The following is a 55,919-nucleotide window of genomic DNA, read 5'->3' as shown; positions in this document are numbered from 1 at the left end:
TCCCCGCTGGCTCCCGGCGACGGCGTCGGCCTCGTCGTCGAGGCGGTGCTGGAGGACCTGGCGGTCAAGACCGAGCTCTTCACGGGCCTGGAGAAGGTCCTGCCGGCGTCGGCGGTCTTCGCGACCAATACCTCCTCGCTGTCCGTCACCCGGATCGCGGCCGGACTGGCCGACCCGACGCGGCTGGCCGGGCTGCACTTCTTCAACCCCGTACCACTGATGAGGATCGCCGAGGTGATCCCCGGCGCCGCCACCCGCCCCGCCGTGGTGCCGTTCCTCGTCGATCTCGTGGAGAAGAGCGGACACCGCGCGGTCGTCGTCGCCGACACCCCGGGCTTCCTCGTCAACCACGCGGGGCGCGGCCTGATCACCGAGGCGCTGGCCCTGCTGGAGGAGGACGTCGCCGACGCGTCCGGTATCGACCGGATCGCCCGTGACGTACTCGGGCTGCGCATGGGCCCCTTCGAGCTCACCGACCTCACCGGGCTCGACGTCACCGCCTCCGTCATCGACACGGTCTGGCAGGGATTCCGCCACTCGGAGCGCCTCCGCCCGTCGTACCTCACACCGAACCGGGTGGCCGCCGGGCTGCACGGCCGCAAGACCGGCCGCGGCTTCTACGACTACGGCCCCGACGCGCCCGGCACCCCCGCGGAGCCGCCGGTCACCGGCGACGCCGCCCGGCCGGTCCATGTGCCCGGCGACGCGCCGGACGCGCAAGAAGTACGCCGCGTCCTGCGTGCCGCCGGGGCGGTTCTCGACGAGGGGGTACGGCCCGGCGACCGCGCCGTGGTGCTCGTGCCCGTGTGGGGAACCACGGTCGCGGCGGCCGTCGCGGAGCTCGGCCTGCCCGGGGGGCGCACGCTCGGTGTCGACCCGCTCTCCCTGGAGACGCGCCGGCGGGTGCTCGCCATGACACCCGCCTGTGACCCGGAGGCGGTACGCGACGCACGCGCCGTGCTGGCCCGGTCCGACGACGTCGTGCCCGTACCCGTGTCCGTCGTGCGCGACACCGCCGGATCGGTCGCCCAACGGCTGCTCGCGTCCATCGTCTCGGTCGCGGCGTCGATCGCCGAGCGTGCGATCGCCGCGCCCGCCGACATCGATCTCGCCGTCACCGCCGGCCTCGGCTACCCGCACGGCCCGCTCGCCTGGGGCGAGAGGACCGGCGCGGCCCGGATGCTGGCGCTGCACCGCGCCCTGTACGGGACGACGGGCGATCCGCGCTACCGCCCGACGCGGTGGGTCACCGAACGGGCCCAGCTCGGCCTGCCCCTGACGCATGCGGGGGCGACGCCGCCGCATGCCGCGGTGTGACGCCTACGCGCTAGGACCGGGCCCGGTAACGCGCTTCGCCCGGTGTCCCCCACCGGGCGACCCGGGGCGCGGCAGACCTGCTCGGGGAACTCGACGGCAGGGCCGTCTGGAGGCGGCCGGGCCAACGGCTGCTCGAGCGCTGACCCGTTCCGCCCCCAAAAAGCCATGGCGGCCCGTCGGTGGCCTAAGCTTCCATGCCCATGGAGACAGGGGGGCCCGGCCGTGGCCGCAGGCCGGTGCGCGAACGACCGGTCATACGTCGTGCCGTCGTCGCCCTGCTGGCCGGGACAGCGGTGCCGGCCGTTCTGGGCGCGGTGCTGATCATCCTGCCGGGCGTCGTCGTCGACCATGATCTCGCCGGGGCGAGCGTGGCCGCGCAGGACCGGCTCAAAGCGGTCAACGACGTCCGTACGACGTTGCTGCAGGCCGTCGGCGGAATGGTCCTGCTGTTCGGCGCGTACGCCACGTGGCGGCAACTACGCGTCAGCCAGGACGGCTTGCGCGCGACCCAGGAGGGTTATCTCACCGACCGGTTCAGCACGGCCGTCGACCAGCTCGGCAGCGACAAGCTGGAGACACGCATCGGCGGACTCCACGCGCTGTGGCGGATCGCGGAGTACTCCGCCCGCGACCGCGAGGCCGTCATCTCCATCCAGGCCGCGTACCTGCGGACACATCTGCCCTGGCCGCCCACCGGGCCGCAGGCTCCGGCAGCGGACGTGCCCGTCAACGACGTCGTTCCGCTGGAGGTCCGCGCCGCCGACGCCCAGGTGGCGCTCACCGGGCTCGGAGTGCTGCTTCTGCACCCCCGGGAACAGTCCTGGGTCAACCTCGGCGTCACGGACCTGCGCCGGGCCGACTGCGACGGGCTGTGGCTGCACGAGGTCAACCTCGACCGGTCCTGCATGGAGGCGGCGGGCCTGTACCACGCCAACCTGACGCAGGCGTCTCTCGTCTCGGTCAACCTGCGGCACGCCGACCTCAAGACGGCGATCCTGCGCCGGGCCCGCTGCGTCCTTGCCGACCTGCGGGGCGCACGGCTGGTCGAGAGCGACCTGCGGGACGCGGACTTCACCGAGGCCGACCTGCGCGAGGCGAACCTGCGCAAGGCCGACGCGGGCGGCGCCGTCTTCCGCAGCGCAGACCTGCGCCTGGCCGACCTGCGCGGCACCGACCTGAGCACGGCCGACCTTCTTCAGGCACGTCTGACCGGCGCGGTGGCCAGTGAGCGCACCCGTTGGCCCGCCGGATTCGACCATGCTGCCGCCGGCGTCGTCGTCACCGAGGATCCCGGCCCGGAACCGCCGCCGCTGCTCCAGCCCTCCGGCATCACGACGCAGCACCCGCCCCTGCGGTCCATGCCCTGACCGAGGTGCCCGGGTGACCGCTGCGCGGGGGCGGGCGCTCCGTCACACAGGCGGGCGCGGCGCGTACGCCACCGGGTCGGCCAGGACGTCCTGGACGACGAGGGCCGCCGCCCCCCGGGCGGCGTCCGCGGCGGGGGAGGACGCCCGCAGGCGGGCGCTCGTCGGGGACCACAGGCCGGAGACCACGCGGGCCTCCAGCTCCGCGCCCGTCGGCGGGCCCAGCCACGGCATCAGGGGCCGGTAGACGCCGCCGAGCACGACCGCGTCCGGGTCGAAGAGATTCACCGCGCCGGACAGCGCGCGCCCCAGCGCCCTGCCCGCCCCGGACAACGCGGCGAGCGCCGCGTCGTCGCCCGTGCGGGCACGGTGCTCCAGCTCCGCCATGCCCGCCGCGCCGGCGCGTTCGTCGAGGCCGGCGGCGCGCAGCAGCGCGGCCTGGCCGGCGTACTGCTCCAGGCAGCCGCGGGATCCGCACCGGCACAGCGGGCCGTCGTCCGAGACGGCGACATGGCCGATCTCGCCTGCGAACCCGTTCGCTCCGCGCAGCAGTTCACCGTCCAGCACCAGCGCGCCGCCGACCCCGATCTCGCCCGTCAGGTACAGGAAGCTGCGCACGTCGCCGAGGCCGCCGAACCACAGCTCGGCGAGAGCGGCGAGGTTCGCCTCGTTCTCTGAGCGGACCGGCAGGGCGGGCAGCCCCGGCCGCAGCGCGGCGAGGGCCTCGGCGAACGGGGTCTGTGCCGGTACGGAGGTCCAGCCGAGGTTGGGCGCCTGGAGCACCGAGCCACCGGAGATCAGGCCCGGCAGGGCCAGCTCCGCGCCGACCGGACGCAGTTCCTGCTCGGTCGCCGACTCCAGCGCGCGGGCCGCGATCCGGGCGGCGCGGCCGAACACCTCCGCCGGCGCGGCGCCCCGGTTGTCCAGATGCTCCACGAGCCGCACCCGGTCCGTGCCGGCGAGGTCGACGACGCACACCGCCACGTAGTCGACGTTGATCTCGACGCCGATGCCCGCGAGGCCGGTGCGCGCGACCTTGAGCACCGTGCCCGGCCGGCCCGCCTGGCCGCTGAACGTCTTGCCCGACTCGGACAGGAAGCCGCTCTCGATCAGCTGCTCGACCAGCGAGGAGACGGCGGCTCGGGTCAGCCCCACGCGTGCCGCGACACCGGCGCGGGTGGCCTCGACCTGGTCGCGGACCGTGCGCAGGACCAGGCTGAGGTTGTGCCGGCGCACGGTCTCGCGGTCGGCCTTCGGCTCCATCGGAGTCCGGCCGCCCGTCCCGGCGCGGGCTCTGCCTGAGTGATTGCCGTTCATATTGCCGCTGAGCCTAGGCGATGCCTGTGACGTGCCACTCGCCGATCCCCGCCGCGTCAGGCGTCGGCCGGGTCCGCCTCCCGCTCGCCGCGCGGTTCCTTCGCGATGCGCAGCTCGTCGTCGCTCAGCGGCGGCCCGGTCAGCGGCTTCAGCGCCGGGCCGCGGAGCACCGCCAGCGCGATCTCCGGCTTCAGCAGTGAACTGGTCGGCGCGGACAGCGTCATCACGTCGAACAGGGCCTTGGCGACGAGTGGCCGTCCCGTCGCGGTGAGCATCAGCCGGTCGACGTAAGTCCGGAGCACCTTCGCCGCGGCGCCCGGGTCCTTGCCGATCGCCCCGGGGTAGAGGATGTCCTGTCCGGTGGCCAGGTCCCACGCCGTGCCGACCGGCCCGGCGAGCGAGCGCTGCACGCGGCGGGCGAGCCCGGGGGAGACCGTGCCGTGCAGGGCCAGCGCCCGCCGCAGCGCGAGGACGCCCTGGGCGGCGACCGACATGCCGTGCCCGTAGACGGGGTTGTAGGTGGCGACCGAGTCGCCGACGGCGACGAAGCCCTCCGGCCAGTCGCGCAGCTTCTCGTAGTAGCGCCGGCGGTTGACGGTGCTCCGGGAGACGACGACGTCCGTCAGCGGTTCGGCGTGGGCGATGAGATCGGCGACGACGGGGTGGCGGACGGAGCGTGCGAAGTCCTCGAACTCGTCGGCGGCGTTCGTCGGCTGCCCACCGCGCGTGCCGGACAGCGTCACCAGCCACCTGCCGCCCTCGACGGGCACGATCGTGGCCGTGCAGCCCGGTCTGGGCTCACGGGCGTCGGCCTGCACGTTGACGACCGGGTACTCCTCCGAGCCCGCGGGGGCGCGGAAGATCCGGCTGGCGTAGGCGAGCCCGGAGTCGACCTTCTCCTCCCGGACGTCGCCGACGCCCAGCGCCTTCAGCCACTCGGGGGCCCGTGACCCCCGGCCGCTCGCGTCGACGACCAGGTCGGCGTGGAGCACCCGTTCGCCTGCGTCTTCGCCGCGCACCCGTACGCCGGTGACCCGGCCGGCGCCGCCCTCGAGGCCCAGCAGTTCGGTCCGCCGCAGGACGGTGATCCGGGGGCTCGTGAGCACCTGGTCCCGTACGACCCAGTCGAGCAGGTCGCGGCTGCAGGCGATGAGGAACTGCATCTCCGGGAAGCGGCGGAACCAGCCCTGTGCCGACATCGACACCAGCCCGGTCGGCAGCGGGATCCGGCGGGCGCCCGCGGCGAGCCAGCGGTCGGTGATGCCGGGCAGCAGCGACTCCATCGCCCGCGCCCCGCCCGACCACAGCAGGTGCGCATGGTGCGCCTGGGGGAGGCTCCTGCGTGACAGCGGCCCCTCCGGCAGGACGTCGCGCTCGACGACGGTGACCTCGTCTGCATAGTCGCGAAGGACGCCGGCCGTCAGCATGCCGGCCAGGCCGCCGCCGATCACCACGGCTCTGCGGGGTTTGTTCCTGGTGGTTCTCACGGGATCGCTGCTCATAGGGTGCCGCTCTCTGACCTGGCCGTACGCAGACGCGCTGCTGCGACGACGGGTGAATGACGCAGGGCGAGGGACATGCGCACCAGATCACGCGGTCCCGCGGCTGCGACGGAGGTGTAGGCCTCTGCCGACCTGACTATCCGCCCCTCGGGGTCGGCGGCGCGGGACCGCAGGGCCGCGGCGACCATCGCCGCGTCCGCGATCGCGTCCGCCTGCCGGGGGTCCGCCCCTTCGGCGACGGCCTGGTCGTAGGCGTTCGTCCGCAGGGCGCGGTCGAAGTACGGGTCGAGCTGGAGCATGCCGTCGTGGATGTCGGACTCCCGCTGCGTCACCCGCAGCTCGACCGGTGAGAGCCACGAGATCCGCACCGAGGGGCTGTGGTCCGGGGCGGCGGAACGCAGCTCGCGCCACAGCGTCCCGAGCCGCCGGTAGGCGGCCCAGGCGTGCCAGCTGTCGGACAGCCGCTGGCCGGCGAGCGGCAGTACGAAGCCGACGGCGCTCAGCAGCGCGCCGACCGAGGCGAGTGGCGGCGCGGCGAGCGTGGACAGGTAGTCCCAGTCGTGGCCGGCCCAGCGGGCGCCCACGGCGGACGACTTGGTGACTCCGTAGGCGAGGTTGAACAGCGATCCGACGACGATGGTCACGAGCCCGCCGCGGAGCCAGCCGCGGACCTTCAGCGACCAGCGCCAGCAGAGCACGGTCATGCCCACGGCAGCGACGCTGTGGGCGGCCAGGTAGAGCGCGATCATCTCGCGTATGTACGGCGTCCTGGCGTAGTACGTGTCGAGGTCCCGCAGCCGTTCCACCGGGGCGTCGCCCAGTGCGAAGAGCACGATGAGCGCCACGACGACGACGCTGTACGCGCCCATCCAGCGCAGGGAGATCCGGCGGGTCTCCTCGGGCGGCCCGCCGCGCCAGTTGACGAGGAGGACCAGGCAGGAGGCGCTGAACGCGGACAGGATGCAGTAGACCAGCGGGGCCGAGATGTTGGGGACGCCGGTGATGCGGTTGACCTCGGCGATGGTGGGCGGCGCGGCGAAGAAGAACGTGGACGCGCCGAGGACGAGCAGGGCGCAGACGGACCGGAGGAGCGGGTCGCGCCAGTCGCGCCGCATTCCCGGAATCTTGAACGCGAGTGCGATTCCGAGGGCGGCTGCGGGAATGTAGTAGTCCGGTCCGTTCACGCCTCAGCCCTGTGGCCCGCGGTATCCCAGCGACGCCTCGATGCGGCCGGCCAGCCCGTCGCGGCGGACCGGACCTCTTCCGTTCGAACCGGCCAGCCAGGCACGGCACTTGCTGCCGAGCAGCAGGCCGAAGCTCTCGGCCTCGTTCTCCTCGGCCTGGTCGAAGCGGGTACGGGCGGCGACCTTGAGGACGGTCGCCTGGAGGTCGGCCTCGTCGGACAGCAGCCGTGCGGCGACGGCGGCGCCCTCGACGTGGTGGCTGCAGTGTCCGGCCTTCATGTGCCACAGCTCATGGCCGAGAATTACCAGTTGATGGTCGGGAGCGGTGCGCTCCTCGATCACCACGAGGTCCTGCTCGGCCATGTCGAGCCACAGCCCGCTGGCGGTGCCCGGAGGGAAGGACGCCATGCGGTAACGCACGGGCCTGCCACGGCGTTTGCTCATGCCCCGGCACAGGGCGGAGTAGAGGTCCGCGGGTTCCGCCGGTGCGGGCAGATCGATTCCGCCGACCAGCTCGCCGCACAGCCGGCGCATCTCTTTGCCTATGCTCACCGCTCTCCCCTCCCCGTCAGAACCTGTTGAGACACGTACAAATCCAAGCCTGTCCGGAAATCAGGGCTCCGTGGGGGTGTCAGGCGCCGGTTTCACGCTCTCCAGAAGCATGTCGAGCCATTCGGTCACCTTGTCCCGGTGCTTGTCGGTGGGGAGTTGCGCAGCGCGCCAGGCGATGCCGCGTACACCGTGGTCCTGGAGCAGCCGCTCCAGCGGGTCGCCGTCGCCCGCGTAGTCCTGGAGCAGGCTCTGCTCCGTGCGCTGGAGGGCGCTGTCGAGCGCGTCGGCGTCGTCGGCGGTCAGGAACCCGGCGTGCACCTTGAAGAAGCGCTGGATCGCGTCACAGTGTTCCATCGTCGGCCGGCGGTCGCCGTTGATGAGCGCGCCCGCCTGCTGGCGCGACATCCCCGCGCCGTCGGCGATCTCCTGCTGGGTGTACCGGCGGCCGTTGGCCTTGAGCCGGGTGCGTCGCAGCAGGTCGAAGCGTTGCAGGAAACGTGCCTGGAGGTCCGGTTCGCCGGCCGGCCGTCCGTCGAGGAGGGCCCGTACGACGTCGGCGGGAACCCCCGACGCCTCGGACAGCTTCTGGACGTCGAAGACCTCGCTGTGGCTCATTCCGAGCTTGTCCGCAAGTTCGGCGACCCGGGCAACCGATGCCGCCAGAGGGCCTGTGGCCGTCGGACCCGGAACCGAGAAGCCGTCTGTCACCAGTAGGTCTCCTAGATCACGCGAGATAGCCCCGCATCCTATGGGGCTGCCGGAAGTTAACCCCATTCAGGTCACGGCAGCCAAGGTCTTGCCACAGCTGTGGCGCGAATTGAGCGCTCAGCGGCGTGGAATGCCACGATAGTTGACATCCCCTTGTTCGCGGTAGCAGGATCGCCAAGCGGTGTGAAGATCCAAAGGGTGCTGACGCAGCGGGACTTGCGGCGGCTCCGAGAAGGGTGGCGTTCTCGATGACACATGAGGCGGGCGTCGAACGCCGGGGTGTCCACGGACGCCTCAGCCCCGTCGGCGCCGCGCGGGCCACGGCCCGTACGAAGCGACTCGGGGACGCCCTCAAGCGACGCCGTGAGGAACTGGGCCTGAGCCTCGAGGAGGTCGCGGCCCGCCTCGGCATCACCGCCTACACCTACGCCACTTGGGAACGCACCCCGGGCCGGCAGTGGCCCGAGGACACCCTCTGCGCCCTCATCGACGCCCTGGAGCTCAACGACCAGCAGGGCGGGCGGCTGATGCGCCTCGCCGTCGACCGGGACGCGCCGGTGCCGTACGACTCCTTCGGCGGCGACACGCCCGTCAGGCCGTCGGGTCCGGTGCCGCCCTCGCGGCCGGTGCGCCGCCCGGCTCCGTCCGGGCCCGCGGCGCCCGTCCCGCCGCCGGTGCCCGTACGTCCGCCCGAGCCGCAGCCACCGTCGCGGCCGGAGGGGCCCTCGGACCCCGAGACGCTGGCCTATCTGCGGGACTACGCCACGATGATGGACGCGGTGCCGCTGCCTTCCGTGCTCTTCGACCGGCGCTGGGACGTCGCCCACACCAACCCCGCGTTCGATGCCCTCTTCCGTGGCATCGGACCCCACCCGACGGCCATGCCGGACCGTAACTTCCTGCGGTTCGTGCTCTTCCATCCCGACGCGCGTACGGTGCTCGGCGAGCACGAGACGAGCTGGTGCCTGCCGTTGATGGCGCAGCTGGCCGCGGCCCTCGACAAGCACGGCGACGACGATGTGCTTCAAGCCATTCGTGACGACATCACCGACGACCCGATCATGGACGCCGCCTACCGGTGCGGGCTGCCGCACTGGATGAGCGCCGTGGGTGCGCTCGCGATCCACCACGACGGAGCCGTGCGGCCGGTGCACCATCCGGACCCGCGCTGGGGACGCACCCAGTGCAGGATCATCGACGAGACGCCGACGACCCTGCGGGACAAGGAGTACACCCGGCTGACGCTGGTCCTGAGGGAGAACCGGTCGAGCGCGGTGCCCGGCGTGCGCCGGGGCAAGACCCATCTGCGGGCCGTCTCCGGCGGCTGATCCGGCCCCCGGGGGCAGGTCTTCGGATCCCGCTCCGTCAGTTCGGGGTGAGTGCGGACAGGACGCGTGCACAGCGGGCCGTCATGTCCGCAGGTGACTGTTCGGGGTGGTCGACCCACCAGCGCATGACGGCTGTGACGGCGTACTGCCATATGTGGTTGAGGAACGCGTGGTCGAGCGGGTCGCGGTGCCCCGCGCGGCTGAGGAGGTCCGCGCTGCCCGCGGCGCCGATATCGGCGAGCCGGGCCCGGTAGCGCATCGCGGCCTCGTGCATCTCGCCGTCGGGCGGCAGCGTCGGGTCGTAGAGGACGGACCATGCGTGGCGGCACGTGCCGACGGCGTCGAAGATCGCGGCGAGCGTGTCCAAGGCGTGATCGGGCGAGCCGCTGCGGGCTCGAGCGGCGTCGACGGCTTCGACCAGCATGTCACCGACATGGCTGAGGCAGGCCAGATACAGGCCGTCCTTGGAGCCGAAGTAGCCGTAGATCAGCGGCTTGGAAATGCCTGCCCGCCGGGCTATGTCGATGACGGAGGCGCGGGCGTGGCCTCTTTCGCCCAACTCTTCGATCGCGACGCCGATGATCTGCTGTTCCCGTTCGGCGCGGGCGACGCCCTTGGTTCCGGCCTTGTTCACACGCCCACTCTAGCGCTACGTATGACCGACAGGTAATTTACCTGGAGGTCAATTACGGAGGGTGGGCGATGACACGGTCGTGGTGGGGCTGGGGCACGGTCGAGGAGGCCGTGACCGGCGCGGAGTTGGGAGCCTTGCTGGGCAGGGTCCGGATGCTGGCGCCGGGCGACATGACCGGCCATCAACCTCCGGACGTCGCCGCGCTCGGGCTGCACGCTCCCCGGGTGTCCGCCCCCGCCACCCTCGCGGATCTCTGTTCCGCCGACCCGGCCGACCGGGCCGGGCACGCACATGGCAAGGCGTTCCGGGACGTGGTGCGCAATCTGCGGGGGGACCTGCGCCACGTGCCCGATCTGGTGGCGCGGCCCCGAGGAGAACGAGATCTGGTCGACCTGCTCGACTGGTGCGCCCGCGACGGGATCGCCGCGATCGCCTACGGTGGCGGCAGTTCGGTCGTCGGCGGAATCGAGCCCCGGTTCGACGACGGCCGTGCCGCGGTCACCATCGACCTCGGGCGTCTGGACCGCGTGCTCGACATCGATCCCGTGAGCCGGGCGGCGCGCATCCAGGCGGGCGTGTTCGGCCCGCGTCTGGAGGACCAACTCCGCCCCTCCGGCCTGACGTTGAGGCACTTCCCGCAGTCGTTCGAGTTCTCCACCCTGGGCGGCTGGCTGGCCACCCGGGCAGGCGGCCACTACGCGACGCTGCGCACGCATGTCGACGACCTGGTCGAGTCGATGCGTGTGGTCACTCCTAGGGGGATCAATGAATCGCGGCGGCTGCCGGGTTCCGGGGCGGGTCCGTCGCCCGACCGGCTCTTCCTCGGCAGCGAAGGCACGCTGGGCGTCATCACCGAGGCGTGGATGCGCCTGGAGGAACGGCCCCGTTGGCGCGCAAGGGCCTCTGTGCACTTCGCCGACCGCACGGCGGCGGTGGCGGCAACCCGGGCGATCGCGCAGAGCGGGCTGCACCCGGCGAACTGCCGGCTGCTCGATTCCGCCGAAGCGCTGATCAACGCAGGTGTCGCCGTCGGGGGCGGCGTGCTGATCCTGGGGTTCGAGTCGGCGGACCATCCGGTGCGCACGTCACTGGACCGGGCCGAGGAGCTGTGCCGGGACCACGGCGGCGAGATCGCCGATGCCGCCACGGAGAGCACGGGCGACACGTGGCGTTCCTCCTTCCTGCGGATGCCCTATCAGCGCGACGCGCTCGCCCGGCACTCGGTGATCGCCGAGACCTTCGAGACGGCGTGCACCTGGGACCGGTACGAAGACCTGCACCATGCCGTCACGCAGGCGGCCCGGGACGCCATCCGCAGGGTCACCGGTCAAGACGGTGTGGTGACCTGCAGGTTCACCCACGTCTACCCGGACGGCCCGGCACCGTATTTCGGAATCTACGCGCCTGGCCGCTGGGGGAGCATGGTCGCCCAGTGGGACGAGATCAAGGCAGCTGTTTCCGAGGCGATCGCCGACAACGGCGGCACGATCACTCATCATCATGCGGTCGGCCGTGATCACCGCCCCTGGTACGACGTCCAGCGCCCGGACCCGTTCGCCGCCGCGCTGGCCGCTGCCAAGGCGGCACTCGACCCCGCCGGAATCCTCAATCCCGGAGTGCTCGTCCCCGTGCTGTGAGAGGACCCGGCGCAGATCCGCCTCACGCCTCGGACACCGGGCGTCCTGTGTCCGACGGCTCGGCCCCGCGACCGGGTGCCGGGACCGGACCGGCCGCTCAGCGCATCGAGGCGATCGCCCACTCCGCGACGAGCGCCACCGCCACGCCGACGCCCAGGACCAGGGTGGCCCACCGGGTGCGTCCAGCGCGGCTGAGGACCAGCGCGCTGCCGGAGAGGATCAGGGCGATGCCGTAGAAACCCACGGTGATCACCGAGTGGGTGCTGCCCAGCCGCAGCGCCAGCGTGGCACCCACCGCGATCATGATGACGGCCGACAGGGCTATCCGGACACGGCGGGCCTGGCGCGGTGTGAGGCCCTGCCGTTCGGGGCCCGTATTCGCTTCTGACATGCGAGGAAGCCTATCCCGGCGGATCGCCCGGCGGCCGGGCGGACCTCCGCGGGGGCTCCGCTCAGCCCCGTGCCGAGCCGGTCAGGCCCGCCGGCCAACGCGGTGCGGTGCCGGTGAGTTGACAGGCCATCAGGTACAGCGGGATGGGCGGCGTATAGGGGCTCGGGCCGTCCGGCCGGCGGATCAGGCGGGCGCCGCTGGCGGGCACCCGAGCCCCGCGGGCGTAGTGGGACGGCAGCGGCCAGGTCAGGTCGAGGTCGGAGCCCGCGGGGACGATCCACCACCACCAGGCGCCGTCGGCGAACACGCAGCCGGTGCTCCGCATCCGGACGAGCAGGCGGATTCCGAAGTGTGCGGGGACGCCGACCGCGTCGCACCCCAGCGTGGTGGGGAGCGCGGAGGGGACCTCGAGGCTGCTCAGGCGGTCGGCGTCGTCGTGGCGCACGCCCCGCGAAAGGAGCGGCGCCAGGTTCCTCAGCACGGCCACTCCGACGCCGACGCCCCTTCCCTGGACGCCGGTACGAAGGGCAGTTCGGCCCAGACGGCGCGGCCCACTCCCGGCGCGGCGTCGTACGTGCCCCAGGCGCGGCTCACCGCTTCCACGAGCAGCAGCCCCCGCCCGCGCTCGCCCTCCGCGCCGTGGCAGACGCGCGGGCCGGTGGTGGCGGCGCCCTGGTCCTGCACCGTGACGCGCAACCGGTCGGCGCCGACGAGGAGTTCGCAGCCGACCAGATGGCCGCCGGTGTGCACGATGGCGTTGGTGAACAGCTCGGAGAGGACGAGCAGTGCGGTGTCGTGGGCGTCTTGCTCGACGCCCCAGCTCTCCAGCCGTGCGGAGACCATCTTTCTTGCTCGGGAGACCTGTTCGGCGCGCGCCGGCAACTCGAAGGCATACCGGGTGAGATCGGTCCCCGCAAGGGAGTCCAGGAGCTCGGTGGCGAGCGCGTCACGGTTCACACGACCACTCTCCCGCTGCAACCGTCACATTGGCAACCCCCACTATGAAAAATTCAGAGTGGGCATATTCATCGACTGGGTGCCGTGGCACACTGCTCGCAAAACAAGCACGTGGGGAGGTCTCGAAGTGAGTGAACCGCGGTCCGCCCCCACCGTGGGGCAGGTCGTTCTCGGCAAACGCCTCCAGGATCTGCGGGAGCGCGCAGGCCTCAAGCGCGAGGAAGCGGCCAAGGTCCTCCGCGTCGCCCCCGGCACCATCCGCAGGATGGAGACCGCCGAGGTCGCGCTGAAGATCCCTTACGTCCAACTGCTCCTCGGCGCCTACGGGATAGGCGACGAGGAGGCCCGCGGTTTCGTCGAGCTGGCCGAAGAGGCCAACAAGCCCGGCTGGTGGCAGCGTTTCCATGACGTCCTGCCCAACTGGTTCAGCATGTACGTCAGCCTGGAGGGTGCCGCAAGCCTCATCCGTGCGTATGAACCGCACTTCGTGCCCGGCCTGCTCCAGACCGAGGACTACGCCAGGGCCATCATGCTCGGCGGAGCCATCGGCCAGACGGAGCCGGACGACGTCGAACGCCATGTGGCGCTGCGCATGGAGCGCCAGTCCCTGCTGACCCGGCCGGACGCCCCCAAGCTCTGGGTGATCATGGACGAGACGGTGCTGCGCAGACCCGTCGGCGGGCCGGGGGTGATGAAGGCCCAGATCGAGAAGCTGCTCGAGGGCGCACGGCTGCCGAACGTCACCTTGCAGATCGCCGACTTCGCGGCCGGCCACCACCCCGGCACGTACGGGCCCTTCGTCCTCTTCCGGTTCGCTGTGGCCGAGCTCCCGGACATGGTCTACAGCGAGTACCTGACCGGCGCCGTCTATCTCGACGCGCGCCCCGAGGTCGCCACGCACCTCGAGGTCATGGACCGCATGGCGGCTCAGGCCGCGACAGTACAACGCACGAAGGAGATCCTCGACGATCTCCGCAAGGAGCTGTGAATGAAACGCATATACAACGGAATGCCGGCCGCCGAGCTGGGTGAGGAGGGCTGGCACAAGCCCTGGAGCGGCGGCAACGGCGGCAACTGCGTCGAGACCATGAAGCTGGCCGACGGCAGGGTCGCGGTGCGCCAGTCCGCCGACCCCGACGGACCGGCCCTGATCTACACCTCCGGGGAGATCGAGGCATTCATACAGGGAGCGAAGGCGGGCAAGGCGGACTTCCTGGTCAGCTGACCTGCTGCCGCGGGGGCAGCAGCGTCACCAGGAAGCTCTTGGCAGCGGACACGTTCCCTGCGGAGTCGACCGTCCGGTACTCGACCGTGTGGGTGCCGTAGTCCGGTGTCGCGTCGTCCCAGGGCACCACCCGGGGCGTGCCGAGCTTGCCGTACACCAGGTCGTCGATCACCGTGCCCCCGGGTGTGAAGCGGTAGGGCGCGTCCGCGTCGGTCGGCCACCCGTAGTACGTCTGCCAGCCGTCGCCGTCGACCCGGAACTCGCTCACCACATGGCCCTCGTGGTCGTCGCGGGCGGTCAGCTTCATCGTGAACGGGCCGTCGTACACGTACTCCACGGGCCTGCCGGGCCGGTGCACCGTGCGCAGCGGCTTCGACACCTCGTACGTCGCCGTCGCCGGGGAGGCGTCCACGATCCAGGTGAGCGAGGCCTTCGTGCCGGGGATACGGGCGGTCAGCTCATGGGTTCCGGGCCGCAGCCGCAGCGCGCCGAGGTCCAGGTCGCGGTCGTTGCCCGGGTTGGCCACCGGACGGCCGTCGATCGCCCAGCGCACCGTCACTCGGCGGTCGGCGGGGTGGGTGGTGTCCGCGTGGACGACCGCGACGGCGGCGACCGGAACGCCGGTGTCCGTATGCCCCGTGAAGGCCGGGGTCACCCCGTCCGGGGGAGTGGTGACGGACGTGTCGACCGTCCACGTCACGGTACGGGTCAGCGCGGAGGAGGACCGGATCGCCGGGTCGCGGACGAACGGCGTGGGGTCGGTGACGGTCGCCGTCAGCGTGTGCCTCCCGGGCCTCAGCCCGAGCCGGCGCAGATCCACCGTGCGCGCGTCACCGGCTGCGCGCAGCCGTTCGCCGTCCAGCCGCCAGACGACGTCGAGTTCGCCGCCGACCGGATGCAGCGTGTCCACCCACACCGTGCGGTCGTCGCCGATGGCGGCGGTGTTCGGCGTGTGGCCCGAGACCAGGTTCACCTTGGCGGAGATCTTCTGCACCATGATCTCGCGTTCGACCTGGTCGAAGGGGTAGCCGAGCGTCTTCATCATCGAGTGCCTGCTGGGCCGCCATACGCCCTTGGTGCTGTACATCCCGCCCTCATGGCGGCCGATGACCCCGCCGGACTCGCTCTCCTCGCCCAGCCAGCGCCACCACTTGGCGCGCTGCCGCCGCATCTGGTCCTCCGTGAGCAGCGTGTGGTGCGCGGAGACCGGCTCGCCGCCGGTGTACGTGCCGCCGGGGACCCCGCGTGCGTAGTAGTCGTACTCGTCCTGCAACTTGCCCAGCGAATGGCCGATCTCGTGCGGGGTGATCAGGGCCGACAGCGCGTTGCCGCCCGACGCTGTGGCGTACGTGCCGCCGGCGCCGCCGTACGTGTCGCTGTTGGCGAGCGCCACGATCTGCCGGTTGGCACTCGCCGTGCCGGGCACCAGGTCCGCGAGCGCGGTGGCCGCACCGCTGTCGACCGTGAGCAGCCGCTGGACGCTGTTCGCGTTGCACCCGCCCCAGAACCCCATGCCGAGCGGTGTGTCACGGCGCGGGGCGTCGAGGCCGGGATCGCAGTCCACGCCGGATTCGGCGGACGGCAGTTCTACCGCCCATACGTTGACGTACGAGCGGTAGGACGCGAACGGCTCCGTCGACCAGAGCACGTTCAGATGCTTGTCGACGTCCGCCCGGAACTCGGGCATCTCCTGCGCCGTGTAACCGTCGCCGAGCACCACCAGGTTGAAGCGCTTGTCGGTGGGTCCTGTGGTCTGCACCGGCACGACGGTCGCCGCGTCGGTCACATGGGCCCCGGCATGTGCGGGCGCGGTACCCGCACCGAGGACGAAGGCGGACAGGACGGCGCCCGCGGTGGCGAGCAGGGCCGCCCGGCGGCCCGGAGAACCGGCTGAGGTCATGGTGATGCAGCGTACGACCGTCATCAACGGTGAGTAAAGATGAGGGAGTTGACCAAGTGGTCCGAGGGAGGAGGGAGACGCAGCGGACGGTTGCCGGGGGTGAGGGAACCGAGCACGCGCGCCCCACGCGCTCCGGTGCACGCGGGCACGGTGCCGACCAGGCCGTGCACGGTCAGAAAGCCCAGCACCGCGAACGCGTACGCCTCCTTGGCCGCCGCCGGCACACCCAGCTCGTCCGAGGTGCGCAGCGGTGTACCGGCCAACTCCGCGCGGAGCGCGGCCATCAGGGCGGGGTTGCGTGTCCCGCCGCCGGAGGCGACGACCTCGGTCGCGCCCAGCGGCCTCACGGCGTCCGCCACGGTGCGCGCGGTGAGCCGGGTCAGTGTGGCGACGACGTCCTCGGGCGCGAGAGCCTCGAAGCCGGACAGCGCGGCACGCAGACGCCCCGCGTGGAACAGCTCCTTTCCGGTGGTCTTCGGCGGGGGCAGCCGGTAGTAGGGCTCGGAGAGCAGCCGCTCGAGGAGCGGCGCGTGCACCCGGCCGGCCGCGGCCAGCGCTCCGTCCTCGTCGTACGCCGCCCGGCCCCGGGTCACCTCCACGACTGCCGCGTCGATCAGCGCGTTCGCGGGTCCCGTGTCGAACGCGACAGGGTCGCCCGATGCGCCCGCCACCGTGACGTTGGCGATCCCGCCGAGGTTGAGCGCCACCGGCACCCCGGGCCGGCCACGCAGCCACAGCACGTCCACCAGACTCACCAGAGGGGCGCCCTGCCCGCCCGCCGCGACGTCACGCGGACGGAAGTCGGAGACGACCGGGCAGCCCGTCGCCTCCGCGATCCACGCCGGCTGCCCCAGCTGCAGCGTGCCGTGCACGCGCCCGTCCTCCGCCCAGTGGTACACGGTCTGCCCGTGCGACGCGATCAACTGTGCCTTTCCGCCGCACAGTTGACGGTCGGCGCGGACGGCGGCCGCCGCGAAGGCCTGTCCGATGCCGGTGTCGAGGCGGCACACCTGCGCCAGTGTCGTCGCTGCGGGCGGCAGCGCCCCGGCCAGGGCTGCCCGCAACGCCTCGTCGTACCTCTCGCCGATCATGCCGAGCGGAGTGACGGCAAGAGTGCCGTCCTTCAGGACGATGTCGGCGGCCGCCGCGTCGATCGCGTCGTACGACGTCCCCGACATCAGCCCGACGACCCTCACCGCAGCGCCCTGCGATGGTCGTCGCCACGCAACGTGAGCAGCGCGAACACGCTGACCGCGCAGGTCGCGGCCGCGTAGTAGGCGGGGATGTCGACACTGCCGGTGCGCTTGATCAGTTCGGTGATGACGAGGCCCGCGCATCCCGAGAAGACCGCGTTGGACAGCGCGTACGCGAGGCCCAGTCCCGTACAGCGCACCGACGTCGGGAACATCTCGGCCAGCATCGCCGGTCCGGGTCCCGCGAGCAGGCCCACCACGGCGCCCGCGGCGAAGACCGCGGCGCCCTTGGCGGCCGCCGAAGCCCCCTCGTCCTGAAGGAGGTTCATCAGCGGCAGGGCCAGCAGCACCACCAGGACCGCACCCGTCAGCATCACCGGCCGCCGGCCGACGCGGTCGCTGACCAGCCCCGCAGGGATGATCGACGCCGCGAAGCCCAGGTTCGCCAGGACCGTGGCGATCAGCGCCTCCCGGAACGACGCGTTCAGACTGGACTGCAGATACGAGGGCAGCACCACCAGGAACGTGTAACCGGCCGCCGCCCAGCCCATGATCCGGCCCGCGCCGAGCACGATCGCCCTCACGACCTCCCGGGTCGGCGGTGGCGCGACCGGCGCGGCCTCCGCCTCCCGGAAGCGAGGCGTCTCCTCGAGACGCAGCCGCAGCCATAGGGCGACCGCGCCGAGGGGGAGCGTCAGCAGGAACGGCAGCCGCCAGCCCCAGTCGTTCAGCGCCGCCTCCGACAGCACGGTCGCCAGCAGCGCCGCCGCCCCCGCGCCGCCGAGCAGCCCGAGCGCGACCGTGAACGACTGCCACGACCCGTACAGGCCGCGCCTGCCGGGCTGCGCGAACTCGGTCATCAACGACACGGCCCCGCCGAACTCGCCGCCCGCCGATAGTCCCTGGAGGATGCGCAGCAGCGTGAGCAGCCACGGTGCCAGGGCGCCCACGGTGGCGTACGTCGGCAGCAGACCGATCAGGGTGGTGGCGAGCGTCATCAGGCCGATGACCAGGATCAGCGTCGGGCGGCGCCCGATCCGGTCACCGATCCGGCCGAACAGCGCGGCCCCGACCGGCCGGAAGAAGAACGCGAGCGCGAACGACGCGTAGGTCTTCACCAGCGCCTCGACGTCGCTGCCGCCCTCGGGCGTGAAGAAGTTCGCGGCGATGATCGTGGCGAAGTAGCCGTAGACACCGAATTCGTACCACTCGACGAAATTGCCGACCGAACCGGCCAGCAGCGCACGGCGGGAGCGGACGGGCGAGGCTTCGGACCGTTCGGCGGAGGTGGTCATTCCTCCTTATTGCCCACCGCGACACGCCCGGACTCCCGTCGCGCGGCCCCCGGTACACCGCCGGCATCCGCAGGAACGGCCCGGTGCCGCCGGATCAGCACCCCGGCCGCCACCGCGGCGGCCGCCAGGGCGTACGCCGTCGTGCCCACCACCGAGCTGTCCCCGTCGAGGTGCACCGCCACGTACTTGGCCGCGCCCGCCGCCGCGACGCCCAGCCACTCCCACCGGCCGTCGAGTGCGACCAGCGCCACCAGCAGCAGCGCGTACCAGGAGTATCCCGGCGTCATCAGCAGGAACACGGTGCCCGTCACCGCCAGAGCGCCGCTCCAGGGCCGTTCGGCATCGCCACGTCGCAGGACGTGCACGACGACCACCGCCGTCACCATCAGCGCCGCGGGCAGCGCCCAGGCGTCCGGCAGCACCAGCCGCAGCAGCGCGTAGCGGTTGCGGGCCGACGGGTCGTCGTAGCCCTCCTCCTCGGTGTAGCCGCCCAGATAGCCGAGCACGGAGCTCTCCGACAGCAGCACGTGCGGCAGGTACGTCACCGCCACCACGGCCGAGGCCGGCAGCAGCACGGCCGCCGCGTCCCGCCACCGCCGGACGCCCGACAGGGCACCCGGCAGCACCACCGCGGGCAGCAGCTTCGTCGCCACCGCCGCGCCGAGCAGCACACCGCCCTCGAAGCGCCCCCGGACCACCACCCACAGGCCCAGTACCGCGAGCAGTACCCCCAGTACGTCGGCGTGCGCGTTGTTCACCGCCTCCACCGGCACCGCCGGACACCACGCCCAGAGCGCGGCCTGCCGCGGATCACCGCGACGGCGCAGCACCAGCACGAGCACGACGGTCGTGCCGACCGCGAGGAGGGCGCCGCCCGTCTGCAGAGGCTTGTGCCGGGCGTCCTCGGGCGACAGCGCGTGCACGACCAGGAAGTAGCCCTGCGCCACCGGCGGATAGATCGTGTGCTGATGCGGTCTGTTGATCCGCGTGCAGTGCCGCTCGCCCGCCGGCCCGGCGATGCGTGACCGCTCCGGCACCGCGCAGTCCGCACCGCTCGGGAACAGCCAGTCGTCGCGCAGGCCGGCGAGCGCCGGATCGGCGGGCGGATGGTCGTACGGCGAGATCCCGGCCGCCTGCACCCTGCCGTCCCAGGCGTAGCGGTACGAGTCGGTGCTCGTACGCGGCGGGGCGAGCAGGCCCGTCGCTGCGACCGCGACACCACCCGCGAGGACCAGCGCCACCGCGTGCCGCACGGGCATCCTGCGCACGGCGACGACGGCCGCCGCGAACAGCAGCCAGCAGGCGGCGTACCACCACGCGAGGCCGCCGGGATCGGTGACGTAGCCGTCCTTGAGGACCGTCGCCGCCAGCACGGCCGTCAGGCCGGCGACGAGGACACAAGCGGTGAGCGTACGCGTGTCGATCACGGACACCAGCCTTCCAGCCGCAGCGGCCCGAACGGGGGACACGCCTCATGACGTCCGCGTTCCGTAAGGTGTCGGAGCCCTCGCACCGGCCCTGGGCGGAGGTCTCATGGAAGACATGAGGATCCGACGCCCGATCACCCTCCGACCGCCGAGGTTCACCGGCAGGCTGCACGACGCCCGCACGGCGACCGCCGTCGGCCGCCTGCTCGGCGCCGCGATCGCCGTGTGCTTCGTGACCGGGGTGATCAGCCACTACCTGCAACGGCCGCCGGACTGGCTCGCCGGCTCGCTGCCCAGCCGGCCGTACTGGGGCTACCGCCTCACCCAGGGCATCCACGTCGCGAGCGGCATCGCGGCGGTCCCGCTGCTGCTCGCCAAGTTGTGGACGGTCTACCCGAGGCTGTTCGTACGGCCCGCGCTGCGGTCCCTGCGGCACGCCCTCGAACGGCTGTCGGTGGGTGTGCTGGTCGCCGCGGCCCTCTTCCAGCTCGCCACGGGACTGCTGAACACCGCCCAGTGGTACCCGTGGCCGTTCTCCTTCGTGCCCGTCCACTTCGCGGTGGCCTGGCTGCTGACAGGCGCCTTGGTCCTGCACATCGCCGTCAAGTACCCGCAGATCAGGGCCCACTGGAGCCGGCGCTCGCCCGGGACGCTCGAACTGCCCGTCGCGGACGGACCGGACCGGCGTTCCCTCCTCACCGGCGTCGCCGCGGCCGTGGGGGCGGTCACCCTCACCACCGTCGGCCAGTCCCTCACACCACTGGGGCGCCTGGACCTGCTCGCACCCCGCCACCCCGACCACGGACCGCAGCACCTGCCCGTCAACCGCACCGCCGTCGCGGCCGGGGTCAGCGTCCCGGCCCTCGCCGGCTGGCGGCTCACCGTCACCGGCCCCCGCCCGTACGCGCTCACACTCGACGAGCTGGCCGCACTGCCCCAGCACACCGTGACCCTGCCCATCGCCTGCGTCGAAGGCTGGAGCAAGTCCGCGCGCTGGACCGGCGTACGCGTCCAGGACCTGGTCGAGCGGGCCGGCGCACCACCTGGCACGGCGCTGAGGGTCGTCTCGCTGGAGCGGCGCGGCGCCTACCGGGTGATGGAGATGGGCGGCGGATACACCGACGACCCGCTCAGCCTCCTCGCACTGCGCCTGGGCGGCGAGGTCCTCTCCCTCGACCACGGCTTCCCCGCCCGGATCATCGCCCCCAACCGTCCCGGCGTATGGCAGACCAAGTGGGTCGGCAGGATCGAGGTGCTGTGATGCGTATCGCGACAGGGGCGGCCGGCGTCGCCCTGATGGGCGTCGGCGTCTTCCTCCTCCTCAGCGGGGGGCAGGCCACGGACGTGGTCCTCTGGCTGGCGGGAGCGGTCGTCCTCCACGATCTCCTGCTCGCCCCGCTGGTGATCGCCGCCGGGCTGCTGCTCGCACGGCTCCCCGGCCGGGGGCCGCTGCGCGGGGCGCTCGTCACCGCGGGCTGCCTGACACTGATCGCCCTGCCGGTCCTCTTCGCCCCGGGCACGCCGCACAACCCCTCGGTCCTTCCCCTGGACTATCCGCGCAACTGGCTGCTGTCCCTCGCCGCGGTGGCCCTCGCCACCGCGGCCGTGGAACTCCTGCGGCGGCTGCGCGGCACGGCCGCCGTCAGGCGGTTCCGAACGGACGGTCACGGCGCGCGTCGTGGAGCACGGAACCCCACCAGTCGAGCTGGTCGAGCATCGTCTTCGCCGCGCCGGTGGGGCCGTCGGGGTCGATGAGCGTGCCGTCAGGAGCGAACAGCTCGTAGTAGCGGGGGAACGAGACCATGTCGCGGACCGTGTGCGCATGCAGTTCACCGAACACCTGGCGCAGCTGCTCGATCGCCAACAGACCGCCGCTGCCCCCGCTGTAGCCGACGAAACCGATCGGCTTCGCCTGCCACTCGGTGTAGTGCCAGTCGATCGCGGCCTTCAGGGACGCCGGGAAACTGCGGTTGTAGTCCGGCGTCACCACCACGATCGCGTCGGCCGCCGCGAGCCGCCGCGTCAGCGGGACCATGTCCGCGGGCCGCTCCATGTCGGGCTGCAGCGCCGGCGGCAGGGGCGGGAGGTCCAACGGCAGCGGTGTGTCCGCCAGATCCACCACCTCGACATCGAACCGGCCGTGCTGCCGGGCCTGTTCCGCGAACCATTCGGCGACCACGGGACCGAAGCGGCCCTGGCGGACGCTGCCGATGATCACCACCAGTTCTAGATTCTTCTCGGAGTTCTTCTCAGGGTTCTTCTCGGACATGGGTCCACTCCTCAGGTGACAGGGCCGGCTCCCCTCGGGGCCGACGCGTCCCAACCTGCCGTCCGGGACGGCACCGAGGAAGGCCGGGCCGAGACTGGTAGTGACAGGGCCACCGTCCCGACTCGCCGGGCTGTTACGTTCGAACAGTGAGCGACAACGAGTTGGGCCTGTTCCTGCGCACGCGCCGCGAGGCGGTCACCCCCGCCGACGTGGGGCTGCCGGCAGGCCCCCGCCGCCGTACACCCGGCCTGCGCCGATCGGAACTGGCGACGCTCGCCGGTGTGAGCGTCGAATACGTGACCCGCCTCGAACAGGGCCGGGACCGGCGGCCCTCCCCGCCCGTGCTCTCAGCGCTCGCCGACGCGCTGCGGCTCTCTGCCGGTGAACGCGTCCATCTCCACCGGCTCACCAAGTCCGCCGACGCCGGCTTCAACTGCATGGGCGGCGCGGTGCCCGCCCGTGACGTCCGCCCCACCGTGCGGGCCCTGCTCGAACGGCTCGAGCCCGCGCCCGCGGTGCTCGTCAACCGGCTGAGCGAGCTGCTGGCCTGGACCGAGGGCTACGAGCGGCTGGTCGGCCCGCTCGGCATGCTCGACGGCACCCCGCCCAACGCGGCCCGCTTCGTCCTCACCGACGACCGGGCCCGCGCCGCCTACCCCGACTGGGAAAGCGTCGCCGACGAACACGTCGCGTCGCTGAAACAAGGGCCGTTCCGCGCGGACCCGTACATCGCGGCGCTGGCGGACGAGCTGACCGTGACGGTCGGCTCGGTCTTCACCGACCGGGTGGAACGACTGCCGGGGCTGCCGCGGGCGAGCGGCGTCACGCGTGTGGTGCACCCGGAGGCGGGGGAGCTGCGGCTCGCGTACGAGACGCTGGAACTGCCTGCGGACGACGACCAGCGTCTGCTGGTCCATGTGCCCGCGGACGCGGCGTCCGCGGCGGCGCTGGACGCGCTGACGGGGCTTCGGCCGGGGGCGCTGCGGGCGGTGTCGGGTGGCTGACCGGCCCGCTGCGCGGGGCGAATCAGCCCACGCCGACGGTCGGGCCGCCGGTCAGCCCGGTGATCGGTCACCAACTTGAGCAGCGGCTTCCCGGCCCGGGCCGTATCACCTTGCTGCTGCCGGTGCTGAGAGCCACCTGCCGTCGCCTGACGCGCCCTGCGCGCCGCGACAGGGTCAGGCCGACGGTGCCGCCTTTGGGGTGCGGGCGGCATCAAGGACCTCAGACAGGGGCAGAGCCAGGGCGGTGGCGAGTTCGACCAGCTCTGCTTGCGTGGGATGGACGGGGCCACGGGCGCCGTCCTCGGCGAAGACGCGGATGCGGGGGGTGCGGATACCGGTCCGCTCGGCGAGCGCCTGCGCGTTCAGATGACGGCGGCGCATGCCCTGCTGGAGCAACTGTGAAAGATCAGCCATCCGCTTCTTCTACCCGACCCTCACCTTTTCATAGCCCGACGTTCATCCTGCCCGGAACTTCGGCGGGCAGCTGCGGCGACGTCCGGCGACAGCCGTGGGAGGGTCCGGCAGGCATGCCGACCGCTCGAAAGCGCAACCGTGTGCCAGGTGAACCGGCCCAGGCACACCGGAGCCGACGGGGCCCCGCCATGTCTTCCGGACCGACCACGATCGTCCGTCGGCTGCGGCGGCGCGGGATCGTGCCGCGCCGTCGCCCCGACCCGCCGTCCCGGATCGGGAGGGGACCGCACGGCGTCTCGACGGCGGCTGTCGTCCGCCGTCTCGTCGACGTCCTGCGCGCCCGGGCGGGCTCCCGCCGGCGCTGACCCGCCGAGCGCCCGGCCGACCCGCCCGGGGGAGCGGACCGGAACGACCGCGCCCGAGCGACGGGGCCGGGACCGGACCGGAGGGACCTGGCCGCCGGCGGCCGCCAAGGCCTGGCGGCCGCGGTCGTCGGCACCGCCCTCGCTGGTGTGCTTCTGTCGGAAGCAGCCCGATTGTGTGCACCCCGTACGTCGTCGGCTGCCGATGCTGCGCGCCCGAGCCCGGTGGAACCTTGTCCAGGCGCCGAGCACGAAGGTCGACCCCGCAGGGGAGAGGCGGGGGGATGCCAACTGGCAAAGCAGCCATGTCGGTTGCGGCGCCATGCGGGAGTCGCATATTTGCGTGCTTTGAGATGTTTTATCCCCTTCGGACGGTATACCCGCGAAGGGAGAGATTTTCGCCCGGAGCAAGCCGAGAAGGTTTCGCATGATCACCCGAGCAGATACCGACCGTCCTCGACCACCGGGCTCCTCGGTGATCCGGATGAACCGGTGACCCCAGGCACCCCCGTTTCACAAGGAGAGACACATGCCCCAGGTCGAACAGCCCGTCACCGACGACAGCATCAAGGTCCGCCAGCTCAGCCACTACCAGTTCAGCTGGGTGGCGGGTGAACCCGGAGCGCCGGGCACCTTCACCCTGCAACTCGTACTCGACGAGGGTGCCTGGGAAGAGGTACTGACTGTCGGCGCCGACGATGCCGACGTCCTGCAGGACCTGCTGGTGAACACCGAAACCGTTCACTACGACATCGGGCGTAGAACCCTCATGTTCGGCGTCACCGCAGCCGGCAGCTGACCCACACCCCTCAGGCGCGGATGGCCCGGCTCGGCAGGCGCGCCTGCCGAGCCGGGCACCTCCTCGAATGCCGAACCACGCGGCCGCTTCGGCCACCCGGAGGGCAGGGCTGCAATACGGGCAAGACGGGTTGTAGCGTGGAAGTGGTGCTCGGACGGGGAGTGTGACGGCCTCCGCCCGAGCGCTCGCTCCCGGCACCGTCGCTCACTCAGGTACATCACCGCCGCCGATGTGCGACGGGTGGCTTCGTCAGCACCCTTTCCCGTGGTGGCCGAGCCCGTGGAAGCCGGAGTGCATCATGGTCGGGGCCATGGACCGGGCCCGCTGCCACATTCCGTATGCCTGCTGATCGGCACGCTGCTGTTCGCCGTGGAGGGCGTTGAGGATCACCAGGCCGCCGGTCAGAGCCGGCACCGCCCACTGCATCCGCTCCAGCTGCCGCTGGGCCTTGTCGGTGTCGATGGGGTGGCGGGACGCCTTCTCGATGTCTTTGGGGTCGTCGGACGCGGCCAGTTCGATCTTCTTGCCCAGGCCACGGCTGTAGGCGGTGGCGGCCAGCGCCGCACCGGTCAGCACCGTCTTGGCCAGCGTGGAGACTGCCACCCCCTGCTGACCGGCCACCCGGGGAGCGTTCGCGGCCAGCAATCCGCTGCCGCCGACCAGATGGGCACCGATCGCCAGGGCGTTGACCGGCACCCACTTCGCCCAGCCCGTACTGGCGAACCGCGCGGCCTCCCGCCACTGGTCGCCTTCCGCTGAGGCTGCCCCGTTCAACCCGACCGCGCCCATCAGCGAGCCGCCGAACCATGCAGCCAGCCCCAGGTCGTGCAGACTGCGGACGACGGTATTGCGTTGCGACATCATGTAACTCCCTCGCACATCACCGAGCGCCGGTGGACGACCGGCGCTCGCACCACCGTCACCGCCCACCGCGGCATGCGCACCCCGGCAGGTACGAACGGACCAATCGGAACCGACCGGCCGGGGCAGCAGCAGCTTCTGCGAGGCGCGGGACTCGCACCCCGCCACAACCACCGCCTGCCGTTCGACAGCGGGCGACGGTAGGCGGTGTGCGTGATGATGTCAGTCGCCTCCGCCGCCCCCGCAGGAGGAGCCGCTCCCGCAGCCGAATCCGCCGCCACGCTGCCACGAACCGGTGGGCCGACACCCTGCTGCGCCCGGGCACTTGGATGCTCGAGATTGGTCAGCCCTTGACGTCACCCTGACCGAGCGTCCCGGCCGCCCTGCCGCGGGCGCTGTTCTGCTGTCGCCGGTCAGCGCCGCGGACCGCCCTGGGAGGTGACTGGGCGATGCGCAGCCGGACCGCGCCGTATCCGGCCCGGTCCTTGGGCCGAGTTACGCGGCTCGGTCGTAGGTGTAGTGCGGGGTGTGGTCGAGCATGTCGGCCGGGGTGACATCGTTCCAGGGTCGCATGGTGTCGTGGAGGTCGACGACATTCGCGGTGCCTGCCCCGGGGAGGTACGGGGAGTCGGGGTGCAGGGCCTGCCATTCGGTCCAGAGCTTGTCGATGAAGGCGTGGTGCAGCCAGAACACCGGGTCGTTCGGTGAGACTCCGGTGGCCATCTGGCCGCCGACCCAGACGTGCACGCGGTTGTGGAGGTTCACTCCACGCCAGCCCTCGAGGTGGTTACGGAAGCCGTCGGACGCGCTGTTCCAGGGCGGCATGTCATAGGTGCTCATCGCGAGGACGGTGTCGACCTCGGCGCGGGTGGGGAGTTGACGGCCGCCTGCGCCGAGCGCCCGGCGCAGGTAGCCGCGTCCGTCGACCCGTATGGAGATTCCCCAGCCGCCCGTGGCGGCGGCGAACGGCCCGTCAATCACCTGTCCGTCCCTGCTGCGACCGCTGCCGCCGAGGAAGTCCGCCGCCCAGAGCGAGGCGGCGGGCGTGCGATCGGCGGTCCAGTCCCAGTACGGGAGGGCGACGGACGGGTCGACGGACTGGAGAGCCTGCTCGAATTCGATGAGGAAACGCCGGTGCCAGGGCAGGAAGGACGGGGATCGGTGGCCGACCCGGTCGCCGCTGTCGGTGTCGCCCATGATGAATGCGTTGTGGGTGGTGACGAACGAGTCGTAGCGGCCACTGCGCTTGAGTTCGAGGAGTGCGTCGACGAAGGCGCGCTTCTCGGTGCCGGTCAGGTCTGCCTGGTTCTTGCGTACGGTCATGGTGGCTGGTGCTCCGGGTTCAGGAGAGGTCGAGGGGGACGAGGGCTGCGCCCTGAAGCTCCCGGACAGCGGCGCGGGCTGCGGCGCGCGGGGTGGAGAGCGGCTCGTAGTGGGTGATGACGCTGATCCATGTGCCGTCGGCGTTGCGCATGAGGTGCAGTTCCTCACCGTCGATACGCACGGTCCAGCCGCCGCCATGGTGGTCGTGGTGGCCGCCGCCGTGGCTGGGTGCGCCCTGGATGCGCCGGCCCAGGTAGACCTCGTCGAAGGCGCCGGATGCGTCGTGGGCGTGCGGCGTGGCCGGTGTCTTCGGTGCTCGGTCACGTGCGCTGCCGACGGCGGGCGCGGCGCTGATGACCGCGAGGCCGGCGGCGGCGCCGACGGCGCTGAGGGCCTGGCGGCGGGTGAATCGGGACATGGAGGGTCTCCGCAGGTGCAAGGTGTTCCGGGACTGCGGTGCGATCGGCACCGCAGTCGCCATGCCTACCTGGGGCCGGCCAGTGAGCCGAAACCGGCGGTACGGGGTTGGTCGCCAAGTGGACAACTCGCCACTAGAGGTACAAACTTGAATAAAGTTGATCTTGCTTTGATGTCGCCTTCACCTCATCCGTGAGCGGAGAATCCACCATCGACGCGGTCAAGAGGCGAAGAATTTGCGGTGAGAGGCCGCTGGTTGTGTCCACCCTCACGTTCTCAATATGACCGGAACATATGCCTGCGCCGGTGTCACTTGGGCCGCGAGCCCTGCTCGGCGACGATCCGCATTCCGTACTGTCGCCCGAGTCCTACGAGGGGCTGCGCGCCTCGCAGGGCGCTGGACATGTGGTCCCAGCAGCGCAGCGCACCCGGGCCGTGATCAAGCTGTCTTCCGTCACCTGATCGGCTCAGCAGGACCTAGAGTGTGCGCGTGACCGAGCAGAATCCCGAACTCATCGCGGGCCGGTACCAGCTGGTCGAACGCATCGGCCAGGGCGGTATGGGTCGGGTCTGGCGTGGCCTCGACCAGCAGCTCTTCGGACGCGAGGTCGCCGTCAAGGAGATCCTCTTCCCGCCGGGTATGGACGACGGCGACCGTGCCGCGCTGCTCCGGCGGTTCACCGGCGAGGCCCGCGCAGCGGTCACCCTCAGCCACCCCGGGATCATCACCATCCATGACGTGGTGGAGCACCACGGCGCCCCTGTCATCGTCATGGAGTTGATCCGCGGGCAGTCCCTGGCCGCCGCCATCCGCGGCCGGGGCCGGCTGCCCGTGCAGCGGGTGGCCGAGATCGGCGCCGCCATGCTCGACGCGCTTGCCGAGGCGCACGGAGCGCGGATCATCCACCGCGACATCAAGCCGGACAACGTGCTCCTGACCAAGGACCGCGTCGTCCTCACCGACTTCGGTATCGCCCACCTCGCGGACGCCACGACCAAGCTGAGCCACACCGGGATCGTCATCGGCACGCCGCAGTACATGCCGCCGGAGCAGCTGGAGGGCAAGCGCCCGACCCCCGCCAACGACCTGTGGGCGCTCGGCGCCACCCTCTACCACGCCGTCGAGGGGCACCCGCCGTTCGATGCGGAAGGGCTCCACGCCCTCGCCGTGGCCGTGTTCACCCGCCCGCACCGGCCGCCGGTCCACGCCGGCCCGCTGGCGCCCGTGCTGGACGCGCTCCTCACCAAGGACCCGGCGCAGCGCGTGGGCGCCGCGGAAGCGGCCGAGATGCTGGCGTGGGTGCTGCGGTCCTTCCCGCCCCGGGCCGACTCGTCCGCCGGGCACGGGCCCGCGCCCGAACCCGAGCCCGCTCCCACACCCACGCCCGATCCGAGGACGACCCCCGTACCGGCACCGGACGCGGCGGCGGAGCACGCTTCCGCTTCGACCGCGCCGGAGCAGGCACCGTCGACGACGCCGTCACCGCGGACCCCCACCGTCCTCGACTCCGGGTCCGCGGCCGGCACCCCGCGGCGCCCCGTGCCGGACCGGCCGACCGGCCCGCCCGTGCCCGTACCTCCGGCCGAGGACCCGGTCACGCTCGGGGCGACGCCCGAGATGAAGCACGGCGAGCGGGCGGCCGCCCGGCGGCGGGCCCTCACCCGGCGCTCCGTGGTCCTGGGCACGGCGCTGGCCACACTCGCCACGGGCTCCGTCCTGACCTGGACCCTCACCCGGGACGACGACGCACCCCGCGGCGGGGCGGCCGGCAGCGGCTCGGGTGCCTCCTCCGTCACGGTGGTGATCGGGGTGGACGCACCGCTCAGCGGCGGGCTGTCCTCGATGGGCGTCGGTATCAGGAACTCCGCCGACCTGGCGGCCAGGACCGCCAACGAAACCCGGCACGTCCCAGGGGTGAACTTCGAGATCAAGGCCCTGGACGACGGGGCCGACCCCGCCAAGGGCGCGCCCAACGCCGCCCGGTTCGTGTCCGACGAGAAGGTGCTGGGGGTCGTCGGACCCCTCAACTCCGGCGTCGCCAGGACCCTGGTGCCACCGCTCGCGCGGGCGGACATGGTCAACGTGTCACCGGGCAACACCGACCCCGAGCTGACGATGGGCCCCGACTGGGCCGCGGGCAGCAAGTCCCGTCCGCACTCCACCTACTTCCGCACCGTCGCCACGGACGTCGACCAAGGGCCGTTCGCCGCCCGGTACCTGCATGGCGAGGCGAAGAAGACCAAGCTCTACGTGGTCGACGACGCCAGCACCCACGGCGCCGCCCTCACTTCCGGCTTCACGGCCGAGTTCACGAAGCTCGGCGGGACCGTCGTCGGCACCGAGCATGTCGACCCCGCGGAACGCGCCTTCGCGGGCCTCGCCGAGAGGGTGCGGTCCTCGGGCGCGGACGCCGTCTACTTCGGCGGCTACTACGACACCGCGGCGCCGCTCTCCCAGCAGCTGAAGCAGGCGGGGGTGAACGTCCCCCTGATGGGCGGCGACGGCCTCTTCGACCAGCAGTACCTCACGGTGAACCCGAAGGCCGAGGGCGACCTCGCGACCAACATCGGCGTACCCGCCGAGGAGTCGGCGGCAGGGCAGGACTTCCTCGCCCGGTACGGGAAGGCGGGGTACCGGGAGGCGGCCGGCTGGTACGGCCCCTACGCGTACGACGCGACCTGGACCCTCATCGAGGCGGTGAAGGCCGTCGTGACGGCCAACGGCGGCACCCTCCCCCGAAACGCCCGGGCGAAGTTGCCGCAGGCCGTGGCGCGGCTGGCCTTCGACGGTGTCACGGGCCGCGTCGCCTTCGACGGGAACGGCGACACGGTCAACCGCCGGCTGACGGTGTACGCGGTGAACGACGGTTCCTGGGCGACTGTGACGAGCGGACCCGCCACCCGCTGACAGCCCGCCGGGGCGACGCGACCCGGAAGCAGTTCGGCCTTGGGCGTCATGACTCGCGTGGTCTCCTGCGCGTCACTGGCCGCACGGTCCCGCTGCGCCCCAAGACGGCCCACGTACGAACGGCTCCGCGAAATCGGCCCCGCCGGCGATTGAGGGCACCGCGCGAAGCGCGGTACGGGTCCGAGCGGAGCCCGGTTCGGGCAGTGGGGGAGGGTAAGGGGAAACGCCCGCCGCAGGCGCTACGTCCCCGCCCCCACCCCACGCCGCAGCGCCGCGAACCGTCGCCCCCCGGCCGCCCACACGTCCTCCAGCCCCCACCCCGCCGCCCGCCCGTACCGCAGCAGCGCCTGTGTGCCCACCCGGGCCCAGGGGAACGCCGAGCCCTCCGCCGTCGTGCCGTCGAAGACCTGGACGACGGTGCGTTCGTCCACGTCCAGCGGGGCCGCCTCGGCGATCAGCAGGCCGCCGGGCCTGACGAGTTCGGACACCCGGAACAGCAGCGCGCGCGGGTCGCCGCCGATGCCGGTGTTGCCGTCGATCAGCAGGGCCGTGTCCCAGTGGCCTTCACGCGGCAGGGGGTCGAACACGGAGCGGTGCAGCGCGCTGCCGCCGATGCGTATCGTCCGGGCCACGGCCTCCGGGCTGATGTCGATGCCGAGCGCGGTCCGCCCGCGCCCGGCGAGCGCGGCGACCAGGCGGCCGGGGCCGCAGCCGATGTCCAGGACGGCGCCGTGGCTGTGGGAGAGGACCGTGCGGTCGGCGGCGTCGGGTTCCGCGCACCAGCGTTCGACCTCCAGAGGCAGCAGCCAGCCGTCGGGGCGGCGCAGGAACAGCGGGCCGCGGCCGGTGCGGAGGGCGTCCGTGTACGGGTCGGCCTGCCAGGGGGGCGCGGTCACCGCGCCCCCGCCCCGGAGCCGGCCCCGGCCGTCGCGACCAGCGTGGCGGCGAACCGCGTGTGCGGCGCGGCGGCGGCCACCGCACGGGCGTCGTCCGGGGTGTCGACGTCCCGTAGCGTCGGCAGTTCACGCACCGTCAGTCCGGCTCCGACGAGCCGGTCCCGCTGTGCGGCGCCCGTGTCGGGCGACGACATGGGCACACCGAGCACGAGTCGGCCGTGCAGCGCGGGCGAGCCGAGGCCGAGCGCCCAGAACCCACCGTCGTCCGCCGGGCCGAACGCCGCTTCGCCGGGGCCCGGTTCCAGCCCGCTGGTGAGGAGCCGGGGGGACACCTGAGGGGTGTCCATCCCGATCAGCAGGGCCGGCCCCTCGGTCGCGCACAGCGTGAACGCGGCCGCGAGCCGCGCGTCGAGGCCGCCGCCGCACTGCGGCGCGACCTCGAAGCCCGGCGGCAGCCACGCCCCCGGTTCGCCGTCGAGCACCAGGATCCGCCGCCGGGCGGGGGTGGCGAGGACCGCGTCGAGGGTGTCCCGCAGCGCGGCCTCGGCGAGCGCGGCGGCCTCCTTCGGGGTGTAGGCGGGAGTGAGCCGCGTCTTGACCCGGCCGGGCACCGGCGCTTTCGCGATCACCAGCAGCGTGCCGTTCATCGCGTGCCGCCGTGCACCAGGGAACGCGGCGGTTCCGCCAGGACCGCGCTCATGTCCCGTACGGCGTGCCAGGTGCCCCGCCAGGTGCCCGTCACCTTCGACTTCCCCGATCTCGGCAGGTAGGGGACGTCGACCTCCGTCACCCGCAGGCCCGTGTCGCAGGCGCGGACCACCATCTGCAGGGGGTAGCCGCTGCGGCGGTCGGTCAGGTCGAGGGCCAGCAGGTCGGTGCGGCGCCCGGCCCGCATGGGGCCGAGGTCGCGCAGCCGCAGGCCGGTGCGCCGGCGCAGCATGCGGGACAGGGCGGCGTTGCCGGCCCGGGCGTGCGCCGGCCACACGCCCCGCTGCTGCGGTCGCCGCCGCCCCAGCACCAGATCCCAGTCGCCGTCCGCGATCCGGCGGACGAACCCGGTGAGCAGTCCCGGGTCGAGCGACGCGTCGCAGTCGCAGAAGCACACGTACTCGGCCCGCGCCGCCCGCAGCCCCGCATGGCAGGCGGAACCGAAGCCGCGCCGGGGCTCGTGGACGACGACGGCGTCGAGCGCGCGGGCGATCTCGGCGGAGCCGTCCGTCGAGCCGTTGTCGACGACGATCGCCCGCCAGCCGGCCGGGATGCGGGACAGCACCCAGGGGAGTGCCTCCGCCTCGTCGAGACAGGGCAGGACCACGTCGGCGGTCAGCATGCCGCGTCCCCCGGTCCGCCCGCCGCGAACTCGGCCATGCCCTCGTCGAAGCCGATGCGAGGCTTCCAGCCCAGGTCGGCGCGTAGCCGTGCCGAGTCGGCGGTGATGTGCCGTACGTCGCCGAGTCTGAACTCGCCGGTGACGACCGGCTCGGGTCCGCCGTGCGCGGCGGCCAGGGCGGCCGCCGTCTCGCCGACCGTGTGCGGGGTGCCGCTGCCGGTGTTGTACGCGGTGATCACCCCCGGCTCCCGCCCGTGGACCGCCTCCAGGGCGACGGCGTTCGCCTCTGCCACGTCCCGCACGTGGACGAAGTCCCTGCGCTGGCCGCCGTCCTCGAAGACCCGGGGCGGCTCGCCGCGTTCGAGCGCCGACCGGAAGAAGGCGGCGACACCCGCGTAGGGGGTGTCGCGCGGCATCCCGGGGCCGTACACGTTGTGGTAGCGCAGGGCGACGGCGCGTCCGCCCGTCGATCTGGCCCAGGCCGCCGCCAGGTGTTCCTGCGCCAGCTTCGTCGTGGCGTACACGTTCCGCGGGTCGACGGGCGCGTCCTCGCCGACGAGACCAGGGACGAGCACGTCGCCGCAGGTGGGGCACAGCGGCTCGAACCGGCCGGCCGCGAGGTCGGCCGCCGCGCGCGGACCGGGCCGGACCTGGCCGTGCCGGGCGCAGTCGTAGCGGCCCTCGCCGTAGACGACCATCGACCCGGCGAGCACGAGGTCGGCGACCCCTGCTTCGGCCATCGCCGCGAGCAGCACGGCCGTGCCGTGGTCGTTGCAGCTGACGTAGTCGGGAGCGTCGGAGAAGTCGGTGCCGAGGCCGACCATCGCCGCCTGGTGGCAGACGGCGTCCACGCCGCGCAGCGCGTCGGCCACCGCCACCGGGTCCCGCACGTCCGCGTGGATCCACGCGCCACCGGGCGGCAGGGGCGGCCGGGGCCGGGCCCCGGAACGGGCCGCGGGGAGCAGGGCGTCGAGGATCACCGGGTCATGGCCCCGCGCGGTGAGCGCCGTGACGATCTGCGAGCCGATGAAGCCCGCGCCACCTGTGACTAGTACACGCATGCTGCGACGCTACGGCGCGCGGACCGGCGGATCGCCGGTCCGCGCCGTGCCGTCACAGGTACGTAAGGAGTGCACTGCTCCGGTCAGGTGCCCCGCTCCGCCTTATGGGGTGTTCAGATACGCCAGCCCCGGATGCGCGGCCCGGTAGCCGTCGAGGAGACGGCGGGCCACGCTCACCGAGTCGACCAGCGGATGCAGCGCGAAGGCCTTCACCGCCCCTTCCCGCGAACCGCTATCCGCCGCGGCGAGCACCTCGCGTTCGACCGCCTTGACCGCCGTGACGAGCCCGACCGCGTGGTACGGCAGAGGGTCGACGCTCACCGGGTGGGCGCCGTCGGCGTCGACCAGGCAGGGGACCTCGATGACGGCGTCGTCGTCCAGTACGGAAAGGGTGCCGCGGTTGCGGACGTTGAGGATCAGCGTGGTGCGCTCGTCCCGGGCGACGGCCCGCATCAGGGCGAGCGCCACCTTCTCGTAGCCGCCGGACTCCAGGTCGTCCTCGTCGCGTTCGCCGACCCCCGCCGCGTCCCGGTTGGCGGCCATGTACGTGGCCTCCCGCTCGGCGAGCGTACGGCGCCAGGTGGTCAGGGCGGGCGTGTCCGGGCGCTGCATCTCCGCGTAGAAGCGGCCCTGTTGACGGCCGAGGAACGCGCCCCGGGTCTGCTCGGCCTCCGTGTAGGCGCGCACCGTCTCGCGGTTGAAGTAGTAGTAGTGCAGGTATTCGTTGGGCACCGCCCCGAGCGACCGCAGCCACTCCGGGCCGAAGAGCCTGCCCTCCTCGAAGGAGGCCAGGGCGTCGTCGTCGGCGAGCAGCCGCGGCAGTTGGTCGCGTCCGCCGACGCGCAGTCCGCGCAGCCAGCCGAGGTGGTTGAGGCCCACGTAGTCGATCCAGGCGGCCGCGGGGTCGGCGCCCAGCACCTTGGCGACCCGCCTGCCGAGCCCCACGGGCGAGTCGCAGATCCCGATGACCCGGTCGCCGAGGACATGGCTCATCGCCTCGGTGACCAGGCCGGCCGGGTTGGTGAAGTTGATGACCCACGCGTCGGGGGCGAGCGCGGCGATCCGGCGGGCGATGCCCACGGCCACGGGTACGGTGCGCAGCCCGTAGGCGATGCCGCCCGCGCCGACGGTCTCCTGGCCGAGCACGCCTTCGGCGAGGGCGACCCGCTCGTCCGCCGCCCGGCCCTCCAGCCCGCCGACCCGGATCGCGGAGAAGACGAAGTCTGCGCCGCGCACGGCTTCGTCGAGGTCCAGGGTCACGACGACCTCGGGCGCGTCCGGGCGCCCGGCCGCCTGCTCGGCGAGCACCCGGGACACCGCGTCGAGCCGGCCGCCGTCCACGTCGTGCAGGGTGACGCGGGTGACCCGGCCCTCTCCTTGATCGCCGAGCAGTGCCCCGTACACCAGAGGGACCCGGAATCCGCCGCCGCCGAGAATGGTGAGCTTCATGCCCGTACGCTACTCGGCGGCCGCGGGCCGGCCCGTCGACCGGGGTGGCAGCACCGGCCTCGACAGCGGACATGACCGGCTCGCGGACATGCTGCCTTCGGCGTAATGGATCGGTGATCGGCCCGGCGCTGTCAGTCTGTGCGGGGCGACTGCAGTCGTCCCGGGTGTCCGTGTGCCCGTGGGCGGATCTGCACCGACCCCCACTGGAACTCCCGTCAGCGGGACGAAGGGATACAGGCACTCGATGGCAGGCGAGCGGCAGCCGGGCGGCATCGGAGTGGACCGTTCGGAGGGCTTCGGCGAGCGGTTGCTGGGTGTGCTGCTGGACCGGGCGCACGAAATGCCGCCCCATCTGATCGCCCCGCTCGTCGCGGAAGAGGTGGGCAGGATCGGTGGCCGGGACCTGTCCATTCTCCTCCAGGACTACGAACAACTGCTCCTGGTACCGCTGCCGGGCCGAAGGCTGACGGTCGGTGACCCGGAACCGGTCGAGGGCTCTCCCGCCGGGGAAGCGTTCCTGCACCGCACCATCGTCGAGGTCCCCGAGGACGGCAGTGTGCGGATGTATCTGCCGCTGCTGGACGGTAGTGACCAGATCGGGGTCATGGTCGTCACCCTGGACAGCGTCGACGACGACGACCGGCGACTGCTGCGCCGGCTCGCCGGCCTGGTGGCCGACATGATCGTCACCAAGGACGCATACACCGACCTGTTCTTCCAGGCCCGCCGCCGCGCCCCTATGAACGTGGCCGCCGAGATCCAGTGGTCGCTGCTTCCCCCGCTGTCGATGGCCGTCCCACAGGCCGAGGTGGCCGGCATCCTGGAACCGGCCTACGACGTGGCCGGCGACAGCTTCGACTACGCCCTCAACGACGACATCCTGCACGTCGCCATGATCGATGCGATGGGGCACGGCCTGGATGCGGCGACCATGGCGACGGTCGCCATCGGCGCCTATCGCCACACCAGGCGCGCCAACACCGATCTGTCCCAGGTGTACGCGTTCATGGACCGGGCCATCAACGAGCAGTTCGGACCCGACCACTTCGTCACCGCGCAGATGATGCGCCTGAACATCGCCACCGGCCATCTGCAGTGGGTCAACGCCGGCCACCCCGCGCCGCTGCTGATCCGCGACCGGGCCGTGGCGGGCCGGCTCGACAGCCCGACCACGCTGCCGGTCGGCTTCGGCGGCGAGCAGCCACGGGTCAGCGAGCGGATGCTGCAACCGGGCGATCGTCTGCTGTGCTTCACCGACGGTCTGATCGAGGAACACCGGACCGGCGGTGAACAGTTCGGCGAGGAACAACTCATCAAGTGCGCCAACCGCACCGCCCGTGCCCACACCGCGGTACGGGCCGTGGTACGCGCACTGTCCCACGAACTGAAGCGTGAACGCGGTGGGGTCACCAGCGACGACGCGACCATGCTCCTCATCGAATGGCGCGGCGGCGACGCCGATCACCTCGCCACCCTCGAGCAGGCCGACACGAGACAGCGCAACACGGGCCGGCCTCCGGCAGACCTGCGGTGCGCCGGCAATCAGCGGACAAGCAGGAGCCGCGAGTCGTGAGTCATCTCGAACCACGCCCGAGGTCGAACGCGTTGGGCAGGCCGAGCCGGTGGCGGGTGCGGTCGTGCCGCTTGAAGGGCTCCAGCTCCGGGGCACGGAACAGCGGTGTGATCGTGCAGCGCGGCGCGGTGGAGCCGGCGTTGTCGAGCAGGGCGTTGACGGCGGCGCGGGCCGAGGCGTTCGCGCCCTCCATGGTCGCGAGGTCGATGTCGACCGAGACGTAGTCGCCGGCGAGGAAGAAGTTCGGGATCCGGGTCGCCGCCTGCGGGCGGTTGTGGAAGGTCCTCACCGGATGGATGAGGAGCTCGTCGTCGTTGGTGGGGTGCGGGGTGCCGAGGCCGTCGACGCCGGGGTCGAGGAACCAGGAGTGCAGGGCACTGTCCTTGAGGACCACTTTGCCGGTGTCGTTGAGCGCCGCCTTCAGCTGCGCCCACACCTCCTTGGCGACCTCCGTACGGGTGCACTGCTTCGCGGTCCTGCCGTACAGGATGCCGGGCCGGTCCCATTCGGAGACGTCCACGGACAGGCAGTCCACGGCCACGCCGTCGCCGTAGTCGGCCGGGAAGTCGCGGCCGGGCCAGTGCGCGGCCTGCTGGATCGCGGTCAGCGCCCAGGGCGAGTCGATGCAGTTGAGGTGGCCGTGCAGCAGCGGGGCGCGCTCGGTCAGATAGAACTGGATGCCGGTCATCCAGTCGGTCCGCAGCTTGTCGCAGCGCGCGAGCTGCGGGTCGGCGGCGCGCAGCGCGGGTCCCCAGGTGCGCCGGGCGTGTTCCACCGGCATCGCGCAGATGTAGTGGTCGGCGGTCACCGACTCGTGCCCGCCCTGCGGGTTCTCGATCACGGCCGCGGTGACCCGTCCGGCGGCGTACTTCACCTCGCGCACGGTCCAGCCGACCTTGAACTCCACGCCCAGGGACCGCAGATGGGTCACCCACGGGTCGATCCACGCCTCGTTGGTGGGGGCGTCGAGGATGCGGTCCAGCGGGCCGTCGGCCCCGCGGCCCAGCGCGTTGAGGAGGAACGCCTCGAACAGCGTGGCGACGGTGCGGGTGCTGGCCTCCTCCGCCTTGGTCGCGACGATGTTGCGGGTGAGCCCGACGGCGAGGATGCGCTGGTAGTCGTAGCTCATCTCCTCCGCCCTGATGAACTCCCACCAGGGCGTGGCCTCCCAGGTCCGGTCGCGGCGCTCGTCGCAGCTGGTGAGGAAGACGAGTATGCGGTTCACGAAGTACGCGGTCTCGTGGAAGGGGATGCCGAGGGCCGTGTCCAGCATCGCGGTCAGGGCGCGGCGGATGTCGTCGAGGGTGAGACCGGGCGGCCGGTGGCCGGGCCAGGGGAGCGGGATGCGCAGGTCCTCGCGGCCGGTGCGGCTGAACGACATCTCGGACGGCGCGACCAGGTTGTCCCGGACGCCGCCCGGCTTCCCCGGGAAGGGGATGCGGCGCATGGTGTCGGGCAGGTTGTGATAGATCCCGGGGATGAAGCGGAAGCCGTGCTCGGCGGGCAGGGGTCTGCGGCCGCCCCTGGCGCTGTCGGGCACGTCCATGCTGCGGGCCTTGCCGCCGAGCGCCCGGCGCTCGTAGACGGTGACCCGTAACCCGCGCTCGGCGAGTTCATGAGCCGCTGTCAGCCCGGCGACGCCGCCGCCGAGGACGGCGACGGAGGGCGCCGGCGCGGCAGCTGCGGCCGCGGTCCCGGTGCCCGAGGCGGTCGCGAGTGCCGCGGTGCCGCCCACGGCTGCGGCACCCGCCATGAACGTGCGTCGTGAGGTAGGCCGTGAGGTACGTCGTGACGTGCCGAAACGATCCATCCGAAGCCCCTTACCGACGGTAACTTTCGCGTCCGGCGCTGGAGCATACGGAGGTCCCTCACGACTCGGAAGCCACGCGTGCGCCGCCTTTGCTCAATGGCTGGAAAATGAAGCCATGGCCCGACGAACCAAACACACCAGAGGCACCACGCCTCCCACCCTCACCGCCGAGTCGCCCTGCCCCTGTGGGCTGCCCGCCCCGTACGGGGAGTGCTGCGGCCGGTTCCACAGCGGGGAGGAATCCGCGCCCACGGCCGAGCTGCTGATGCGCTCGCGCTACAGCGCCTTCGTCGCCCATGACGCGGCGTACCTGCTGCGCACCTGGCACTCGTCGACCAGGCCCCGGCACCTCGAGCTGGACCCGGGCATGCAGTGGGCCTCACTGGAGATCGTCGCCACCACGGACGGCAGCGCCTTCCACACGAGAGGCACCGTGACCTTCCGCGCCCGCTACCGCCACCACGGCAGTCGGGGCGAGCTGCACGAGCACAGCAACTTCGAGCGCGAGAACGGCGCTTGGGTGTACGTCGACGGCACCTTCATCGAGTGAGGCCGCCGGCGGTCAGCGGTGCCGGCGCGGCATGACCGTGAGCCGGGGGTCGTACGCGGCCAGCACCTTGTTGGCCCGCGCGAGCGTGGCGAGCGCGTGCTCCCGGTCCGCCCGGTCCTCCGCGCACAGCGGCCCGCGGAACAGGCTCACCTCGCGCGCCGCGCACTCGGCGTCGATCTCCGCCTGGAGGATGTGGACCGGCATGCAGGACCCGATCAGCGCCGCGACGCGGTCGGGGATCGGCACCGGGACGAGGGGGGAGGCGGTCACGTGAAGTCCTTCTTTACCGTACGGGTCGCCCCGTGATCTCTCGTTACGCGGGAGTGAGTCGACCGCGTCCCGGCGGAGCTGCTCAGGAAGGACGAAGGTGCCGTACGAGAGGCGCGCACCGCACCCTTCGCCCGGCCGTCCGTCCCCAGCGGCACCGCCGACATACCTTACGCGAACGCCGCCGAAGCACCCGAATCGACGGCCTTGCGTCGAAAAAAGGACGCCGGTGGCCGGAATCCGGGCCGCGGGAACCGAATGCGCAGCTCAAGTGGGTGAAACGGTGAGCGGGTTGATCACTGCGGGGCTGCGGAGGGCCCACCGCGTCGCCGTGCCGCCCCGCTCCGGCCACGCCCGCTCCCGCCGTCCGGGCCGCCCGCGGCCGTCCCCTGTCGATCTTCGCCGCCTCCATCGCGGCCCGGAGCCCCGGCTGCCGGCGCGGCAAAAGCGCAGGTCAGAGTTGTGCGGCCCTGGCGTGAAGTGTCCTGTCCGCCGGCAGGGCCGGCCGGAGCACGGAGCTGCCGGACCACGCCCGGCCCCATCGGCCGCGGACCCGAGGGTGACACTGGCCACACTGGGCCGGACGCCCCGCCGAGGAGATCGTCCGGCCCTGATGAGACCTGCGGTGGCCCGCCGCCGGTGACGGACGCCCGTGATCACCGGCGGGGGACGGCGCGTCCTCGTCGCCTTCGGCGATCAGGACGGGCCGCCCGCGGGCGGCGTGGACCGGCGGTGCGGTTTGCGGTCCGGAACAGTCGCGGGACACGCCGTCCACGGAGCGGGGTACGGGTCTCAGGGCGCGCCGCCGTCGCGGCGCTCCCGTAAATGCAGCGCGCGCAGCACGCCCTCCGTCGCGAACCGGCTCTCGGGGTCGGTGAGCTGATCACCGAAGATGGATTCGAGATTGCGCAGCCGGTAGCGGACGGTCTGCGGGTGCACATCGAGCAGCTCGCCCATCCGGGCGGCGGTGCCACGGGTGTCCAGCCAGATCCGCAGGGTCTCGATCAGCCGGTTGCGGCGGGTGGGCGTCAGCCCGGCGAGGGGGGCGAGTTCGCGCTCCGCCAGCTGGTTCATCAAGGCGGGGTCCGACAGCAGCCACAGAGTGAGCATGTGGTCGGAGCAGAAGGTGAGCGGGGCGTCGTCCACGACACCCGAGTCGATGAAGTCGAGGAGGCGGCGGGCCCAGCGGATGGAGTCCGCGGCCTCGGCGGTCGGTACGGTCAGTCCCACGGCGGCCCGGTGGCCGGTCAGCGCGTTCTCCAGCGTGTGTCTTCGCTGGTCGTCGACCGGTCCCGGGACGAGTAAGTGCGGGTGCGGTCCGACGAGTTCCGAGAGGACATCGTTGTCGAGCTCCGTTCCGGCCAATTCCGGGGACGAGCGCAGGGCGACGAGGGTGACCTTCTCGGGCAGCGGCCACCCCGCCTGCTCGGACAGTTCCGCGATCGCGGAGCGCGGCACCGGCGGTCCCGCCATGATCAGATGCAGCAGCCTGCGCCGGACGGTCGCCTCCTGCGCGGCCGTTCTCGCCTGCACCTCCAGATAGCCCTCCCTGGTGAGCGCCTCGAGCTCGTCCACATAGGCGAAGAGGGCGTCGGCGAAGCTCAGCATCAGAGTGGGGGAGAGGTTGTAGCGCCGGCCGATCCGCTTGGCGCGGCGCAGGGCCACGCGGGCGCCGAGCCGGTAGGCCCCGTGGAGGGAGTCCAGGCTCCGGCCCTCGTAGGCCTCGAACCGGCCGAAGCGACGCAGCATCTCGTCGCGCAGCGGTGACGGCGCCGAAGGGGACGCCACCTGGTCGACGAAGACGGAGATGTTCTGTTCGACGCCGATCTGGATGGCCTGCCCGTACGGGCCCTTCAGTAATCGCCCGTACTCGGGGTAGGCACGGGTCACCTCGATGCCGATCTCCTGGATCAGGCTGGGCAGTTCGGGCCTGATGATGGCGGCGAACTCCTGTGGCAGCGGCCCGAGCGGCTCTCCGGCGTCCGACGGCTGGGTGGTCGTTCTCGGCATGGTTGTCCCCTCGATCTCCGGGTGTCCGGCGGGGGTGGGGGCTGTGGGGGAAGCGCTCCCACGGACCGACAGGCGTGACGACTTCGTGGGTGCTGAACATAGTCCAGCGCGGAGCGCCTGCACAGCGGTCGGTACGGGGCGGCGTGGGCGCGGAGCGGCCGGGGGAGCGGGCGGCGCCGGAGGGGAGTGCTCACTTCCGGACAAGAATCCGGGGCGGCCTGTGGCGCCGGCGACAAGAAAATACCGGCTGGTAGCGGCATTGCGGGAATCTGCCGAACCAGTATTGCGCGTCTGGTTACCCGCTCGTAGCGTCACTCCGGAAGTTGCACGACCGGGTGGCCATGAGAATTCGACCCGCGTACTGAGCCGCAACGCTTTTCGGCCCGTCCGCCAGGGCCGAAAAAGGTCCATCAGGCAAGCCCCTCTCCCTGAAGGGAACTACCCGTGCGAAGAATTGCCAGAAATGCCATGATCGCCACGGCGGCGCTGACCGCCGCACTCGGCATGACGGTGACGCAGGCCTCGGCCACGTCACTGGTCACATGGACGGTCACCCCCGGTGGACCGTTCACCGCCGTCGCGGCCAACCCCACCCTCACGGTGCCCGCCGCCACCCTCGACTGCGCCTCCTCCAACGCCTCGGGCTCGCTCGTCTCCGGCTCCGGCAACGCCGGCGACGGCATCGGCACCATTGCCAACCTGACGTTCGAGGACTGCTCGGTGATCGGCATCCCGTTCGATGTCACCAGCAAGAACTTCCCGTGGAGCCTGAACGCCACCGGCGTCAGCGCGGTGCCGAACGCGGTCGACGGCTCCATCACCGGCGTGGACGCGAGCATCAGCGGCTCCGGTTGCACCGCGGACTTCGCCGGCACCGTCACCGGCCACTACAAGAACGACACCAAGCAGCTGGTGATCAACGGCGGCAGCCTGGTCGCCTCCAACGCCGACTGCCTCGGCCTGATCAACGACGGCGACGAAGCGCTGTACGAGGCCGTCTACGCGGTCTCGGGCGGCCACACGATCTCCCCGGACTGACACCCGTCGCCGGCCGCGCGGCCCGCCCCGTGACCCGGTCCCCCCGGGCACGGGGTTCCCGCGGCGGATCTCCGAGCGGATCGAAATCCCCGGCAATAAAGCCGAACACCAGTCAATGGGGGGCACCATGATGACGGGCGTTGCAAAACGTCCTCCTCGCATTTCCCGTGTCGCCTTTCTCGGTGCCGCGGGATTGGTCGCCGGAATTCTGGCAGGTCCCGGTTCTGCCGCCCGGGCGCAGGACACCGATGTGAGTGTGGCGTACGAGTGCGGGTTCCCGTCGGGCACCCGTACCGTGACCGCAGAGATCACCGGCGTGTATCCGGACGCGGGCGTGGTGAACCGGCCCGTCCGGCCCGGTTCACCGGCCGTGCGGCTGACGATCGGGCCGGCCGCCCTCGAAGGTGTGCTGCCGCAGGGCACGACGGCCGTCGCCGGTCTTGCCGATCTCACCGTGCTCGTCGCACAGAAAGGGCGTTCTGCCGAGGCCCGTTGGGGAGCTCTGGCCGCGCCGGCCGTTCCCGTACCGGACGGCTCGGGAGACCTGGTGCTCGAACACAGCGGCGCCGTCCCCTCCGTGACCGTCACCGCCCCCGGCGACATCACCTTCACCGCGGACGCCATGAAGCTGGAACTGCGGCCGCGGACGGGTGAGGAGACGCAGCCGGCGGCGCTTGCCCCCGTCGACTGCCGGCCGGCCGAAGGACAGGACGCCCTGCTGGCGACCGTGCCTGTGCCCGTGCCCGGCGGCACCCGCCCCGACCCTTCGCAGGAGCCGGGCCCCTCCGCGTCCCCCACCGCCGAGGAGCCCGTGCGGCCACAGGACATCGCCGTAGAACCCTCGCCGTCCGAACCCGCGAGCCCCTGCCCGACGGAGAAGCCCGCCGGCGGGATCGACGAGAGCTTCGTGCCCCGGCCCCCGCCCGGCGGCGAACCGCCCCGCGTCACCATCCTGCCCGGCAGGCTCGGCTGCGCGTACGCCGTCGGTTTCGCCAACGTCGAGAAGCTCGGCGGCGCGATGATCGTCAACGATCCCTCCGGCGCTCCGCGGCTCATCAACGTGCTGGCCGTCACCCGGTCGGTGTCCCGTCCGGGCACCCGGCCCGGCGGCAGCTACTTCCGCGCCGACTCGTACGGCGAACTGCCGTTGCCGGACGCCACATCGACCTTCCTCACCTTCGGGTTCCAGCCCGTCACCGCGAAGGTCGAGTTCACCAACGGTCCCGTCACCATCTCCACCGGAACCATCGGCTCACCGCCCAACAGGATCAACTTCGCCCAGGCGGGCTTCTACCAGTCGCTGCGCGTCTACGACGTCGAGGTCAACGGCACACCGCTGGACGTCGGCCCCGCCTGCCGGACGGCCCGCCCCTACCGGGTGGTCCTGCACGGCAAGTTCCCCGACTACGAGAACGTCTTCAAGGGCGGACCGATGCGGGGCACTGTGACGATCCCCGAGTTCTCCGGCTGCGGTACGGGCGGTGAGGACCTCGACCAGCTGTTCAGCGCGTCACTGTCCGGGCCGGACAACCTGATCGCCATGAGGCAGGGCCCGCTGTGCATCCCGAACAGCCCGAACAACGAGTGCCCGCCCACGATTCCGCCGCTCCCCGGCCAGGAGACCTAAGGAGCCGTCCTCCCGATGACCGCGCTCCCGCACCGCCCGGCCGCGGTCGGGCCGGCGCCGCCGCCCTGCGCCCGTACGCACCGGGGGACAAGGTTTCCCCGCCGCGTTGTCATGGCGTGACAAACCAATGAGTTCGGCCTGAATGCGCTGGTCACAGCCATTGCCCCGGCTGCGTACCCGAACGTAACGTGCGGGCGCCCGGTGCACTTCCGCCACTTTCGACACCCGTGCGCAGCCCGCTGCCCACGGACCACCGAACGGGAGGTGAAATGGGAATCGAGGTAGTCGTCGAAGGACTCACCAAGTCCTTCGGCAAACAGAACATCTGGCAGGACGTCACGCTCACCCTCCCGGCCGGAGAAGTCAGCGTCATGCTCGGGCCCTCGGGAACCGGGAAGACCGTCTTCCTCAAATCCATCATCGGACTGCTCAAGCCGGAACGCGGCCGCGTCCTCATCGACGGCGTCGACATGGTGGGCAGCCCCGAACGCGACATCTACGAGACGCGCAAACTGTTCGGCCTGATGTTCCAGGACGGCGCGCTCTTCGGATCGATGACGCTCTTCGACAACATCGCCTTCCCCTTGCGTGAGCACACCCGCAAGAAGGAGTCAGAGATCCGGCGCATCGTGATGGAGCGCATCGAGGTCGTCGGACTCCTCGGCGCCGAGGGCAAACTCCCCGGCGAGATATCCGGCGGTATGCGCAAACGCGCCGGGCTCGCCCGGGCCCTGGTCCTCGACCCGCAGATCATCCTCTGCGACGAGCCCGACTCCGGTCTGGACCCCGTGCGCACGGCCTATCTGTCGCAACTGCTGATCGACCTCAACGCGCAGATCGACGCCACGATGCTGATCGTCACCCACAATCTCGACATCGCGGCCACCGTTCCGGACAACATGGGCATGCTCTTCCGCCGCAACCTCGTCACCTTCGGGCCCCGCGAGGTGCTGCTGACCAGCGAGGAACCGGTCGTCGCCCAGTTCCTCGGCGGGCGGCGGGAAGGCCCCATCGGGATGTCGGAGGAGAAGGACGCCGCCACCCTGGCGAGGGAGCGGCGATCCGGCGTCGGCGACCACGCAAGGCCACCGCGGATCGTCGTCCCCCAGCTGGAACCCTCACCCGGTATGCCCGTCCGCCAGGGTGCGCTGCGCCGCAGGGAACGGGTGCTCGGCATGATGGCCCAGCTGCCGGAGGCGGCCCGCACCGCGATCATGCGGAGCTACAGCCCGGCCGGCGGCGGAGTCACCGGATGACCGCCCCGCTGCCGGTGCGGCCGCCCGCACCGTCCGACGACAGGGCAGCCGGCGTACCGACGGCGAGAGGGCCCGCGAAGCTGCTCGCCCCGCTGCGCGAGACCGGCAAGCTGTTCGCGCTCGCCGCCGAGGTGACCCGGGCGATCTTCCGCCGGCCGTTCCAACTGCGCGAGTTCGTCGAGCAGTTCTGGTTCGTGGCCAGTGTCACCATCCTCCCGGCCGCCCTCGTGTCCATCCCGTTCGGCGCGGTCATCGCCCTCCAGGTCGGCTCGCTCACCCAGCAGCTCGGCGCTCAGTCGTTCACCGGCGGCGCCAGCGTTCTCGCCGTCATCCAGCAGGCCGGCCCGCTGATCGTCGCCCTGCTGATCGCCGGTGCCGGCGGCTCGGCGATCTGCGCCGACCTCGGCTCCCGCAAGATCCGCGAAGAGCTCGACGCCATGGAGGTCATGGGCGTCTCGCCCGTCCAGCGCCTGGTCGTACCGCGGGTGCTGGCCACCATGCTGGTCGCCGTACTGCTCAACGGCATGGTCTCCGTCGTCGGCACCCTCGGCGGCTACTTCTTCAACGTGATCATGCAGGGCGGCACCCCCGGCGCGTACCTCGCCAGCTTCTCCGCCCTCGCGCAGCTGCCCGACCTCTACATCAGCGAACTCAAGGCCCTGATCTTCGGCTTCATCGCCGGCATCGTCGCCGCCTACCGCGGACTCAACCCGCGCGGCGGGCCCAAGGGCGTCGGCGACGCGGTCAACCAGTCCGTCGTCATCACCTTCATGCTGCTGTTCTTCGTGAACATGGTCCTCACGGCGATCTATCTCCAGATCGTCCCCCCGAAGGGGGGCTGAGCGATGTCCGTGCTCGGCCGGCTGGACCGCGGCGGTGACCAGCTCATCTTCTACGTACGGGCCCTCCTGTGGATCCCGAAGACCCTGCGCCGCTATCTGCGCGAGGTCCAGCGCCTGCTCGCCGAGGTCGCGTTCGGCAGCGGCGGCCTCGGCGTCATCGGCGGCACCATCGGCGTGATGATCGCCATGACCCTGTTCACCGGCACCGTCGTCGGACTCCAGGGGTACGCGGCCCTCAACCAGATCGGCACCTCGGCCTTCACCGGCTTCGTCTCCGCCTACTTCAACACCCGGGAGATCGCCCCGCTCGTCGCCGGCCTCGCGCTCTCCGCCACGGTGGGCGCCGGATTCACCGCCCAGCTCGGCGCGATGCGCATCAACGAGGAGGTCGACGCGCTAGAGGCGATGGGCGTGCGGTCCATGCCGTACCTGGTCACCACCCGCATCATCGCCGGCGTCGTGGCCATCATCCCGCTGTACGTGATCGGACTGCTCAGCTCCTACCTCGCCTCGCGCTGGGTCACCGTGCTGTTCAACGGCCAGTCCGCCGGCACCTACGACCACTACTTCGATCTCTTCCTCTCCCCGGACGACGTCCTGCTGTCGATCCTCAAGGTGCTGATCTTCAGCGTGATGGTGATCCTCGCGCACTGCTACTACGGCTTCCGCGCCTTTGGCGGCCCGGCCGGTGTGGGCGTGGCCGTCGGCCGCTCCGTACGCAACGCCATCGTGCTGATCAGCCTCACCGACTTCTTCCTCTCGCTCGCCATCTGGGGCGCGACCACGACGGTGAAGGTGGCCGGATGACCGCGCACACGGCAAGAAGACGGCTCGCGGGCGTGGCCTTCCTGCTCGTGCCCGTGCTGCTCGTATGGCTCTCGGTGGCCGTCTACGACAAGAAGTTCACCGACGACGCCACCGTCACCGTCCTCACCGGAGCGGCCGGCAACGAGATGCACCGGGGCGCCGAGGTCAAAGTGCGCGGCGTCGTCATCGGCGAGGTCCGCGACATCCGCGCCGACGGCACCGGAGCCCGGCTGACCCTCGCCGTCGACCGTGACGAGCTCCGGCGGGTGCCCGCCGACGTCACCGCGCAGATGCTGCCGACGACCCTTTTCGGAGAGCGCTTCGTCGCCCTCGTGCCGCCCGCCCGCAACCCCTCCGCACGCACGCTCGGCGCGGGGGACACCATCACCCAGGACCGCTCGAGCAACGCCGTCGAACTGGAACAGGTCCTTGACAACGTGCTGCCGCTGCTGACCGCCGTCAAGCCGGAGAAGCTGTCCGCCACCCTCACCGCCGTCTCCCAGGCACTCCAGGGCCGCGGCGACCAGCTCGGCGAAACGCTCGTCACCCTCGAGGGCCACCTGAAGAAGCTCAACCCCCAACTCCCGGTGCTCAACCGGGACATCGCCCACCTCGTCGAGGTGAGCCATCTCTACGCGGACGCCGCGCCCGACGTGCTCCAGGCGCTCACCGACTTCACCACCACCAGCGGCACCATCGCCGACCAGCAGGCACAGCTCGCCGGACTGTACGGCTCGGCCACCACATCTGCGCAGGACCTCACCTCCTTCCTGCGAAAGAACCGGAACAACCTGATCCGGCTGGCCGCCGCCGGCCGGCCCACCCTCGAACTGCTCGCCGAGTACTCGGCCTCCTTCCCGTGCACCCTGCGCACCCTCGCCGGGTTCGTACCCGCCATGGACAAGGCCCTCGGCAAGGGCACCGACGAGCCGGGGCTCCATGTGGACGTGACCGCCGTGCCCTCGCTGGGCAAGTACGTGTCCGGCAAGGACACCCCGGCCTACGACAGCGGCGGCGGACCGCACTGCTACGCCGTCCCCTACACCGGCAGGCCCGCCCCCTCCGCCGCGCGGGCGGCCGCCGAGAGCCTCGGCCTGCCCAACTCGCCGCAGGAGAACCGGCTCGTCAACGAACTGATGGCGCCGGAGCTGAAGAAGGCCCCGGACAAGCTGCCCGACTGGAGCAGCGTGCTGACCGGCCCCGTCTACCGCGGTGCGGAGGTGACGCTCAAGTGAGACGCCGCTCTCTCGCGGGGCCGCTGGTCAAGTCCCTCGCGTTCATCGTGGTGACCGTCCTCGCCACCACCGCCCTCGCCTTCGGCATCGCCAACACCTCGGTCGGCGAGACGTCCCCCTACAAGGCGCGCTTCACCGACGCGACCGGACTCGTCCCCGGAGACAGCGTGCGCATCGCGGGGGTCAAGGTCGGCCAGGTCGAGTCGGTGAAGGTCGTCGAGCGCCGGGTCGCCGAGGTCGCCTTCGACGTCCAGAAGGGCCGCACACTGCCCGCCTCGGTCACCGCGTCGATCAAGTACCTCAACATGGTCGGGCAGCGCTACATCGACCTCGACCAGGGGACGGGGCCGGTCGGCCGCGCCTTCGCCGCGGGCAGCACCATCCCGCTGGAGCGCACCACCCCCGCCCTCGACCTCACCCGGCTGTTCAACGGCTTCCAGCCGCTGTTCGAAGGCCTGTCGCCCGGGGAGATCAACGACCTCGCCGGCTCCATCGTCCAGGTTCTGCAGGGCGAGGGCGGCACCGTCGACAGCATCCTGCGGCACGTCGGCTCGCTGACCGGAACCGTCGCCGCGAAGGACAAGGTCATCGGCGAGGTGGTCAGGAACCTCAACACCGTCCTGAAGACCGTCAACGACCGCGAGGCGGGCTTCGACGAACTCGTGGTCACCCTCCAGAAACTGGTCAGCGGATTCTCCGGCGACCGCAAACCTCTCGGGGAGGCCGTCGCGGCCATGGCAGACCTCACCACCGTCACCGCCGACCTCCTGAAGGACGGCCGGCAACCCCTCAAGAAGGACATCGCGGAGCTGGGCCGCCTGTCCCGGCAGCTGGACAAGGGCTCACCCCGCGTCGAGGAGTTCCTTCAGCGGACACCCGCCAAGATGCAGGCCGTCACCCGCCTCGCCTCCTACGGCTCGTGGCTGAACCTCTACCTCTGCGCAGCGAAGGTCAGGAATGTCGCCACGTGGGACGGCAGCCCGCCGCCCACCGGAATCGGGATCACCGAGTCGAGGTGTCGCGGATGAACAGCTTCCGCTTCCGTCCGCGGTCCGTGAAGGAACGCGACCCCGTCGCCGTCGCCCTCGTCGGCCTGCTCGTCCTCGCCCTGCTCGGCATCACCGCCTACAAGGCGGACGCCCTGCCCTTCGTCGGCGGCGGAACCACCTACAGAGCCGACTTCACGGAGGCGGCGGGGCTCGACGAAGGCGACGAGGTGCGCGTCGCCGGCGTCAAGGTCGGCGAAGTCACCGCCGTGGCACTCGCCGGTGCCAGGGTCAGGGTCGACTTCTTGGTGAAGGACGCCTGGATCGGCAACTCCAGCACCGTGGCCATCGCCATCAAGACCCTCCTCGGCGACAAGTACCTCGCCGTCGACCCCCTCGGCACCCGCGCCCAGGACCCCTCCGAACCCATCCCCAGCAGCCGCACCACCTCTCCGTTCGACGTCACCCAGGCCTTCAACGGGCTCGGCGAGACCATCGGGAAGATCGACACGGCGAAACTCGCCGAGAGCTTCAGGACGATCAACGACACCTTCAAGGACTCCCCGCCGAACGTCCGCAACGCGGCGACCGGCCTCGCCGCCCTGTCGAGGTCCGTGTCCGAACGCGACGCGCAGCTCGCCGAACTCCTCAAGGGCAGCAAACAGCTCACCAAGACCCTCGACGGGAAGAAGAGCAGCTTCGAGCTGCTGCTCGAGGACGGCAACGACCTCCTCGGCGAGATCAGGTCCAGACGCGACGCCATCCACGCGCTCCTCACCGGCACCAAGAGCCTCGGCATCCAGCTCGGCGGAGTCGTCCAGGACAACGAACGGCAGCTGAAGCCGACCCTCGACGCGCTCGGCAAGGTCACCGCCGTCCTGCTGAAGAACCGGGAGAAGCTCGACCGGACCCTCGCCCTCGCCGGGCCGTACTACCGGCTCGTCGGCAACACCCTCGGCAACGGCCGCTGGTTCGACACCTACGTCTGCGGCCTCGTCCCCAAGAACTACCTGCCCGCCGGCACACCGCCGGCCACCGGCTGCATGCCCCCGAAGCCGACCGTGAAGGGCGGAGGATCGTGAACCTCAAGCGCATCGTGGGCATCGGCGCGGGCCTGGCCCTCGTGGCCGTCGCCGGGACGTCCGGAGCGATGGCCCTGAAGGAGTCCGCAGCGACCCGGATCACCGCCTACTTCGACCGGGCCACCGGCGTCTACGAAGGATCCGACCTGCGCGTCCTCGGAGTGAAGGTCGGCACCGTGGACACCGTGCGGCCCGAGGGCGACCAGGTGAGGGTCACCCTGCTGCTCGACGAGGACGTCCACGTCCCGAAGGACGCGCACGCCGTCGTGGTGGCACCGAGCGTCGTCGCCGACCGCTACATCCAGCTCGCCCCCGCGTACACCGGCGGCGAACGGATCAAGGACGGCGCGGTGCTCCCCGCCGAGAGGAACGCGATGCCCCTCGAGGTCGACCAGTTGTACGCGTCGATCACCGAACTCAGCACGGCCCTCGGCCCCGACGGCGCGGGCGCCGACGGCGCGCTCGCCGGCCTCCTCGACACCGGCGCGGCCAACCTCGAGGGCAACGGCAAGGCCATCGGCGACTCCATCGAGCAGTTCGGCAAGGCCGCCAAGACCCTCGACGGCAGCAGCGGCGACCTGTTCGCCACGCTGTCCTACCTCCAGTCGTTCACCGCCATGCTGAAGAAGAACGACGGCAACGTCGCCAAGGCGGAGAAGCAACTGGCTTCCGTCACCGGGTTCCTGGCCGACGACAAGGAGAATCTGGGCGCCGCGCTCAAGGAACTCGGCACGGCGCTCGGCCAGGTCAAAGGCTTCATCCAGGACAACCGCGGCAGCCTGAAGAAGAACGTCGACGCGCTCGTACCGCTGACCCGGACCCTGGTCGACCAGCGGGCGTCCCTCGCCGAGGCCATGGACACCGCCCCGCTCGCCGCCGGCAACGCGCTGAACGCCTACGACCGGGTGAACCGCACCCTCAACGGCCGTGCCGACATCAACGAACTCAGCTACGGCCCCGAGATCACCGTCCCGCCCGACACCGTGTCCACGGCCGGACTCGTGCCGGTGGACGGCTCACGGCGAAAGGCGCTGCCCGCCCTGCCGCTGCCACCGGTCGGCACGGTCTACGGCACCCCCGAGAAGCGGAAGGGGGAGTCCCGTTGAACCGCGCCCCGACCTCTCTGACCGGCGCGGCCGCCCGCCCAGCCGCCGCCCGAACCCGCCGGCGCGGCGCCGTCGCCCTCGCGCTGACGCTCGGCCTCACCCTGTCGGCGGCCGGCTGCTCGGTGCCCGAGTTCTCCGGCATCGAGCAACTGCCCCTGCCCGGCGGGGCCGACCTCGGCAGCGACCCGTACGAGATCACCGCCGAGTTCGCGGATGTGCTCAGCCTCGTCCCCCAGTCGTCGGTGAAGGTGAACGACGTCGCCGTCGGCCGCGTCACCAAGATCACGCTCAACCGGGACGACTGGTCGGCGAAGGTCACCATGCGGGTCGCCGGAGACGTGAAGCTGCCCGCGAACGCCTACGCCCGTCTGGAACAGTCCAGCCTCCTCGGCGAGAAGTACATCCAGCTCACCCCGCCCGACAAGGCCACGGCCGCACAGGGCACGCTCGCCGACGGCGCGGCCATCCCGATGAGCCGCACCAACCGCAACCCCGAGGTGGAAGAGGTCTTCGGCGCGCTGTCGCTGCTGCTCAACGGCGGCGGCGTCAACCAGATCAAGACCATCGCCACCGAGCTCAACAAGGCGATCGGCGGCCGTGAACCGAAGGTCCGCTCCCTGCTGAAGCGACTCGACACCCTCGTCACCAGCCTCGACGACAACAAGGAGAACATCACCGCCGCCCTCGACGGGGTCAACCGGCTCGCCGCCACCCTCGCCACCCGCAAACAGCAGGTCGGCACCGTCCTCACCGGTCTGAGCCCAGGACTGAAGGTGCTGGAGGAACAGCGCGGTTCGCTGCTCACGATGCTGCGGGCGCTGGGCACCCTGTCCACCGTCGCCGTCGACACCATCGACAAGTCCAAGGCCGACACCATCGCGAGCCTGAAGGCCCTGGCGCCGACCCTCAAGGCGCTCGCCGACTCCGGCCAGGACCTGCCCGACTCCCTCCAGGTGCTGCTCACCTACCCGTTCACCGACGAGGTGCTGCGCGGGGTGAAGGGCGACTACCTCAACGTCTACCTCGATGTGACGGCCGCACCCGGCACGACGATCATCCCCGAGTTCGTGCCCGACGACGAGGAGCCTGCCGCCGCGCGGGCCAGGGGCACCGCGCCCCTGCCGCTCCCCGCGGTCACCGGCACCACCGGCCAGGGTGGAGGGGCCCGCTGATGCTCACGACCGCCATACGCCTCAAGAACATCGCGTTCCTGGTCATCACCGTCCTGGTGCTGGGGTTCGTCGGCGTCCGCCACGCCGACCTCGGCCACCTCGTCGGCATGCGCGACCACTACACCGTGAAGGTCGAACTGGCGCAGACCGGTGGCCTGTTCACCCACTCGAACGTGACCTACCGGGGAGTGTCCGTCGGACGGGTCGGCGACATCGAGCTCACGCAGGACGGCGTGGCGGCCGAGCTGCGGATCAAGGACGACGCCCCGCGCATCCCCGCCGACCTCGAAGCCGTCGTCGCCAATCTCTCCGCCGTGGGCGAGCAGTACATCGACCTGCGGCCGGCGAGCGACGACGCCCCCTACCTGGAGGACGGCTCGGTCATCGCCCGCGCCTCCACCCGACTGCCCGCTCCCGTCACCGACGTCCTCACCGGGGTCGACGACCTCGCCTCCTCGGTCGATCTGGAGTCCCTGCGCACCGTCGTCGACGAGTTCGGCGCGGCACTGAACGGCCGCGGCGACGACCTCCAGGTGCTGCTCGACAACGGCAACGAGTTCGTCCTCGCCGCCGACGAGGCACTGCCCGTCAACACCCGGCTGATGATCGAAGGAGAGACCGTACTGCGCACCCAGATCGAACACGGCAGGGCGCTCAAGGACTTCGCGGGCGGCGCCAGGGAACTCGCGGCCGAGCTGAAGGGCTCGGACACCGACCTGCGCGAGCTCATCGCCGCCGCGCCCGGTGCCGCCGGACAGATCAGCGGGCTGCTCCGCGACCTCGACCCGGCCTTCGGCGTCGTCGTGGCCAACCTCCTCACCACCTCCGAGGTCGCCGTCACCCGGCAGAACGGCATCGAGGAACTCCTGGTGAAACTGCCGGCGGTCGCCGCCGCGGGAGCCACCGCCGTCACCGGCGAGGGAGCACGGTTCGGCATGTCCGTCACCTTCTTCGAGCCGCTGCCGTGCACCGACGGATACGGCTCCACCGTCTACCGCAACGGCCTCGACACCTCGCCCGCCACCGCCACCGACACCGCCGCGCGATGCACCTCACCGCCGAGCAGCGGCAAGAACGTCCGCGGCAGCGCGAACGCGCCCACCGGCGGCCCGGTGCCCGACCCCGCACGGCCGGGCAGCGCGTCCTCGGCGGTCGGTACGGGCACCGGCGGAGGCGACAGGTCGGCGACGCTGCCGGGGGCACTCGGCCTGCCGCCGGTGACCGGCTCGGCCTCCGGCATGAGCGGTCTCCTTGGCCTGGAGGTCGCGCCATGAGGAAAGGCAGAGCGGGGCTCGCCGCCCGGACCTCCGTCGTACTGGCCCTGCTGTTCTGCGCGTTCGGCGGCTGGAGTTACGCGCAGGCCGACGGCGACGAGTCCCTGGCCTTCGCCGCCTCCCGCGACGCGGCCCTCGCCGAAGGGAAGCGACACGTCGAGACCCTCACCAGCTTCGACGGCAGAAAGCCCGAAGCGGCGCTCCGGCGGTGGCTCGACGCCTCCACCGGACCGCTGCGTGAGGAACTGCGACAGGCGAAGACCAAGGCCGGCCCGACGGCGCGTGCCCGGATCACCGACGCGGCCCTGACCGCGCTGGACGACCGGACCGGTACCGCCGAGCTGATCGCCACCGTCGAGGTGGAGACGGACACGGCCGGCGGCGGGGCGCCGGACACCGAACGCAAGCGGCTGGAAGCCGGCCTCGCCCGCACCGCCGGCGGCTGGAAGCTCCGGTCCCTGGCGGCGGTCCCGGTCGGAGGGGTGTGACATGCGCGGCGACGAGGCGGGAGCGGTCATGAGCACCGGCGAGGACGTCACCACGGCGGCGCCCGGGCCGAGCCACCGGCCCGCGCGGGACAGCGAACCGCCGGCCGCGTCCGCCGGGGCAGGCCCGGCCGGACACCGCCGATGGCGGGCCCCCGCGGTCGCCGCCCTGGTGCTCGCGCTGCTGATCGGCGGAACCCTGTTCCTGCTGAAGGCGGGGCAGCTGACCGGAGACCCCGCAGCGGACAACCGGGCGCTCACCGACACCGCAGCCACCGCGCGCGTCACCGGCGACGTCAGCAACGCGCTGACGTCGGTCTTCTCCTACACCCCCGGCGACACCGGAGCCACCCGCGAGGCGGCGCGCCATCTGCTCGCCGGCAAGGCGGCCCGCCAGTACGCGGAGCTGTTCGGCCAGGTCGAGAAGCGCGCCGCCGAACAGAAGCTGACGCTCACCACCCATGTCGTACGCGCCGGGGTGACCCGGCTGAACGGCAGCAGCGCACAGCTCCTGGTCTTCCTCGACCAGGTCTCCCAGCGGCAGGGCGGAGCACCGTCGACCGCCCCCGCCCAGCTGTCCGTCACGGCCGAACTCGGCGACGGGCACTGGCGGATCGTCGACATCACGTCCCGGTGACACCCAGGAGCGGCACGACAGCGGTGGACCCGACATCGGTGCACCGACAGGGAAGGAAGAGGGGCACATGGCACGGACGACGAGAAACCCGGTGGTCGCGGCGGCTCTCGCGCTGACCGTCGTGGCGGCCGCGTTCGCCGGCTGGGGAGGCTGGTCCTGGTACGGGGCCGCGCACGACGACTCCCTGGCCTTCGCGCACAAACGCGACGAGGCCCTGGCCGCCGGCCGTCAGGCCGTACAGAACATGAACACCCTCGACCACCGGGACCTCAAGGGCGGCCTCGACACCTGGGAGGACTCCGCCACCGGCGAGCTGTACCGGCAACTCGTCGACGGACGCGGCGAGTTCGAGCGGCAGATCCAGGAGGCGAGGACGGTCACCAGCGCCAAGGTGCTCTCCGCGGCGGTGACGGAACTCGACGACAGGGCCGGCCGGGCGAGCGTGATGGTCGCCCTGCGGATCACGGTGGCCGCTCCCGAGGGCGAACCGGCCCGCAAGGAGAGCCGGATGCTCGGCGAGCTGACCCGCACACCGCAGGGATGGAAGCTCAGCGCCCTCGGTCAGGCACCCGTCGGCAACACCGCGGCCGAGTAACCACCGAGAGGACTCCCGACATGTCGACGACCCGGCACCTCATCAACAGACAGCGCCGACTTGCCGGCGCCGCCTCGCGCGCCGCCGGCTCCACGGCCGCGCCGCCCTCCGGCGGCGCGCCGCCGGAGGACCAGGGCCGGGAGCGGGCCCCCGCCCGCGACGCCGGCAGGGCGGGCGGCAAGCGGACCCCGGGCCGGGCATCCGCCGCCGTGAAAGGGGCGCCCGGGCGGGCGGAACCCGACGGCGAAGCCCTCTCGCGCGGGGCGCGGGCCCGACGCAACAGGCTGTTGGCCGTCCTCGCCGTGCTGACCGTCCTTCTCGGCGGCTTCGCCGCCTTCGCCGCCGGCCACGCCGCCGACCTGCGTGACCGGCCGGCCGCGCGCAACACGGCCCTCACCGACACCGCCCGCACCAGCGAGGTCAAGGGGCAGGTCACCACGGCCGTCGAAGCCGTCTTCTCCTACAACTTCGCCGACGCGGGAGCGCTCGACCAGGCCGCGAAGACGCACCTGACCGGCCGGGCGGTCCCGCAGCACGCCGAGA

The 55,919-nt window shown here is 71.8% G+C and carries 55 protein-coding genes (2 of these 55 running past the window's edge); 29 read left to right on the top strand and 26 right to left on the bottom strand.

All coding sequences use genetic code 11. The annotated features are described in order from the left end of the window. Together ACIPJI_RS21565 and ACIPJI_RS21560 are read left to right on the top strand one after the other, a co-directional pair. Positions 1-1,317, top strand: the 3' portion of a protein-coding gene (locus tag ACIPJI_RS21565) for a 3-hydroxyacyl-CoA dehydrogenase (RefSeq protein ID WP_402248062.1). The gene continues 216 nt to the left of window position 1, outside the view; the window shows 1,317 of its 1,533 coding nt (coding positions 217-1,533); its start codon lies off the left edge, out of view; the stop codon is at positions 1,315-1,317. A 200-nt stretch (positions 1,318-1,517) separates the two neighbouring features. Beyond that, a complete protein-coding gene (locus ACIPJI_RS21560; protein ID WP_402248060.1) occupies positions 1,518-2,684 on the top strand; it encodes a pentapeptide repeat-containing protein in 1,167 nt (388 codons plus the stop codon). A 42-nt stretch (positions 2,685-2,726) separates the two neighbouring features. Here ACIPJI_RS21560 and ACIPJI_RS21555 read toward each other — a convergent pair whose 3' ends face one another. The 5 genes from ACIPJI_RS21555 to ACIPJI_RS21535 all read right to left on the bottom strand — a co-directional run bounded on the left by ACIPJI_RS21555 (position 2,727) and on the right by ACIPJI_RS21535 (position 7,944). Next, a complete protein-coding gene (locus ACIPJI_RS21555) occupies positions 2,727-3,998 on the bottom strand; it encodes an ROK family protein (RefSeq protein WP_402248058.1) in 1,272 nt (423 codons plus the stop codon). A gap of 56 nt (positions 3,999-4,054) precedes the next feature. Continuing rightward, positions 4,055-5,500 (bottom strand): FAD-dependent oxidoreductase, encoded by a 1,446-nt coding sequence (locus tag ACIPJI_RS21550; RefSeq protein WP_402248056.1) that lies wholly within the window; start codon positions 5,498-5,500, stop codon positions 4,055-4,057. Further along, complete coding sequence (locus tag ACIPJI_RS21545; RefSeq protein WP_307709489.1) at positions 5,497-6,684, bottom strand: MAB_1171c family putative transporter; 1,188 nt, start codon at positions 6,682-6,684, stop codon at positions 5,497-5,499. The genes ACIPJI_RS21550 and ACIPJI_RS21545 overlap by 4 nt, the downstream gene beginning before the upstream one ends. Positions 6,685-6,687: 3 nt before the next feature. Further along, entirely contained in the window at positions 6,688-7,218 is a 531-nt protein-coding gene (locus ACIPJI_RS21540; protein ID WP_005309191.1) for a hypothetical protein, read from the bottom strand. A gap of 78 nt (positions 7,219-7,296) precedes the next feature. Beyond that, positions 7,297-7,944: a helix-turn-helix transcriptional regulator gene (locus ACIPJI_RS21535; protein ID WP_307709490.1), complete on the bottom strand. Its 648-nt coding sequence runs from the start codon at positions 7,942-7,944 to the stop codon at positions 7,297-7,299. A 248-nt stretch (positions 7,945-8,192) separates the two neighbouring features. Here ACIPJI_RS21535 and ACIPJI_RS21530 point away from each other — a divergent pair, with 248 nt between their 5' ends. Continuing rightward, the gene (locus ACIPJI_RS21530) at positions 8,193-9,272 is read left to right on the top strand and encodes a helix-turn-helix domain-containing protein (RefSeq protein WP_356619695.1); all 1,080 of its coding nucleotides are present in this window, start codon (positions 8,193-8,195) and stop codon (positions 9,270-9,272) included. Positions 9,273-9,309: 37 nt separating this feature from the next. On the opposite strand, the gene ACIPJI_RS21525 is transcribed toward ACIPJI_RS21530, so the two are convergent. After that, positions 9,310-9,906, bottom strand: a complete 597-nt coding sequence (locus tag ACIPJI_RS21525) for a TetR/AcrR family transcriptional regulator (protein WP_402248054.1) — start codon at positions 9,904-9,906, stop codon at positions 9,310-9,312. A gap of 68 nt (positions 9,907-9,974) precedes the next feature. On the opposite strand from ACIPJI_RS21525, the gene ACIPJI_RS21520 reads away from it, so the two are divergent. Further along, positions 9,975-11,543, top strand: coding sequence for an FAD-binding oxidoreductase (locus ACIPJI_RS21520; protein WP_402248052.1), 1,569 nt, complete (start codon positions 9,975-9,977; stop codon positions 11,541-11,543). Positions 11,544-11,640: 97 nt separating this feature from the next. Here ACIPJI_RS21520 and ACIPJI_RS21515 read toward each other — a convergent pair whose 3' ends face one another. The 3 genes from ACIPJI_RS21515 to ACIPJI_RS21505 all read right to left on the bottom strand — a co-directional run bounded on the left by ACIPJI_RS21515 (position 11,641) and on the right by ACIPJI_RS21505 (position 12,891). Further along, the gene (locus ACIPJI_RS21515; protein ID WP_307709494.1) at positions 11,641-11,934 is read right to left on the bottom strand and encodes a hypothetical protein; all 294 of its coding nucleotides are present in this window, start codon (positions 11,932-11,934) and stop codon (positions 11,641-11,643) included. Between the two features lie 61 nt (positions 11,935-11,995). After that, positions 11,996-12,415 (bottom strand): hypothetical protein, encoded by a 420-nt coding sequence (locus ACIPJI_RS21510; RefSeq protein WP_402248050.1) that lies wholly within the window; start codon positions 12,413-12,415, stop codon positions 11,996-11,998. After that, positions 12,409-12,891, bottom strand: coding sequence for an ATP-binding protein (locus ACIPJI_RS21505; RefSeq protein WP_307709495.1), 483 nt, complete (start codon positions 12,889-12,891; stop codon positions 12,409-12,411). The genes ACIPJI_RS21510 and ACIPJI_RS21505 overlap by 7 nt, the downstream gene beginning before the upstream one ends. 127 nt (positions 12,892-13,018) lie before the next feature. Between ACIPJI_RS21505 and ACIPJI_RS21500 the strand changes: the two genes are divergently transcribed. Beyond that, positions 13,019-13,879 (top strand): helix-turn-helix domain-containing protein, encoded by an 861-nt coding sequence (locus tag ACIPJI_RS21500; protein WP_402248048.1) that lies wholly within the window; start codon positions 13,019-13,021, stop codon positions 13,877-13,879. Then, positions 13,880-14,116 carry a DUF397 domain-containing protein gene (locus tag ACIPJI_RS21495; RefSeq protein ID WP_307709497.1) on the top strand — a complete coding sequence of 79 codons (237 nt, stop codon included), beginning with the start codon at positions 13,880-13,882 and terminating at the stop codon, positions 14,114-14,116. On the opposite strand, the gene ACIPJI_RS21490 is transcribed toward ACIPJI_RS21495, so the two are convergent. The 4 genes from ACIPJI_RS21490 to ACIPJI_RS21475 are packed head-to-tail and all read right to left on the bottom strand — an operon-like array spanning position 14,109 to position 19,940. Beyond that, positions 14,109-16,016 (bottom strand): M64 family metallopeptidase, encoded by a 1,908-nt coding sequence (locus ACIPJI_RS21490; protein WP_402248046.1) that lies wholly within the window; start codon positions 16,014-16,016, stop codon positions 14,109-14,111. The genes ACIPJI_RS21495 and ACIPJI_RS21490 overlap by 8 nt on opposite strands. A 23-nt stretch (positions 16,017-16,039) precedes the next feature. Further along, positions 16,040-17,212 (bottom strand): anhydro-N-acetylmuramic acid kinase, encoded by a 1,173-nt coding sequence (locus ACIPJI_RS21485; protein ID WP_402248044.1) that lies wholly within the window; start codon positions 17,210-17,212, stop codon positions 16,040-16,042. Beyond that, positions 17,209-18,504, bottom strand: coding sequence for an MFS transporter (locus ACIPJI_RS21480; protein ID WP_402248042.1), 1,296 nt, complete (start codon positions 18,502-18,504; stop codon positions 17,209-17,211). Before ACIPJI_RS21480 ends, ACIPJI_RS21485 begins: the two co-directional genes overlap by 4 nt. After that, the gene (locus ACIPJI_RS21475) at positions 18,501-19,940 is read right to left on the bottom strand and encodes a glycosyltransferase 87 family protein (RefSeq protein ID WP_402248246.1); all 1,440 of its coding nucleotides are present in this window, start codon (positions 19,938-19,940) and stop codon (positions 18,501-18,503) included. The genes ACIPJI_RS21480 and ACIPJI_RS21475 overlap by 4 nt, the downstream gene beginning before the upstream one ends. Before the next feature lie 97 nt (positions 19,941-20,037). Between ACIPJI_RS21475 and ACIPJI_RS21470 the strand changes: the two genes are divergently transcribed. Together ACIPJI_RS21470 and ACIPJI_RS21465 are read left to right on the top strand one after the other, a co-directional pair. Continuing rightward, a complete protein-coding gene (locus tag ACIPJI_RS21470; protein ID WP_402248040.1) occupies positions 20,038-21,192 on the top strand; it encodes a molybdopterin-dependent oxidoreductase in 1,155 nt (384 codons plus the stop codon). Beyond that, positions 21,192-21,686 carry a hypothetical protein gene (locus ACIPJI_RS21465; RefSeq protein WP_402248039.1) on the top strand — a complete coding sequence of 165 codons (495 nt, stop codon included), beginning with the start codon at positions 21,192-21,194 and terminating at the stop codon, positions 21,684-21,686. Before ACIPJI_RS21470 ends, ACIPJI_RS21465 begins: the two co-directional genes overlap by 1 nt. On the opposite strand, the gene ACIPJI_RS21460 is transcribed toward ACIPJI_RS21465, so the two are convergent. Next, a complete protein-coding gene (locus ACIPJI_RS21460; RefSeq protein ID WP_356619678.1) occupies positions 21,574-22,200 on the bottom strand; it encodes an NAD(P)H-dependent oxidoreductase in 627 nt (208 codons plus the stop codon). The two genes, ACIPJI_RS21465 and ACIPJI_RS21460, sit on opposite strands and share 113 nt — an antisense overlap. A gap of 146 nt (positions 22,201-22,346) precedes the next feature. On the opposite strand from ACIPJI_RS21460, the gene ACIPJI_RS21455 reads away from it, so the two are divergent. Continuing rightward, a complete protein-coding gene (locus ACIPJI_RS21455) occupies positions 22,347-23,204 on the top strand; it encodes a helix-turn-helix domain-containing protein (protein WP_402248036.1) in 858 nt (285 codons plus the stop codon). Between the two features lie 174 nt (positions 23,205-23,378). Here the strand turns inward: ACIPJI_RS21455 and ACIPJI_RS21450 are convergent, their stop codons facing one another. Beyond that, complete coding sequence (locus ACIPJI_RS21450; RefSeq protein WP_307709504.1) at positions 23,379-23,618, bottom strand: XRE family transcriptional regulator; 240 nt, start codon at positions 23,616-23,618, stop codon at positions 23,379-23,381. A 188-nt stretch (positions 23,619-23,806) separates the two neighbouring features. Here ACIPJI_RS21450 and ACIPJI_RS21445 point away from each other — a divergent pair, with 188 nt between their 5' ends. Continuing rightward, positions 23,807-23,983, top strand: a complete 177-nt coding sequence (locus ACIPJI_RS21445) for a hypothetical protein (protein ID WP_402248034.1) — start codon at positions 23,807-23,809, stop codon at positions 23,981-23,983. A gap of 526 nt (positions 23,984-24,509) precedes the next feature. After that, complete coding sequence (locus ACIPJI_RS21440) at positions 24,510-24,779, top strand: hypothetical protein (protein WP_356619674.1); 270 nt, start codon at positions 24,510-24,512, stop codon at positions 24,777-24,779. A gap of 249 nt (positions 24,780-25,028) precedes the next feature. Here ACIPJI_RS21440 and ACIPJI_RS21435 read toward each other — a convergent pair whose 3' ends face one another. From ACIPJI_RS21435 to ACIPJI_RS21425, 3 genes are all read right to left on the bottom strand, one after another. Next, positions 25,029-25,640: a hypothetical protein gene (locus ACIPJI_RS21435; RefSeq protein WP_356619672.1), complete on the bottom strand. Its 612-nt coding sequence runs from the start codon at positions 25,638-25,640 to the stop codon at positions 25,029-25,031. Between the two features lie 495 nt (positions 25,641-26,135). Beyond that, a complete protein-coding gene (locus ACIPJI_RS21430; protein ID WP_402248033.1) occupies positions 26,136-26,963 on the bottom strand; it encodes a tyrosinase family protein in 828 nt (275 codons plus the stop codon). A 19-nt stretch (positions 26,964-26,982) separates the two neighbouring features. After that, positions 26,983-27,381: a tyrosinase family oxidase copper chaperone gene (locus tag ACIPJI_RS21425; protein ID WP_307709508.1), complete on the bottom strand. Its 399-nt coding sequence runs from the start codon at positions 27,379-27,381 to the stop codon at positions 26,983-26,985. A gap of 489 nt (positions 27,382-27,870) precedes the next feature. On the opposite strand from ACIPJI_RS21425, the gene ACIPJI_RS21420 reads away from it, so the two are divergent. Next, positions 27,871-30,288 (top strand): bifunctional serine/threonine-protein kinase/ABC transporter substrate-binding protein, encoded by a 2,418-nt coding sequence (locus tag ACIPJI_RS21420; RefSeq protein ID WP_402248031.1) that lies wholly within the window; start codon positions 27,871-27,873, stop codon positions 30,286-30,288. Positions 30,289-30,527: 239 nt separating this feature from the next. Here ACIPJI_RS21420 and ACIPJI_RS21415 read toward each other — a convergent pair whose 3' ends face one another. The 5 genes from ACIPJI_RS21415 to ACIPJI_RS21395 all read right to left on the bottom strand — a co-directional run bounded on the left by ACIPJI_RS21415 (position 30,528) and on the right by ACIPJI_RS21395 (position 35,024). Continuing rightward, positions 30,528-31,184, bottom strand: a complete 657-nt coding sequence (locus ACIPJI_RS21415; RefSeq protein WP_402248029.1) for a class I SAM-dependent methyltransferase — start codon at positions 31,182-31,184, stop codon at positions 30,528-30,530. Continuing rightward, on the bottom strand, positions 31,181-31,831 hold the full coding sequence (locus ACIPJI_RS21410) for a DUF2064 domain-containing protein (protein WP_402248027.1): 651 nt from the start codon (positions 31,829-31,831) through the stop codon (positions 31,181-31,183). The genes ACIPJI_RS21415 and ACIPJI_RS21410 overlap by 4 nt, the downstream gene beginning before the upstream one ends. Then, a complete protein-coding gene (locus ACIPJI_RS21405) occupies positions 31,828-32,514 on the bottom strand; it encodes a glycosyltransferase family 2 protein (RefSeq protein ID WP_402248026.1) in 687 nt (228 codons plus the stop codon). The genes ACIPJI_RS21410 and ACIPJI_RS21405 overlap by 4 nt, the downstream gene beginning before the upstream one ends. After that, entirely contained in the window at positions 32,508-33,575 is a 1,068-nt protein-coding gene (locus ACIPJI_RS21400) for an NAD-dependent epimerase/dehydratase family protein (RefSeq protein ID WP_402248024.1), read from the bottom strand. Before ACIPJI_RS21400 ends, ACIPJI_RS21405 begins: the two co-directional genes overlap by 7 nt. Positions 33,576-33,677: 102 nt before the next feature. Then, a complete protein-coding gene (locus ACIPJI_RS21395; protein ID WP_402248022.1) occupies positions 33,678-35,024 on the bottom strand; it encodes a 6-phospho-beta-glucosidase in 1,347 nt (448 codons plus the stop codon). 244 nt (positions 35,025-35,268) lie between these two features. Between ACIPJI_RS21395 and ACIPJI_RS21390 the strand changes: the two genes are divergently transcribed. Continuing rightward, a complete protein-coding gene (locus ACIPJI_RS21390) occupies positions 35,269-36,597 on the top strand; it encodes a PP2C family protein-serine/threonine phosphatase (protein WP_402248021.1) in 1,329 nt (442 codons plus the stop codon). Position 36,598: 1 nt separating this feature from the next. Here the strand turns inward: ACIPJI_RS21390 and ACIPJI_RS21385 are convergent, their stop codons facing one another. Next, positions 36,599-38,350: an FAD-dependent oxidoreductase gene (locus tag ACIPJI_RS21385; RefSeq protein ID WP_402248019.1), complete on the bottom strand. Its 1,752-nt coding sequence runs from the start codon at positions 38,348-38,350 to the stop codon at positions 36,599-36,601. 172 nt (positions 38,351-38,522) lie between these two features. Between ACIPJI_RS21385 and ACIPJI_RS21380 the strand changes: the two genes are divergently transcribed. Further along, positions 38,523-38,957 (top strand): YchJ family metal-binding protein, encoded by a 435-nt coding sequence (locus tag ACIPJI_RS21380; protein WP_356619652.1) that lies wholly within the window; start codon positions 38,523-38,525, stop codon positions 38,955-38,957. Positions 38,958-38,969: 12 nt separating this feature from the next. Here ACIPJI_RS21380 and ACIPJI_RS21375 read toward each other — a convergent pair whose 3' ends face one another. Further along, entirely contained in the window at positions 38,970-39,227 is a 258-nt protein-coding gene (locus ACIPJI_RS21375; protein ID WP_159684097.1) for a hypothetical protein, read from the bottom strand. 789 nt (positions 39,228-40,016) lie between these two features. Beyond that, positions 40,017-41,234: a helix-turn-helix domain-containing protein gene (locus ACIPJI_RS21370; RefSeq protein WP_402248017.1), complete on the bottom strand. Its 1,218-nt coding sequence runs from the start codon at positions 41,232-41,234 to the stop codon at positions 40,017-40,019. 468 nt (positions 41,235-41,702) lie between these two features. Here ACIPJI_RS21370 and ACIPJI_RS21365 point away from each other — a divergent pair, with 468 nt between their 5' ends. The 15 genes from ACIPJI_RS21365 to ACIPJI_RS21295 all read left to right on the top strand — a co-directional run. Next, entirely contained in the window at positions 41,703-42,272 is a 570-nt protein-coding gene (locus ACIPJI_RS21365) for a hypothetical protein (protein WP_356619648.1), read from the top strand. A 250-nt stretch (positions 42,273-42,522) separates the two neighbouring features. Continuing rightward, positions 42,523-43,899: a DUF6801 domain-containing protein gene (locus tag ACIPJI_RS21360; RefSeq protein ID WP_402248015.1), complete on the top strand. Its 1,377-nt coding sequence runs from the start codon at positions 42,523-42,525 to the stop codon at positions 43,897-43,899. Between the two features lie 269 nt (positions 43,900-44,168). Continuing rightward, positions 44,169-45,155: an ABC transporter ATP-binding protein gene (locus ACIPJI_RS21355; protein ID WP_402248013.1), complete on the top strand. Its 987-nt coding sequence runs from the start codon at positions 44,169-44,171 to the stop codon at positions 45,153-45,155. Continuing rightward, positions 45,152-45,997, top strand: a complete 846-nt coding sequence (locus tag ACIPJI_RS21350) for an ABC transporter permease (RefSeq protein WP_356619644.1) — start codon at positions 45,152-45,154, stop codon at positions 45,995-45,997. The genes ACIPJI_RS21355 and ACIPJI_RS21350 overlap by 4 nt, the downstream gene beginning before the upstream one ends. 3 nt (positions 45,998-46,000) lie before the next feature. After that, positions 46,001-46,804, top strand: a complete 804-nt coding sequence (locus ACIPJI_RS21345; protein WP_402248011.1) for an MlaE family ABC transporter permease — start codon at positions 46,001-46,003, stop codon at positions 46,802-46,804. Beyond that, on the top strand, positions 46,801-48,039 hold the full coding sequence (locus tag ACIPJI_RS21340; protein WP_402248010.1) for an MCE family protein: 1,239 nt from the start codon (positions 46,801-46,803) through the stop codon (positions 48,037-48,039). The genes ACIPJI_RS21345 and ACIPJI_RS21340 overlap by 4 nt, the downstream gene beginning before the upstream one ends. Further along, the gene (locus ACIPJI_RS21335) at positions 48,036-49,067 is read left to right on the top strand and encodes an MCE family protein (protein ID WP_402248008.1); all 1,032 of its coding nucleotides are present in this window, start codon (positions 48,036-48,038) and stop codon (positions 49,065-49,067) included. Before ACIPJI_RS21340 ends, ACIPJI_RS21335 begins: the two co-directional genes overlap by 4 nt. Continuing rightward, positions 49,064-50,107: an MCE family protein gene (locus tag ACIPJI_RS21330; protein WP_402248006.1), complete on the top strand. Its 1,044-nt coding sequence runs from the start codon at positions 49,064-49,066 to the stop codon at positions 50,105-50,107. Before ACIPJI_RS21335 ends, ACIPJI_RS21330 begins: the two co-directional genes overlap by 4 nt. Beyond that, positions 50,104-51,213 (top strand): MCE family protein, encoded by a 1,110-nt coding sequence (locus ACIPJI_RS21325; RefSeq protein WP_402248004.1) that lies wholly within the window; start codon positions 50,104-50,106, stop codon positions 51,211-51,213. Before ACIPJI_RS21330 ends, ACIPJI_RS21325 begins: the two co-directional genes overlap by 4 nt. Continuing rightward, positions 51,210-52,385, top strand: a complete 1,176-nt coding sequence (locus ACIPJI_RS21320; RefSeq protein ID WP_402248002.1) for an MCE family protein — start codon at positions 51,210-51,212, stop codon at positions 52,383-52,385. Before ACIPJI_RS21325 ends, ACIPJI_RS21320 begins: the two co-directional genes overlap by 4 nt. Continuing rightward, complete coding sequence (locus ACIPJI_RS21315; RefSeq protein ID WP_402248000.1) at positions 52,385-53,659, top strand: MCE family protein; 1,275 nt, start codon at positions 52,385-52,387, stop codon at positions 53,657-53,659. The genes ACIPJI_RS21320 and ACIPJI_RS21315 overlap by 1 nt, the downstream gene beginning before the upstream one ends. Beyond that, complete coding sequence (locus ACIPJI_RS21310) at positions 53,656-54,147, top strand: hypothetical protein (RefSeq protein WP_402247999.1); 492 nt, start codon at positions 53,656-53,658, stop codon at positions 54,145-54,147. The genes ACIPJI_RS21315 and ACIPJI_RS21310 overlap by 4 nt, the downstream gene beginning before the upstream one ends. 1 nt (position 54,148) lies before the next feature. After that, a complete protein-coding gene (locus ACIPJI_RS21305) occupies positions 54,149-54,781 on the top strand; it encodes a hypothetical protein (protein WP_402247997.1) in 633 nt (210 codons plus the stop codon). Positions 54,782-54,848: 67 nt separating this feature from the next. After that, entirely contained in the window at positions 54,849-55,376 is a 528-nt protein-coding gene (locus ACIPJI_RS21300; protein WP_402247995.1) for a hypothetical protein, read from the top strand. A 20-nt stretch (positions 55,377-55,396) separates the two neighbouring features. Next, on the top strand, positions 55,397-55,919 hold the 5' portion of the coding sequence (locus ACIPJI_RS21295; RefSeq protein ID WP_402247993.1) for a hypothetical protein. The gene runs 248 nt beyond the window's last position; the window shows 523 of its 771 coding nt (coding positions 1-523); its start codon is at positions 55,397-55,399; its stop codon lies off the right edge, out of view.

This window comes from Streptomyces sp. NPDC086835 (assembly GCF_044745705.1).
Taxonomy (GTDB): domain Bacteria; phylum Actinomycetota; class Actinomycetes; order Streptomycetales; family Streptomycetaceae; genus Streptomyces.
The sequence above is the reverse complement of the archived record's forward strand: the minus strand, read 5'-3'. Positions and strand labels throughout refer to the sequence as shown.

Coding starts and splice junctions, on each gene's coding strand:
- ACIPJI_RS21560 (WP_402248060.1), top strand. CDS start 1,518: ATGGAGACAGGGGGGCCCGGCCGTGGCCGCAGGCCGGTGCGCGAACGA.
- ACIPJI_RS21555 (WP_402248058.1), bottom strand. CDS start 3,998: ATGAACGGCAATCACTCAGGCAGAGCCCGCGCCGGGACGGGCGGCCGG.
- ACIPJI_RS21550 (WP_402248056.1), bottom strand. CDS start 5,500: ATGAGCAGCGATCCCGTGAGAACCACCAGGAACAAACCCCGCAGAGCC.
- ACIPJI_RS21540 (WP_005309191.1), bottom strand. CDS start 7,218: ATGCGCCGGCTGTGCGGCGAGCTGGTCGGCGGAATCGATCTGCCCGCA.
- ACIPJI_RS21530 (WP_356619695.1), top strand. CDS start 8,193: ATGACACATGAGGCGGGCGTCGAACGCCGGGGTGTCCACGGACGCCTC.
- ACIPJI_RS21520 (WP_402248052.1), top strand. CDS start 9,975: ATGACACGGTCGTGGTGGGGCTGGGGCACGGTCGAGGAGGCCGTGACC.
- ACIPJI_RS21515 (WP_307709494.1), bottom strand. CDS start 11,934: ATGTCAGAAGCGAATACGGGCCCCGAACGGCAGGGCCTCACACCGCGC.
- ACIPJI_RS21495 (WP_307709497.1), top strand. CDS start 13,880: ATGAAACGCATATACAACGGAATGCCGGCCGCCGAGCTGGGTGAGGAG.
- ACIPJI_RS21490 (WP_402248046.1), bottom strand. CDS start 16,016: ATGACCTCAGCCGGTTCTCCGGGCCGCCGGGCGGCCCTGCTCGCCACC.
- ACIPJI_RS21480 (WP_402248042.1), bottom strand. CDS start 18,504: ATGACCACCTCCGCCGAACGGTCCGAAGCCTCGCCCGTCCGCTCCCGC.
- ACIPJI_RS21470 (WP_402248040.1), top strand. CDS start 20,038: ATGGAAGACATGAGGATCCGACGCCCGATCACCCTCCGACCGCCGAGG.
- ACIPJI_RS21465 (WP_402248039.1), top strand. CDS start 21,192: ATGCGTATCGCGACAGGGGCGGCCGGCGTCGCCCTGATGGGCGTCGGC.
- ACIPJI_RS21460 (WP_356619678.1), bottom strand. CDS start 22,200: ATGTCCGAGAAGAACCCTGAGAAGAACTCCGAGAAGAATCTAGAACTG.
- ACIPJI_RS21450 (WP_307709504.1), bottom strand. CDS start 23,618: ATGGCTGATCTTTCACAGTTGCTCCAGCAGGGCATGCGCCGCCGTCAT.
- ACIPJI_RS21445 (WP_402248034.1), top strand. CDS start 23,807: ATGTCTTCCGGACCGACCACGATCGTCCGTCGGCTGCGGCGGCGCGGG.
- ACIPJI_RS21440 (WP_356619674.1), top strand. CDS start 24,510: ATGCCCCAGGTCGAACAGCCCGTCACCGACGACAGCATCAAGGTCCGC.
- ACIPJI_RS21435 (WP_356619672.1), bottom strand. CDS start 25,640: ATGTCGCAACGCAATACCGTCGTCCGCAGTCTGCACGACCTGGGGCTG.
- ACIPJI_RS21430 (WP_402248033.1), bottom strand. CDS start 26,963: ATGACCGTACGCAAGAACCAGGCAGACCTGACCGGCACCGAGAAGCGC.
- ACIPJI_RS21425 (WP_307709508.1), bottom strand. CDS start 27,381: ATGTCCCGATTCACCCGCCGCCAGGCCCTCAGCGCCGTCGGCGCCGCC.
- ACIPJI_RS21410 (WP_402248027.1), bottom strand. CDS start 31,831: ATGAACGGCACGCTGCTGGTGATCGCGAAAGCGCCGGTGCCCGGCCGG.
- ACIPJI_RS21405 (WP_402248026.1), bottom strand. CDS start 32,514: ATGCTGACCGCCGACGTGGTCCTGCCCTGTCTCGACGAGGCGGAGGCA.
- ACIPJI_RS21400 (WP_402248024.1), bottom strand. CDS start 33,575: ATGCGTGTACTAGTCACAGGTGGCGCGGGCTTCATCGGCTCGCAGATC.
- ACIPJI_RS21395 (WP_402248022.1), bottom strand. CDS start 35,024: ATGAAGCTCACCATTCTCGGCGGCGGCGGATTCCGGGTCCCTCTGGTG.
- ACIPJI_RS21390 (WP_402248021.1), top strand. CDS start 35,269: ATGGCAGGCGAGCGGCAGCCGGGCGGCATCGGAGTGGACCGTTCGGAG.
- ACIPJI_RS21385 (WP_402248019.1), bottom strand. CDS start 38,350: ATGGCGGGTGCCGCAGCCGTGGGCGGCACCGCGGCACTCGCGACCGCC.
- ACIPJI_RS21380 (WP_356619652.1), top strand. CDS start 38,523: ATGGCCCGACGAACCAAACACACCAGAGGCACCACGCCTCCCACCCTC.
- ACIPJI_RS21370 (WP_402248017.1), bottom strand. CDS start 41,234: ATGCCGAGAACGACCACCCAGCCGTCGGACGCCGGAGAGCCGCTCGGG.
- ACIPJI_RS21365 (WP_356619648.1), top strand. CDS start 41,703: ATGATCGCCACGGCGGCGCTGACCGCCGCACTCGGCATGACGGTGACG.
- ACIPJI_RS21355 (WP_402248013.1), top strand. CDS start 44,169: ATGGGAATCGAGGTAGTCGTCGAAGGACTCACCAAGTCCTTCGGCAAA.
- ACIPJI_RS21350 (WP_356619644.1), top strand. CDS start 45,152: ATGACCGCCCCGCTGCCGGTGCGGCCGCCCGCACCGTCCGACGACAGG.
- ACIPJI_RS21345 (WP_402248011.1), top strand. CDS start 46,001: ATGTCCGTGCTCGGCCGGCTGGACCGCGGCGGTGACCAGCTCATCTTC.
- ACIPJI_RS21340 (WP_402248010.1), top strand. CDS start 46,801: ATGACCGCGCACACGGCAAGAAGACGGCTCGCGGGCGTGGCCTTCCTG.
- ACIPJI_RS21330 (WP_402248006.1), top strand. CDS start 49,064: ATGAACAGCTTCCGCTTCCGTCCGCGGTCCGTGAAGGAACGCGACCCC.
- ACIPJI_RS21315 (WP_402248000.1), top strand. CDS start 52,385: ATGCTCACGACCGCCATACGCCTCAAGAACATCGCGTTCCTGGTCATC.
- ACIPJI_RS21310 (WP_402247999.1), top strand. CDS start 53,656: ATGAGGAAAGGCAGAGCGGGGCTCGCCGCCCGGACCTCCGTCGTACTG.
- ACIPJI_RS21305 (WP_402247997.1), top strand. CDS start 54,149: ATGCGCGGCGACGAGGCGGGAGCGGTCATGAGCACCGGCGAGGACGTC.
- ACIPJI_RS21300 (WP_402247995.1), top strand. CDS start 54,849: ATGGCACGGACGACGAGAAACCCGGTGGTCGCGGCGGCTCTCGCGCTG.